This is a genomic window from Erwinia artemisiae (genome assembly GCF_051400835.1).
Lineage (GTDB): Bacteria > Pseudomonadota > Gammaproteobacteria > Enterobacterales > Enterobacteriaceae > Erwinia > Erwinia aeris.
Window position 1 is genome coordinate 442,954 of the sequence record NZ_JBLFFM010000004.1, and the last position, 55,381, is coordinate 498,334.

The following is a 55,381-nucleotide window of genomic DNA, read 5'->3' on the forward strand; positions in this document are numbered from 1 at the left end:
GCCGGGCTGGCCGCCGTGGCAAAGGAATTTCCGCTGGTGCTGCTGACAAACTCCACCGACGAACTGATCAAAAACCACGTCCCGCGCCTGGGCGCACCGATCCATATGACCATCACCGCCGAAGAAGTTGGGGCGTATAAGCCGCAGATGAAAGGCTTTGAATATATGCTCAGCAAGCTTAACTGCGGCCCGGAGGAGATCCTGCACGTTTCCAGCAGTCTGCGCTACGACCTGATGACCGCGCACGATCTCGGCATCACCCATAAAGCCTTCGTCAACCGGGGCCACGGGCCGGGCAACCCTTTCTATGGCTACAGCGAAATCCGGGATATCGGCGGCCTTCCTGCCGTCGTCGGTCTTTAACCCAACGCGGGAGCAGCGCGATGAAACTGGAATCTTTCTGGCAGGCCACTGCACCGGCGTTTACCGGCGCGGCGGGCGGTGATTTGCCCGCTACGGCGGATGTGGTGGTGATCGGCGGCGGCTTTACCGGCATCTCGGCAGCGCGCGCGCTGGCGCGTAGCGGATTAAACGTCGTGGTACTGGAGGCGGCAGGCGTGATGAGCCAGGCCTCGGCGCGCAACGGCGGCCACTGCAACACCGGCGTATCGCAGAATTTCGCCTCGCTGGTGGCAAGCCAGGGCGAAGAGCAGGCCAACCGCTACTATCGCGCTTTTGCCAGCGCCGTGGACTATGTGCAAAGCGTGGTTGAAGAAGAGCAAATCGACTGTGATTTCCTCCGTTGCGGCAAAATCAAGCTTGCCAGCAAGCCGGGCCATTTTGCCGGACTGAAAGCAACTTTTGATGCGCTGCGGCGCAGCGTGGATCCCGACGTGGAGCTGGTCAGCGCAGACGAGGTGCGGCGCGAAGTCAACTCAAATGCTTTTCACGGCGGGCTGATCCAGAAGCGCGGCGGCCAGATGCATATGGGCAAATTCGGCATCGGGCTGGCGCAGGCGGCGGCGCGCGCCGGGGCGAAAATTTTCGAGCAGACGCCGGTAACCAGCCTGACGCGCGTCAAGGGCTACCAGCATCGCGTCGGCACCGCAAAAGGCGAGATCCTGGCGGAAAAGGTGCTGATGGCAACCGGCTGTTCCAACGTAGGGCCATTCGCATGGTTCCAGCGCCGCATTGTTCCGGTCGGCAGCTTTATCGTGGTCACCGAACCGCTGTCGGCGCCGCATGAGCTGCTGCCCACTAACCGCACCTGCGTCACCTCAATGAATATCGGCAACTACTTCCGCACCACGGCGGATCGGCGCCTGGTGTTCGGCGGCCGCGCCCGCTTCGCTATCAGCAGCCCGACCAGCGACGCGCGCAGCGGCAAAATTTTGCAGGCGGGCATGAGCAAACTCTTTCCCTCGCTCGCCGATGTTCGCATCGACTACTGCTGGGGCGGCCTGGTGGATATGACGGCCGATCGACTGCCGCACGCGGGCGAGCACGAAGGCGTGTTCTACTCGCTGGGCTACAGCGGCCACGGCACGCAGATGTCGGTCTGGATGGGCCGAGTGATGGCCGATCTGCTGGCGGAAAAAAGCGTGGAAAACCCCTGGCAGCGCGAAAGCTGGCCAGCGGTGCCGGGCTATTTCGGCAAGCCGTGGTTCTTACCGGTAGCGGGGCTGTATTACAAAACGCTGGATCGGATCTCCTGACAATATGACCTGAGGGTGTGCAGATGAGTAAATTTCGTAAAGCGTTCTCTGACCCATCGTTAACCCAGGCCATCACGGATGTGGCTATGTCGCGGCGCGGCCTGATGAAGCTGCTGTCGGCGGGCGCGGTGATGAGCACCGGCCTGATTGGCTTTCCCGAACTCAGCTTCGCGGCAGAAACGCCGGTCAAGGGCGGCAGGCTGCGCGCCGCCGTCGCCAACGCCTCCGCCACCGACACGCTCGATCCGGCCAAAGGCAGCAACAGCGGCGACTACTGCCGTCAGTTTATGTTTTACAGCGGCCTGACTGAACTGGATAAAAACCTCAGGGCGCAGCCCGCGCTGGCGGAATCGATTGCCAGCAGCGACGGTATCACCTGGCAGATCAAACTGCGCCCCGGCGTGACCTTTCACGACGGCAAAAGCCTGACGGCGGACGACGTGATCTGGTCGCTGAGCCGCCATAAAGATCCGGCCGTCGCCTCTACCGCCATCACTCAGGCAAAGCAGTTCAGCAGCCTGACTGCCGTCAGCCCGACGGAAGTCAAACTGGTGCTGACGCAGCCCAACTTCGATATCCCGACGGTGCTGGCCACCAGCCAGTTTTTGATCCTGCAACAAAACACCACCGACTTCAGCAAGGCGATCGGCACCGGCCCGTTCGTGCTGAAAAGCTTTACGCCGGGCGTCAGCACCGTCGGCATCAAAAATCCGCACTACTGGAAGCCGGGCCTGCCGCACCTGGATGAAGTGGAGCTGCTGGGCGTGACCGACCAGTCGGCCCGCGTCAACGCGCTGATGTCTGGCGATCTGCATCTGGTGGCGACGCTCTCTTCCGGCAACGTGAAGCGCCTGCGCCAGTCCGGCCAGTTTGGCGTGCTGGAGAGCAAATCCGGCATGTACACCAATCTGATCGTGCGCACCGATATGAAGCCCGGCAGCAACGAAGATTTCGTGCTGGGTATGAAGTATCTGCAACCGCGCGAAATGATGGTGAAAACCGTAATGCAGGGCTTTGGCCAGGTTGCCAACGATACGCCGATACCGCCGTGGCATCCGCTGTTCAACAAGGATATTCCGCAGCGTCCGCTGGATATCGACAAGGCGAAATTCCACTTTAAAAAAGCAGGCATGACGGGCGCCAGCGCGGAAATCATCACTACGCAGAATATTGAAGGCTCGGTCGAGGGCGGCCAGCTTATCCAGCAGCTGGGCCGCGCCGCCGGGATGAATTTCAACGTTCGTCGCGTGCCTTATGACGGCTACTGGTCAACGCACTGGACGAAAGATCCGCTCGGTTACGGCTCTATCAACCCGCGCGCCACGGTGGATCTGCTGCTGTCGCAGTTTTATCTCTCCGATGCGCCGAACAACGAATCGGGCTGGAAAAACGCGCAGTTCGATCAGTTGGTGATGGCCGCGCGCGGCGAGCGGGATGGCGCTAAGCGCAAGCAGATGTATGGCGATATGCAGCAGTTAATTTATGACCACAGCGGCACGCTGATCCCGACCTTTATCAGCTCGCTGGACGGCTACAGCAACAAGGTCAAAGGCGTCGAAGCCTGGCCGACGGGCATGATGATGGGCTACCGCTTTCACGAGTTTGCCTGGCTTTCGGCCTGATCCGTTCTATCCGACAGGAGAGCGACCATGAACCGCTATGTGCTTTTTCTCATCGCCCGCCGCTGCGGCGCGGGCCTGCTGACGCTGCTGATCGTCTCGGCCGTGGTTTTTTTCGTCACCAGCCAGCTGCCCGGCGATGCGGCGCAGATGGTGCTGGGCCAGAGCGCCACGCCGGAAACCGTGGCGGCGCTGCGCCAGCAGCTGGGGCTGGATCAGCCGCTGATGACGCGCTATCTGCACTGGCTGGGCGGGATGCTGCACGGCGATTTCGGTACCTCTTTTGCCAGTCATCTGCCGGTTTCGCAGCTGGTGGCCGCCCGCATGCCTGCCACCTTTGAACTGGCGGCGATCGCCACGCTGGTTTCCGTGCCGCTGGCGTTAGCGATCGGCCTGGCCGCCGCGATCAAACGCGGATCGCTGTTCGATCGCGGCCTGATGCTGGGCACGATGGCGGTGGTGGCGGTCCCGGAGTTTCTGGTGGCGACCATTGCGGTGATCGTTTTCGCGGTGAAGCTGCACTGGGTGCCCGCGATGTCGCTCGGCACGCCCGCGCCGGACGTGGTCAGCTATCTGAAAACCTACGCGCTGCCGGTGCTGACGCTTTGCTGCGTGCTGGTGGCGCAGATGGCACGCATGACCCGTTCGGCGCTGATTAACCAGATGGAAAGCCCCTATCTGGAAATGACATTGCTGAAGGGCGTTTCGCCGCTGCGCGCCATACTGCGCCACGCGCTGCCCAATGCGGTCGGGCCGATCGCCAACGCCATCTCGCTCAGCCTCTCTTACCTGTTCGGCGGCGTGATCATTATTGAAAGCATCTTCAGCTATCCGGGCCTCGCCAGCCAGCTGGTCGACGCGGTGAGCAACCGCGATCTGCCGGTGGTGCAGCTTTGCGTCATGCTGTTTGCCGGTTGCTATCTGCTGCTTTTGCTGCTGGCCGATATCCTCACCATCGCATTCAATCCTAAGTGGAGGGGCTGATGAACCTGCTCACCTTACCCTGGCGTTTCTTTCTGTCGCTGACGGTCAGCGGCAAAACCGGGCTGTCGATTACCCTGATTTGGATAGCGCTGGCGGTGTTCGGGGCGTCGCTGGCGCCCTATAAGCTGGAGGATATCGGCGTTGGCCCGATGTTCGGCGGCGTCAGTAAAGACTTCTGGTTCGGCACCGACTATCTGGGCCGCGATATGGTCAGCCGCATCCTTTACGGCGCGCGCTATTCGATAGGGCTGGCGCTGGGCGCGGCGCTGCTGGCCAGCCTGGTCGGCACGCTGCTGGCGCTGCTGGCGGCGGTCGCCGGACGCTGGCTGGAGGAGATCCTCGGCCGCATCAACGACGCGATGCTGGTGCTGCCCGGCAAGATCCTGGCGCTGATGATCGTGGCAGTGTTCGGCTCTTCGCTGCCGATGCTGATCGTCACGGCAGTCTTTACCTACTGGCCCGGCGCGTTTCGCATCGCCTGGGCGATGGCCTCCAGCCTGCGCTCGATGGACTACGTGCGTGCTTCCAGGCTGCGTGGCGAAAGCCGCTTCTATATTGCGGTGCACGATATTTTACCCAACATGCTGCATCCAATGCTCACCGACTTCGGCCTGCGCTTTGTCTATATCGTGCTGCTGCTCAGCGGCCTGAGCTTTCTGGGGCTGGGCGTTCAGCCGCCCTATGCCGACTGGGGCACGCTGGTGCGCGAAAACCTTCAGGGGCTGTTCGATGGCTCTCCGGCGGTGCTGGCACCCGCGCTGGCGATTGCCAGCCTGACCATCGGCGCCAATCTGTTTATCGATAGCCTACAGGCGATGCGTCCGCTGACGCCAGCTAAGGGGGTTGCATGACGGTCACACCACACAAGGCCCGCCCGATGGTGGCGGTAGAGAATCTGCGCGTGATCGCTCACGCCGACGATGGCCGTGAAATTCCGCTGGTGGACGATATCCGCTTCACCGTGCAAAAAGGCGAGGTGCTGGCGCTGATTGGTGAATCCGGCTCCGGTAAAACCACTATCGCGCTGGCGCTGATGGGCTATGCACGCCACGGCTGCCACATTGCGCAGGGCACCATTCACGTGGCCGGTACCGACGTAACGTCGCAGACGCCCGCGCAGCTGCGGCAGTTTCGCGGCAACAAGGTCGCCTATATTGCGCAGAGCGCCGCCGCGTCGTTCAATCCGGCAATGAAGATCCTCGACCAGGTGGTAGAGCCGGTGGTGATCCACAAGGTGATGAGCCGCGCCGAGGCGGAGAAAAAAGCGATTGCGCTGTTTCGCGAACTGGCGCTGCCGCAGCCGGACACCATCGGCCAGCGCTACCCGCATCAGGTCTCCGGCGGTCAGCTACAGCGGCTGATGACCGCGATGGCGCTGATCAGCGATCCGGAAGTGGTGATCCTGGACGAGCCGACCACCGCGCTGGACGTCACCACCCAGGTCGAGGTGCTGAAAACCTTCCGTCGGGTAGTGCGCCAGCGCGGCATGACCGCGATTTACGTCAGTCACGATTTGGCGGTGGTGGCGCAGATGGCCGATCGCATTCTGGTGCTGCTGAAGGGCGCTATCGCCGAATATGGCACGACAGGAGATCTGCTGCGCGCGCCGCAGGCGGAATACAGCCATCTGCTGCTGGAGGCGGCAAAGCAAAAGGTTCGCCCCAGCCCTTGGCGGCCTGAAGACGCCACCCTGCAGCCGATGCTGGAAGTGCGCGACCTCTTCGCGGGCTACGGCCCTGTCGACAAGCACGGGCAGCCAAAAACTCCCATTCTGCACGATATCAACCTGCGGCTGTATCGCGGCCAGGCGATGGGCATTATCGGTGAGTCCGGCTCCGGCAAAACCACGCTGGCGCACGCCATTGCCGGCATGAACAAGCCGTGCGGCGGCCACATTTTGTTTAACGGCCACTATATAGCGGGCGAAATGCAGCAGCGCAGTGAAAACGAGCTGCGCCGCATTCAGTACGTCTTCCAGATGGCCGATACCGCGCTTAACCCGGCGCACAGCGTGGAAACCCTCCTCGCGCGGCCGCTGACCTTCTTTCACGGTCTGCGCGGCGCGGCTCGCCAGAAGCGCATCGCGCAGCTGCTGGAGCTGGTTCGCCTGCCGGCCAGCGTGCTGACTCGTCGACCCTGGGCGCTGTCCGGCGGACAGAAGCAGCGCATCAATCTGGCAAGAGCGCTGGCGGCCGAACCCGATCTGATCCTTTGCGATGAGGTCACCTCGGCGCTGGACACGGTAGTGGCGGCAGCGGTATTGGATCTGATCACCGACCTGCGCCGTGAGCTGGGCCTGTCGGTGATCTTTATCAGCCACGATCTGCACGCCGTGCGCTCGGTTTGCGACGAAATTCTGGTGGTCAAAAATGGCCGAATGGTCACTCAGGTGGTGCGTGCCGACTACGATAAACCTTCCAGCGAACTTTATTACGAACGTCTGAAGCGCGCGGTGCCGGAGCTGCGCCAGGGCTGGCTCGATGAACATAACGATATCGCGCTGTAACGGCGCGCCCGGAACAGGCCATTAAGAGGTAATTATGCCCGCACTGATACGATACGTTCAGGACAGCCGATATTTTCCCGAATCGGCAGATGTAGTAGTGATTGGCGCAGGCATTGCCGGCACGGCGGCGGCGTATGAACTGGCGAGAAAGGGCGTCAGCGTGGTGCTGATTGAAAAAGGCCTGGTTGGCGGCGAACAGTCCAGCCGCAACTGGGGCTGGTGCCGCCAGCAGAACCGCGACGAGCGCGAGCTGCCGCTGATTATCTATGCGCTACAGCGCTGGAGCGAGCTGGGGCAGGAAACCGGCGAGGAGCTGGGCTTTCGCCGCTCCGGGCTGGTGTACGCCACCGGCAACCAGAACGATATCAACGCCTGGGAAAAGTGGGGACAGATGGCGAGGCACTACGGCGTACGCAGCGATATCCTTACCGCCGACCAGGCGAAAGCGATGACGCCGGGCAGCACCAGCCGCTGGGCGGGCGGCGTCTCTTCGCCTACGGACGGTCATGCGGAACCGGCAATGGCGGCTCCGGGGCTGGCGATCGCGGCGCAGCGGCTGGGCGCAAGCGTGTTCCAGCAGTGCGCCGTGCGCGGGCTGGATATCGCCGCCGGAAAAGTCAGCGGCGTGATCACCGAAAGAGGCACCATCAAAACGCAGCGCGTGATCTGCGCGGGCGGGGCGTGGACGTCGATGTTCTGCCGCCGTCACGGCATTGAGCTGCCGCTGGGCAACGTTATCGGCACGGCTTTTCGTACCGCGCCGATCGAGCAGGCCATTGCTATGCCGCTCTACACGCCGGACTTCGCCTGTCGCCCGCAGCTGGACGGCAGCTATACCGTTTCCGTTTCCGGCCGGGGGCGGCTGGCGCCCGGCGCACAGGGGCTGCGCTATGCGCGACAGTTTTATCCCACGTTTAAAGCCCGACGCAAAAACCTCAGGCTGGAGCTGGGCCTGACGCCTTTCCTGAAGGGGCCGGAAGCGCTGGCGCGCTGGCAGTTCGATCGCCGCTCGCCGTTTGAAAAGATCCGTATTCTCGATCCGGCCGCCGATATGGCGCTGGTGCAGGAAGGGCTGAACGCAATGCGCAAAGAATATCCGGCGCTGGCCGGACTGCGCGTGGAGCAGGCCTGGGGTGGGATGATCGACAGCACGCCGGATGCGGTGCCGGTGATCTCGCACGTCGACAGGCTGCCCGGACTGATCCTGTCGGCAGGCTACAGCGCGCACGGGTTCGGCATCGGACCGGGGGCCGGGCGGCTGGCCGCCGATTTAGCGACCGATTCCTCGCCGGTGGTCGATCCCACGCCGTTCCGCTATGCCAGGCTGGTAGACGGCAGCGGCCTGCAACAGCCAGGCATGATTTAAGGAGAAAAGCATGAACATAGTCACGATGAACGAGCAGCACCTTGATGCCGCTTATGCTCTGACGCAGCGGCTACATTGGCCGCACCGCCGTGAAGACTGGCGGCAGGCGCTGGCGCTGGGCGAAGGCCTGGCGGCGGTGGAAAACGGCGAGCTGATTGGCACCACGCTTTACTGGCGCTGGGGCGACTACGCCAGCATCGGCCTGGTGATTGTCGCTGACGAAGCGCAGGGCAAAGGCATCGGTAAACAGCTAATGCAGACGGTGCTGGCCGCGCTGGAAGGGCATCAGCTGCGCCTGCACGCCACCGAAATGGGCAAAGGGCTGTACGAGAAGCTGGGTTTTGTGGCTACGGGCAAGATTGCGCAGCATCAGAGCCGCGAGCTGGCGCCGGGCGAACGCGTTCCCCCGCAGGCGTCGCAAAGCCTGCGCCCCGCCCGCCGCGAAGAGCTGACGGCGCTGGGCGAGCTGGAAAGCAGAGCGCACGGGCAGCGTCGGCCGACACTGATCGCCGAGCTTTTTGCCAACGGAGACCGCTTTCTGGTGCTGGAAGAGCAGGATCAAACGGCGGGATTCGCCTGTCTGCGCCGCTTCGGCCACGGCTTCGCCATCGGCCCGATTATCTGCGGCGATTTACAGCAGGCGAAAGTGCTGGTTAGCGAGCTGCTCGCCGGTCTGGAAGGCGCCTTCGTGCGTATTGATACCGACAGCGCCTGCGGGCTGGGCGACTGGCTTGCCACGCTCGGCATGGCGCAGGTCGATATGCCCGTCACCATGCATAAAGGCAAGCCCTGGCAGCCGCAGGGCGTGCGGGCATTCGGGCTGATGAGCCAGGCAATGGCATGAATATCCTCTACAAATCAGAGCCGGAGCGCGGCCGTATCTGGGCGGCATTACTGGCGGAGCTGGCGCCGGAAGCGGTGTTTCGCCAGTGGCCCGATATTGGCGAGGCGGCGGAAATCGACTACCTGGTCGCCTGGCAGCCGCCGGAGGATGTCAGCGTATTTACCGGCCTTAAGGCGCTGTTTTCCGTCGGCGCGGGCGCCGAGCAGTTTGATTACGCTGCGCTGCCGCCCGATCTGCCCGTGGTGCGCATGATTGAGCCGGGCCTTACCAGCGGCATGGTGGAATACGTCACCTTCGCCGTGCTGGGGCTGCATCGCGAAATGCCACGCTACCTTCAGCAGCAGCGCAACAGGCGCTGGCTGGCGCACCCGGCGATGCCTGCCGCAAAGCGGCGCGTGGGCGTGATGGGCGTGGGCGCGCTGGGCGAGGCGGTACTGAAGCCGCTGGTGCAGCTGGGTTTCGACTGTGCGGGCTGGAGCCGCACGGCCAAACATATTGCTGGCGTCGCCAGCTTTGCGGGCGCAGCGCAGTTGGGCGCTTTTCTGGCGCGTAGCGATATTCTGATCTGCCTGCTGCCGCTGACCGCTGCCACCGAAGGCATCCTGAATGCCGAACTGTTCAGCCAGCTGCCGACGGGCGCGTCGCTGATACAGGTGGGACGCGGCAAACAGCTTAATCATCAGCATTTGCTGAACGCGCTGGACAGCGGCCAGCTTGCGGCGGCGGTGGTTGACGTCACCGAGCCGGAGCCGCTGCCGGAAGATCATCCGTTCTGGCACCATCCCGCCCTCTGGCTGACGCCGCATATCGCCAGCCAGGCGCAGCCGGAAAGCGCGCTCAGGGCACTGCTGGAAAATATCCGCCGTTTTGAACGCGGCGAGCCGATGCACGGCGTAGTGGAAAGGGAGCGAGGATATTAATGAGTGACTTAATCGCACTGCGCCGCGATCTACACGCGCATCCCGAACTGGGATTTGCCGAACATCGCACGGCGGGCATCGTGGCCGATTTTCTGGCCGCGCTGGATATTGAGGTGCATCGCGGTATCGGAAAAACCGGCGTGGTTGGCGTGCTGCGGCGCGGCGGCGGTGGTAAAACCGTCGGACTGCGGGCAGATATGGATGCGCTGCCAATAGAGGATAGCGGCGCGCAGCCGTGGAAAAGCCAGCACGCCGACCGCTGTCACGCCTGCGGGCACGACGGCCATACCGTGATGCTGCTGGGCGCGGCGGAAGCGCTGGCGCGAAACGGCGGGTTCGACGGTACGGTGGTATTTATTTTTCAGCCTGCGGAGGAAGGGCTGGCCGGCGCGCAGGCGATGATCGACGATGGCCTGTTCAGCCGCTTCCCCTGCGATGCCGTTTACGCCGTGCATAACTGGCCGGAACTGCCGCTGGGCAGCGCGCAAACCCGTACGGGCGCTATTATGGCCGCCGCCGATCGTTTTGATATCACCGTGAAGGGCGGCGGCGGTCATGCCGCGCAGCCGCATCTCAGTCCGGATACGCTGCTGGCGGCCAGCGAGCTGGTGGTTCAGCTGAATACGCTGGTTGCCCGCGCGGTGGATCCTTGCGAAGCGGCGCTGCTGACGGTAACGCGCATTCAGGGGGGCTTTTCCCACAATATGATCCCGGCGGAGGCCAGCCTTACCGGCACCGTGCGCACCTTCAATCCTGAGGTGCAGGATGTAATAGAAAATCGCCTGCGTGAGATGGCGAGACATATTACGGCAGCACACGGCCTGACGGCGGATGTCCGCTACACGCGCTACTATCCCGCTACCGTCAACAGCGCGGCGGAAGCGGAGCTGGCGCTACGGGCCGCGAAAAGCGCCGGGTTAAACGCTTCCATAGCGGAAAAGCCCGCGCTGACCTCGGAAGATTTTTCTTTTCTGCTGCAGGCGCGGCCTGGCGCTTACCTGTGGCTGGGATCGGCGGCCAGCCGACCGCTGCACCACCCCGCCTATGACTTTAACGATGCGCTGATCCCTTACGGTGTCAGCTGGTTTTGCGAGGTAACGCGTAGCGCGCTGCCCCTTTCCGACAGTTAATTCGCCGACGCGGCCAGTACGGTCGCGGCGTGCTTTTCGCTTTCATGCAATGAGGAACAGAGATGCAAAGTTTACTGGTTGAAGAACAGACATTTACCGATAACGCCCTGTTTCTGGACGCGCGTGACGAGCAGGTGGCGCGTGGCGTCGTGACGGCGCACCCGCTGACCATCGCCAAAGGGAAAGGCGCGGAAGTGTGGGATGTAGAGGGAAACCGCTATCTGGATTTTGTGGCGGGCATTGGCGTGCTTAACGTTGGCCATAATCATCCGGCGGTCGTGGCGGCGGTAACGCAGCAGCTTCAGCAGGTGACGCACGCCTGTTTTCAGGTGGCCGCCTATCCGGGCTACATCAGGCTGGCGGAACGGCTCAATCAGCTGGTGGGCAGCGACGAACATTATAAAAGCGTCTTTTTCACCAGCGGGGCGGAAGCGGTGGAAAACGCGGTAAAGATTGCGCGCGCGTACACCAATCGCTCCGGCATTATCGCTTTTGACGGCGCTTTTCACGGCCGCACGCTGCTGGGCTGTACGCTGACCGGCATGAGTCAGCCCTATAAGCAAAATTTCGGGCCTTTTCCCGGCGACATTTACCGCGTGCCGTTTCCAAATGCTTTCCAGCAGATTAGCGAGGAAGATTGCCTGAAAGCGCTGGATACGCTGTTCGCGGTGCAAATCATGCCGGAACGCGTGGCGGCTATTATTATCGAACCGGTGCAGGGTGACGGCGGCTTTCTGCCTGCTTCGCCCGCATTTATGCAGGCGCTGCGCGCGATTACGCAGCGGCACGGCATGTTGTTGATTTGCGACGAGGTGCAGACCGGATTTGGCCGCACCGGCAAAATGTTCGGCTTCCAGCATACGGGTATCCAGCCGGATCTGATTACGGTGGCCAAAAGCCTGGGTGGCGGCCTGCCGATCTCCGGCGTGGTCGGACGTGCGGAGGTGATGGATGCGCCGCTGCCGGGTGGATTAGGCGGAACCTATGGCGGCAATGCGCTGGCCTGCGCCGCCGCGCTGGCTGTACTGGATCTCTTTGAGCAGGAACCGCTGCTGGAGCGGGCCAATCAGCTGGGCGCGCGGCTGCATTCGCGCCTGCAGCAGTTAGCGGATAAATACGCCTGTATCGGCGACGTGCGCGGCACAGGGCTGATGCAGGCGGCGGAAATCATTGATTTCGAAACGGGCAGGCCGGATGCGGCGCTGACGCAGAAGATCCTCGACGCGGCCTGTCAGGAAGGGCTGTTACTGATCAAATGCGGCGTGCAGCGCAACACGGTGCGTTTTCTGGCGCCGCTGGTCACCAGCGATTCACAGCTGGAAGAGGCGCTGCATATCTTTGATATCGCGCTGGCGCGCGCGACCGGCAGGCTGGGCTAATCTGCTTTCTCATTGATATTACTGGCGTATTAAGAGGCGGGTAGCACACAGTAAACGCTGGCGCGGCCGTGGCGAAGCGTGGTATACCCGTCTTATGACAAACTGGTAACAATGAGGGTGTTATGAACGGCTTAATGAAACTGGACCGCATCGACATCAATATTCTGGTACAGCTGCAAAAGGACGGTCGCATCAGTAATGTAAACCTTGCCGACGCTGTCGGGCTTTCACCCAGTCCCTGTCTACAGCGGGTAAAACGTCTGGAAACGGCAGGGTTTATTACCGGTTACGAGGCGCACGTTAATTTACCTAAAATTACCGATTCCGTTACCGTCTTCACCGAGGTTACGCTGGCCGGACACCGGCGCGAAGACTTTATGCGTTTTGAAAACGCGCTCCGGGAGGTGGACGAACTGATGGAGTGTCATTTGATTACCGGCGGATACGATTATCTGCTGCGTTTTATTACCCGCAGCATCGAACATTACCAGGAAGTTATTGAAAGCGTTCTGGACGCTAAAATCGGGATAGATAAATACTTTAGCTACATTGTTATTAAATCGCCGATCCTGAAAAGCAGCGTGCCGCTGCGTTCGCTTATCTCTCGTCAAACGATGGAGTTCTGATGGCTGTCGGGCATAATGACGGCAAAAATGTTATGAAGGGCGTTATCCTTTCTTATTTTCCCTGGTTGGCGATACGCCAGGGATAGTTCGCTTTTCACCGTCGCGGATGATACCAGTCATTAATTCTGGCGCCATGCTTTACCCGCCAGATCAGGAAAAAGTTTTTTCCCGATGCGTTTCCCGTTGTCCCTCAGCCTGTAAGAATGTTAAAAAAGAGACATCCTGTCTCTGTTATCACGCATTTACCTGTGCAGCGTCAACGGTGTCTAACGCATATTTCAAAGAGAACTCACGTTCTTTCAGATAGTAGATATAGGTTTTAAGCTCCGGGAATGATTTTTCGACTCTGTAACTTAACTCACTGAAATTGCTTATTTTGCTTTGATAAAATGACACCATTGATTCACTGATTAGCCCAACGGCTTCGCCATTGGCAATCAGCGAAATATAATCATAAATATCATCCACGATAATAACCTGCGCCGTAGGACACATAGTCAGGATTTTGGCATGCGCGTTTTTCACATAGTGTTCGTAAAAGCCATTGGTAGGAATGATGACGGGCGTGTTTTTTATATCGCTAAGCTGCGAATCGGGGAACTTTTTAGAATAGAGATAGCAGGCGGGCTCGCTGAAAAAATTCATCGACAGGATCCCGTTATCGTTGATTTCCCGATGGGAAATAACGCCGTGGATCTCGCCGGAAAGCAGCGATTCCACCGAAGTTTTGGTATCGCAGGAACAATAAGAGACGCTTTCGGTCTTCTTGCGGGTTTTTACCAGCAGGTTGAATAAAAAGGGATTGAGGTTTTCTACACCAATCATCAGGCCACGGCGAATATTAACGTTGGTTCTTTTTCGTGAAAAATAGTCTTCCAGTTCCGTCATCTTATCGTAATGCGGCATTATTTTATCGTAGAGTTCCAGCCCTTTTTTGGTCAGGGTGAAATCATGGTCCGTGCGTGAAAATAATTTAAATCCCAGCTCGTCTTCTAATATTTTTATCCGGCGAGAAATAGGGGAAGAGGTAACGAATAATATCTCAGAAGCCTTCTTTAATGACTTCTCTTTCGCCAGCACAATAAAGCATTTCAGATTAGATGACAGAAACATAAAACCTCCAGATCGTTTAACAACTGTTAACTTAGCGTAAATTTATGAAAAATATAGCATACTTACGAAAGCTCTGGATGGGGGGTATTTACAAAATAAGACTGTTTTTATTTTTCTAATCATAGAGATGCTAATTTCTACGCGTGAGCATCATTTTTTAAAATTGTATGAATGACCTTCAATTATTATCCTGTCAATTCTAAAAACTAAAGCAAGAAATATGGTTTAAACCGCGTTTTTTGGTGGAAACCTAAACCAACATTAAATGCAAGCCTGCAACCCATCAGAAAATGCAACCATCGTATAATATATATTTAATAAAGAGGCTTTAAATGAGTGTCATTGGTGACAACAACCAGGATAATTTAACATCACAACAGGTTAAGTTAAATGAAATGGTCAGGAACTTAAACGTACTTGATAAAGATGGCAAAGCTATTGACTTCGACAGAATTGTATATCTTGCGCATTCAGCTAATGAAGAAAATAACTTTTCTATGCTGAACTCTATTGAGGAATTACGGGCGCACGAGCCTGCCGCCCACGGCGAACTGGCTATTGTGCTTTCTTATAGTGCAGGAACCGGCTACGGCGGCGGTATTTTTATCAGTGACTTTAACGACAAGACGGCGCCGGAAGATGGCGGCATGACTGTCGTTACTCCCCGAAATATGCGCTGGAAACGTTATATTACCGATAACGCGGGCGTAACCGTGGTCGATTTCGGCGCTATCCCGGATGGCAAAACGGACTGTCTGGAAGCCGTTACCCGCATGTGGCACTGGTCACGCATCATGGATCGTCAAAACAATGTACGTACCCATGAAAACGTCGGCATCCGCTTTCCGGCAGGTAACTTCTTTATCTCTAAATTTGATTTCTCCGGCCAGGAGGTAAACCGTTTCCGTCTCTCTGGCGCCCACGTCAACTTCGGCTACTTCCCTAACACCCGTCTTTTCTCTGACCAGAAAGACGGCGAATACATGTTTACCGTCAACGCCCGTTGGACCTATATCAGCGGCATTATCGTTAATGGGCAGGACAACACTAAAACCAAAGGTTTCTTTAAAAATATCATCCCCGGCGGTCAGTATCTGCGCGTGACCGGGGTGCATTTCCAGGATTTGGGCGGCCGCGCGCTGGATCTGCTCGATACGCTGGATTGTAAGATCGATCAGTGGTACGCCACCCGCTGCGCCGGCAGCGTTATCTATGGCCGCTGGTCCGATCGCGCCGCTGGCTCCTGGGATCACCTTACCGCTATCGAGCTCAGCAACTTTAATATCCAGTACGGCGTGAAGTCTGAAATGATCGATCTGCCGCGCGCGACGCAGTGCGTGCTGCATAACGGCTGGATTGAGCATACCGAATTCCCCGGCGACCTTTCCAACGGCCAGTGGAAGGTCAATGCGCTGAATCTGGAAGGCAATAAAAATCCGCTCAAGTGCCATCATACGCGCCTTATTTCTACCATGCTGAATGTGCATAACGGCGAGGGGCTGGATCTCTCTGACAGCGGCGAGCGCTGGCTGCCTGTATATGAAGAAGGGCAGATATTCCTTGAAAACCACGGCGCGCGTATTGAAGGTTCGCTGAACTACGAGTACATCACTTCCCAGGAACGTATGGATAACCGTCAGGATCGGGAAACCTGGTTTAAAGTGGGCGAGATTGAGATGCCGGAATGGACCACGCAGATGCAGATGCGCATTATCGGTTCCTCTCAGTTTAATGCGATGCCGGAAACGCAAATCGACTTCACGTCACGCACGCCGGAAGGCGAAGCGATAATCTCTATTCAGAACGTGAACGGCAGCTTTAACGCCTCCTGGGCAGCGGAAGGATCGTGCCCGGTGACGCGGGTCAGGGTGAGATCGCTGGGCAGCAGCAGAGGGGAAATATTTGTTAAGCTGGCTAAATACACCGGCTTCTGTATCGCTCTGATCACCACTAACTGCCACGATCGTTTCTCGCGCGGCGTTCATTTCCGCTTTATCAAGTCTTATACGCAGGTTTCTGCTGCGGAAGCGGCCGTGCTGGATGCCGAGCCGGTAACGGCATTTTTGCAGCACTGGGAAGGAACGGATCGGGTCGGCTATGGTTACAACAATAATAACGACCTGATTATGCGTGGCCGCGTGGTCAGCACCGCGTCGGTTGGTACGGCCAGAGAATGCCTGCGGGTAAGGGTAAACGGTCTTGATTACGCGATTGAACTAAAACCCATAAACAGCTAATGCCCATTAGTGAAAAACCGGCCTTGATATGGCCGGTTTTTTTTCATGTTACCCTTGCATAAAATAACGCAATATTTATTTTTATTTTATTTGCCCACCTGAATCTCTGGCCGCATCTACTGCTCCTTTTCCTGATTAATTACCAAGATGAAATGACGATGTAATGGAATGCCTTTGCTGGTGTTTGCGCAAGGTTATAAAATTAAATAATAGCTAAACATATACGTTCTTATACTGTAATTTTAAAAGTAAATAGAATAATCAAAGGTGTTTATTCAGGGTTTAAATAAAATTAAATGACGAGGTGTTTCTATAAATAACTCATATAAAACAAAGGCTTTTCAATTATTAATAGCTGAATGCAATTATTGGGTTTGTCTGTTTTGCCTGGCTGAATAAAATAGAACGCATGCAGTAAGCGCATTATTTTGCTTGCTGGCTGCATAACAAAAAGAACATTTTACATAATGAAATATGCATCATGGCAGATGCATATGGAGGAATTATGCCAGCTTCTAAAAATTTATCGGCAGGTCAGATTGCCGGAAACCGCTCCGCGCAAAATAAAATCGTTATGGGCTTCTGGCACAACTGGCCAGCCGTAGGCGCTCAGGGTTATAAACAGGGCCGCTTCACGGAAATGACCCTGTCCGAAATTCCTGTGCAATATAACATTATCGCCGTCGCTTTTATGAAAGTGTTGGATGACAGCGACCGCATCCCTGATTTCAAACCGTATAAAGGAACGGATGCTGAATTCCGCAGCGAAATCGCGAAAGTGCAGGCTAAGGGCCGTAAGGTTCTGATTTCCATGGGCGGCGCCGATGCGCATATCGAAATGCACGCCGGGGACGAAGTGGCGCTGGCCGAGCGTATTATCGCGCTGAGCGATAAATATGGCTTTGACGGCCTGGATATCGATCTGGAGCAGTCTGCGATTACCGCTGCCGATAACCAGACGGTGATCCCTGCTGCGCTGCGCGTGGTGAAAGATCACTACCGCAAGTTCGGTAAGAACTTCATCATCAGCATGGCGCCAGAATTCCCTTACCTGACCAATGGCGGCCATTACAGCCCTTATATCATCGGCCTGGAAGGCTACTACGATTACGTTGCGCCGCAGTTCTATAACCAGGGCGGTGACGGCGTCTGGGTTGATGAAATCAACCAATGGGTGTCGCAAAGCAATGACGCGATTAAAGAAGATTTTCTCTATTACCTGACTGAAAGCCTGGTCACCGGTACCCGTAATTTCCTGAAGATCCCAAGCGAAAAATTCATTATCGGCCTGCCAACCAATAACGATGCGGCAGCGACCGGTTATGTCATTAATCCACAGGATGTGAAAAATGCCCTGGCTCGCCTTGAGGCCGCTGGTCTGCCTGTTGCGGGTCTGATGACCTGGTCCGTTAACTGGGATGCCGGTTTTACCAGCGATAACGTGCCTTACAACTGGGAATTTATCCGTCGCTACGGCTACCTGGCCGGTGATGGTGTAGTGCCTGGGCCGACGCCAACTCCGGAACCAACGCCTGAGCCTACTCCGGAACCAACCCCGGAACCAACGCCTGAGCCAACACCGGAACCAACCCCAGAGCCAACGCCTGAACCGCAGTTTGAACAGTGGCGCGCGGGTGTGCGTTATATCGATGGTGCCCGCGTGAGCTGGCAGTCACGTAACTATATCTGCGTCATGCAGCATGACTCTAACCTTTTCTGGACGCCTGAGCTGGCTACATCGCTCTGGCAGCCAATTTCCACCAACAAAACCACTACGGAATTTAAAACAATGTCAAATAACATCGCTCCGGCACTGCGCCACGGTCATATCGCCACGCCAGCTTCACGTGCTTTCTTTGCATGGCAGGAAGGCAAACTGAACGCCGGTCAGCTGAACCAGCGCGAAGCGGGTAAATTCTTCCCGGCTGCGCAGAGCGGTCTGCGTGACGCTGTAGCGCCGGACGACAGCCCGAATGCTGTGCCACCACGCGACGGCGAAATCGCCAGCGCCAACCAGGGCGACGGTCGCTTCCTGGATGAGCCAGGCACCCACTGGAAAAAACACACGGTAACCCCAGGCGAAATCATGAAATTCGTCTGGACCTATACCGCAGCCCACACCACTCGTCGCTATAACTACTTTATTACCCGCGAAGACTGGAATCCAAACCAGCCGCTGAGCCGCGCGCAGTTTGAATCCACGCCGTTCTTTAAAGCGGAATTTACCGAGCAGCCTTACTGGAGCCACGGCGCCACGCTGCGTCCGACCGGCCCAACCACGCATGAAATCCAGCTGCCACGCGTCGCGGCTACCATGTGCTGCTGGCGGTATGGGAAGTTGCCGATACCGGTAACGCGTTCTACCAGGTTATCGATCTGGATTTCGTGGGCAACGGCAACGGCGGCGAAACTGCGCCTGCGGTGCCAGCCAGCCTGCACGCGACCGATATCACCACCAGCAGCATTGCGCTGGCGTGGAACGCTTCTTCAACCGCAGGCGTTTCTTACCGTCTGTATCGTGACAACAACATGATCTTCAACGGTACCCAGCTGAGCTTTGTGGATAACGGCCTGGAGGCAAACACCGCTTACCGCTACACCATCAGCGCGGTCAGCGCTACAGGCAGAGAATCCGTTCGCAGCGAAGCTGTTATCGTGACCACTAAAAATCCTGACGCCTCCACCACGCCACCAACTGCGCCAGCACAGCTGCACAGCATGGGCGTGACCGCAGACAGCGTTGCGCTGATGTGGGGTTCTTCTCAAGGCAGCAACGCCATTGCCGGCTACATCGTTTACCGCGAAGGTGATGAAATCGCTCGCGTGGCGGCTTCTCAGCTCAGCTATACCGACAGCGGCCTGCGTGCAGAAACCACTTACCGTTACTTTGTTGCCGCTGTGGATTCTCAGGATCTGCTTTCCGTTCCGAGCAACGTACTGAGCATCACCACTCTGGCTAACTGCAACGACGACAACGGCAACGACGACAACGGCGATAACGGCCAGTATCCGGCATGGGTGCTGGGCGGATCTTACACCGCTGGCGATATCGTTACCCATCAAGGTAAAAACTGGGTTTGTATCCAGACGCATGTTGCCCACGCCGTTGACTGGGCGCCGGGTCTGGCAGAAACCCTGTGGCGTCAGGCACGTTAATTTATCCTTGCGGGCCAAAGGGACGCGGCCCGTTCGCCTGACATAAATTAAATCAAATCACGTTGTTAAGTCGTTAACGGCTACTACAGCGTGATTTTTAATACGCCTTCGCCGTTTAACAGCCGCGCGTATTAAAAATCACGTCGGTTTGTCCGTCATTAATCAGCCAGCCGAGCGCTGCATACAGGCAACAGCGTTAATCAGCAAACAGAGAACGGAAAGCAGAATGAACATTAGCGAAAAAGGTATCCGCTTTATTAAAGAGGAGGAGGGCGAGAAGCTGAGCGGCTATCTGGATTCGGTGGGGATAGCGACGATTGGCGTAGGGCATACCGGCCACGTCGATGGCGTTGCCGTCAGCAAAGAGATGATGATCAGCGCGGAAAAATCCACCGAGCTGCTGCGCAAAGATTTAGCGGTCGTCGAGCAGGCTATTGCAAAGCATGTCGCCGTACCGCTTAGCCAGAATCAATATGACGCGCTTTGCAGCCTGATTTTTAATATTGGCGTAACGGCTTTCGTTAATTCCACGGTCAGAAAAAAACTGAATGAAAAACACTATCAGGAAGCCGCAGAGGCTTTTCTGCTGTGGAAAAGAGCGGGCAAACTGGTCAATCTCCTGCTGCCGCGCAGAAAGCGCGAAAGAATGCTGTTTTTGACGCCGGATGCGCAGCGCTGAAGGCTGACGGGACGGCCCAGTCTGATTTTCATCAGAACGCCACGCATTTTTAACGTCGCTGTCATTTTTTTCTGCCATGCTTAAAAACTTAACGGCTATTCCGTTGCCGTCCGTTCTGCGGGCCGACCAACCAGCCTATTATCTCACAGGAAAATTTATGACTTTGATTGCCAGCTTCAGCCACTCTTTTGCCGATTCGCAGCGCGCCTTCCGTCTTATTCTGAAAGCGATAAGCGAACCCGGCGTAAAAGTGACGCTGCCGCAAATCCCGGTATGGGGCAACGCTTCGCCTGCGGCAACGGCTATTTTAATGACGCTGGTGGATCGGGAAACGCCGTTCTGGCTGGACAGCTCGCTCGGCGACGAGGCGATGCTGGAAAATCTACAGCGTTTTGGCGCCAGAACCACGGCCAAAGCGGAAGCGTCGGTGGCGCTGCTTCATGCCGCTTCCGACATGGCCATTGCGGAATTTTCGCCAGGCGACGCGCCCGCCACCGTGATTATTGAGGTGCCTGCGCTAAGCGGCGGCCTGACGCTGCGCTTAAGCGGCCCGGCCCTGCGTGAGTCTCGCGCCGTTGCGCCAAAGCTGCCGAAAGCGGTTCTGCATTACCTGCGTGAGCGGGTACACTCTTTCCCTCAGCCGATCGACCTGATTTTTACCTGCGGCGATCAGATGATGGCGCTGCCGCACACCACCAACGTTGTGGTCTGTTAACCGGCAATCTCCCACCACATTTTATTCAGCGAGTAGTAGCGATCGTCAGGATTAGGCTGACGCTCCCACGGCTTATCGATAATGTAATGAATATTCTTCACTTCAGGCAGGTGCCACATGGCGCTGTGCTGGAAGGGAAGGGTTTTCAGCGCATTATAGATATAGGGCAGCGGCCGCCAGCGTTGATGATAGTAGTCGTTAAGAAAATCCTGCTCGGCAAACAGATAGCGCGACAAATCCTTCACCTCCGCCAGCTTTTGCAGCATATCGTCATAGACGGCGCGATCCGGCGTCAGCACCAGAAAACCCCCGTTCAGATAATTATCCACTTCGTCAGGCTGCTCCGTATGATCCACGCCCCGGCAGTAGCTATAGAAGCAGTTTTCCGGCGTCCAGTTTTTCGGGTAGCTCGGGATCTTGTTAGGATTGCAGCGGCAGGCGTGGCACGCGGCGATACTCTCTTTTGCCAGCGTCAGGGCAAAGAGTTCATCCATGTTCTGCACCACCAGCATGTCCGCATCTAAGAAAACGATACGCTTAAATTCCGTCAGCTGCCAGGCGGCCAGCTTGGTCCACACTTCGGAGAAGCGCGCGTTGGCGTAGTGCTGCGCCAGGCTGCTGTCGGGGCTGATCGGCTGCACTTCCCGCACCAGGCAGCCTTCCTGCTCCAGGATCTGCCGGCTTTGGGCGTCGATATTTTCCGTGACCATTACCACCAGCGGATAGCGGCTGCCGCTTTTTTTCAGCGAGCGATTCAACGCGCTGACGCCCACCAGATAGCCCGGCTGCGTCAGCAGGGTTGCCCATGCCTTCATTGGCATTCTCCTTAATTAATCAAACAGTGCTGCGGTAAACGCATTATCAAATTTATGCTGCGGATCCAGCGTCTCGCGAACCTGCCGAAACGCCTGCCACTGCGGGTAAATTTCCGGCCAGTGGTAAAGCGACTCGTCAAAGTATTTGCCCCAGTGCGGCCTGCCGCCTTCCGCCGCCAGCACCCGCTCGATGGCCTGCAAAAAGCTGACGCCCTCTTCAGAAAGCGAGCCGTCTTCGGCGTAATAAACCACAAAGCCAAAGAAACAGGTATCGACGCCGTAAGCCGGGCTGAGCCAGCTGGCGGAAGGGCCGGTACAGCGCAAGATAATCGGGTAGTGCATATGCGGCTGCGTTTCGCTGTGCCAGTCTTTAATCTTACGGATGACCTCGCCCACGCGCGACATGGGAATACCGATTTCAACGTTGATCTGCGGCGTAGCGATACCGCGACAGAACACCTGGTAAACGTCGCCGGTTACGTCGGAGAAATCTTTAAAACGCGTGACGGTGCGGAACGGCTTGCCGTTTTCATCCACGATTTTGGTATCGCTGCGCATATGTTCCAGCGTCTGGTCGATGGTTTCATTCATCGCATCGCTGGTTTGTTCCTGCTTCACCAGATCGTTATTATTGGCGCGATACTGCGCAATCTCTTCGCTATCGGCTTCGCGAGCCGTCCAGACGTGCACCTGATTTTCGTTAGGGAACCACCAGGCTTTGCTCAGCGCATAGTTATGGTTCCAGTCATAGATATCCTGCTCCAGGGTATCGCCGCTGACCGCATTTTTATAACAGGTGTAGATCAGCGAAGATCGCGTGCGCAACGTTACCTGGGTCACAATGCCCAGCGCGCCCACGCCCAGCTGCACGGCGTGAAAGAAAGGATGATCGCGATCGAAATCCGCCACCGTGCCGTCGGCCAGCACCATGCGGATGCTCAGCGCCTCGTCGGCGATAGAGCTTTGCTGCAGACCCTGACCGTGCGTACCGGTCGCCAGCGCGCCCGCCAGCGTTTGCGCGGCGATAACGCCAGGGGAGGCGGGCAGCATTTTACCTTCGGCGCTCAGTATTTCATAAATCTCATGCATAGGCGTGCTGCCCGCAAAAGTCGCGCTGTGCTCATCCATCGCGATTAATCCTCGCAGATGACGCAGATCCAGCAGCGTATCGCCTGCGGCGGCCAGTTTCAGCACGCGGCCAGGCGACATTTTATTGCCCATTACGCGGATTTTACCGCGGCTGGCAGCAATCAGGCGGCACAGCTCTTCTTCCGTTTTGGGGGCGCTGACGGCGTGGCTGTCGGCCAGCGTCGCGTTCTGCGCCCAGTTCATTATTTTGCCTTCTTCGGCATCCGGCTTACGGCGTGGGTAACCGGAATTTTCGCTTGCCATTGGCAACTCCTGGCGTGAGGCCTTTCAAAAGATAAAATGCGGGACGAACTAAAGGGGTTAACCTCAGTAAGCGTAGCTGAATCACCCTGGAACAACAGCGGTTCAGGGTAAAAAAGTTGTACAACATATTTGTAAGTTGTACAACCTTATGCGGCACCGGGCCGCAGATAGCGCAGCGTGGCATCCACTACCAGCTGGCGATTGCGGGCAATACTTTGCTGTTCGCTTTCGTTATCGCCAAACAGCGTATTGAAGGTGTAGCGGTTAGAGACATTATGCGTACAGATGCTGCTAATCAGGCGGTGCACGTCCACCGTATTGACGTTGGGGTCGAAAACGCCGTCGGCTTTGCCCCGCGTTAAGATCTCTTCCAGCACGTTAAGCGCGCTCTGATTTAACGTCTTAATGCGCGCAGACTGGCTGATATAGCGGCCGCGCATCAGGTTCTCGCTGCATACCAGGCGCATAAAGTCGGGATGGGAGAGATGATAGTCAAAACTCGCTTCCGCCAGCCTTTGCATCGCCAGCTGCGGCGGCAGTTCGGTCAGGTTCAGCTCGGTTTCGTGCTGGCGAATAGCCTGGTAGACCTGTTCCAGCACCGCCATGTACAGGTTTTCTTTATTGGTAAAGTGGTAGACCACCATACGTTTAGTGGTGTCGGCGTGGTCGGCGATCTGCTCCATGCGCGCGCCCTGTAAACCAAATTCGGCAAAAGTAGCCAGCGCGCCGGCAAGAATACGTTTCTTTAACCCTTCCGGGTCGTTTTTTCGTTTGGCAAGTGCGGGCATAGCAAATCAGTTAATCCGTGATCCAGAGCCTTAGCGGCTGAAGCGGACAAGAATACCATAAAAACCCTAAGCTGATTTTTGGGAAAGGTTGGAAGAAGTGGATATTTCCCTGCCAGGCGCACCTGCGGTTAAATCCGCTTAACGCATCTATCCGCTTTGCAGGAGAAATTTATGTCTCGTCTGAAAAAGTATTTTGCCGCCTTTTCCGGCTGGTTTACGCCATCGGTTACACCCGAAGAGAGCATCGATCCGTCAAGGCTGAGTGAATCGCTGCTGCCGATCGGCCAGCTGTACGGCTTTGAGATGAGCTGGCTGCGCGCAAGGGGCTACGGTGAAAAATAATCGCTACCGCCTGACGCTGCGCTACAGCTACTGGAACGAGCTATGCGCTTTAGCGTGCCGCGTCTTCAGCAACGCGGCACGTCTTCGCTTTTAGTGTAGCGGCCAGTTGCCGGCCAGCTCCAGCGCGGCGTGACTAATAGCCTCCACGCTTTGCTCAAACTCTTCCGCCGTCATTTTTTCCAGCTCGCTAAAGTGCTCTTCCTTGCCATGTAGCGCAATGGCATGGAGCGCAGGCTTAAGGTGATCCGGCAGCGCCGACCAGTCGCTTAACGCTACGCCTTTCATATAGCCAATGCACCACTCTTCCACGATAGTGACTTCCAGATCTTCCTCGCTGCTGGTGCCGAACAGCGGCTCGAACTGCTCGGGATACTCTTTCAGCCGCTCGGCGATATCGTTCTGATGCTGCGTCACCAGTTCGGTGAAACGCTGCTGGTCTGTTTCATTCCAAAGCGGAAGATTGTTTTCGCCGCCCCAAATAATGGCCTGCAAACGCTCGTCGGAGACAGGTTCCGGCGAAGAGAGCAGGGCGGTTAACAATCCATCCAGTTCTGAGGCATCAAGCACCGCGTCATCGGTGCCGTACTGCGCCAGAATATTATCGAGCCATTCCAGCTCTTCAGCCGTTAAGGGTCCTTGTTGCATGTTATAACCTCTTTTTTCCGTGGATTACCGCGTGGGCGCTATTCTCAATGCCAGGGGCGCAAAAAGCCATCCTGTCAGCCCGCTGCCGCTAAAAAACGGCGGCTGGCGAAGCTGGCGGTGCTCTGACAGCAATTATGGCCCTTTTGCTGAATATGCGTGGCTGAATTTATTACCTGCTCAATGGTTAAAGCAGCAAATAGCAGGTGTTCAGATGGTAGAGATTTGGCAACGTCGCTACCCCGTGCCTGGTGTAATTCTATGGCATAGCAAAATAAAATGAGGGCTGAATATACGCTTAAAACGGGTGGGGACAGGCGTAATGCTAAAAGCAGCCTGGGCCAAAAAGCAAAAAGCCCGCTCAAGTTTCCTTGAGCGGGCTTCTCTAATATGGCTCCTCTGACTGGACTCGAACCAGTGACATACGGATTAACAGTCCGCCGTTCTACCGACTGAACTACAGAGGAATCGGTTTCGATGGGGCGCATAGTAGCGAGGGCGGACCGGCGTGTCAACAGGAAAAAAGTCCAGCCCTTTCAACTGGCTATCTTTAAAACAGGGCGCGCAGCTAATGTACTGCGCCCGCGCCATTGCGCAAAAGCGGATCCTGGCGATAGAAGCGGCAAAAATGCGGATAAAGCGCAGGAAAGCGGTCGTTCAGCAGCTCAGGGGCACTGAAGAAATATTCCGACAGAACCGCAAAGCACTCCGCCGGATCGCTGGCCGCATAGGCATCAATCGTTGCGGCATTTTCGCCGACCAGTTCGATTTCTTCTGCAATACTGGTCATCGCGGCATTCAGCTCGTGCTCCCACGCCGCGACGTGACGCAGCGGCATAGCCGGCACGCCGTTGGCATGGTCGCTGCCCCGGCTGTCGAGCTTGTGGGCAACCTCGTGAACGATCAGGTTATAGCCGGAAAGATCGAACGAATCCTGCACGTCCAGCCAGTTGAGCACTACCGGACCCTGCTGCCAGCTTTGGCCCGACTGCACCATACTCTCGCGATGCACCAGGCCAAACTCATCCTGCCATTCGTCGTCAACGATAAAAGGCGCGGGATAGATCAGCACCTCGTGAAACCCGTCCAGCCAGTCGTAACCCAGATTAAGTACCGGCAGACAGAACAGCAGGGCCAGCCGGGTCGACTTCAGCTCATCCAGCGCGAAATCCTGTAGCGCCACCAGCCGTTTCTGCTGTAGGAAGCGCGTGGCCAGCTGGATAAGCTGTTGCCGTTCGGCGTCATTCAGCGCGCCAAGCAGCGGAATAGCTAACGCCTGCTGCCAGGGCAGCGCGTCGAACACAGCATCGTTGGATTTCCGGAACCATTTAATCATGATGCAACCCACAGCAGAAAAACCTCACCCTGCCTCGGCGGATCGCTTGGCGCAGTCTCCGGCGAGCAGGCCATATAAAAGGGCACAGCAGCATGGAACAGCAGAGCGAACTTAAGCAAGCTTTTCAGCGATTTTCTGTGACGAAGCGAGATATTCAGGCCCCGGCGGCCCAGACCAGCCGGAGCCTGCGGGCAGCGTTATATACGCTCGAATTCAATAACCCACACCCAGGGGTTCACTTCCCAGCTGGTGCCGCCATACTGCAATGCCCACTGCTTGCGGTAGGCATCCTTAGGCGAAACGACCTCGTTGTGCATGGTGAAGAAGTTATTCAGAAAATGGGAGTCTGTCTGCACGCCTTCGGCCAGCACATCATCGTCGCTGATATCCTGAATTTTCTCTGCCCGAACGGCGGTCACCATTAAATCAATGCGGCTTGCCCAGCGTGGCATATGGATGCCGGCCTGCCAGCCAAAATGCTCGTCTTCTTCGCCTGCGCTGGAGAACTCGCTGGTATCGGCACGATAGCGGCACCAGGCGGAAGATTTAAACTGGGCCGGATTGCGCTCGTAGTTGGCCATCTCTTCTACGGGAACCACCGGGCCGCGCCAGGTCTCTCTTACCCACAGGCGATCGCCAGGCTGACCGTAAGGGCAGTGGTAGCTCAAATTCTCCATGCCCATCACGCGGTTGCCCTGCAAGTGATTGTTCAGAACATCAATCCCGTAGCATCCTTCATGGTTATCCTGGCCTGGACCAAAAAGTTGTGACTTCATAATGCGTCGGGTCTGGCGCTGCTGGCCTGAGAGCAGTGCTCGCACCCGTTGATCGCTAAACAAAATCGGGCGTTCTTTCATGGTTTGACCCCTGTTTCTTATTAGTTAAGACCCGCTCGCCGCCGTCAGGCGAAAAGGGATCCGGCATATGCTGTTAGCCTGTAGTGAAAAGTGTATACAAAAAGTATGCAATCATTAGCCGTGCTTGTTTATTTTTGAACCCGTTCTGCGCTCTCGCTTTCTGTGTGCGACGGGTGGCCAGGATCGGGTTCGGAAGGCCGGTTAGCGCCGGATTATCCGGGCCATCATAAATTTGACATATGCCGCCTTTACAATCCCTTACAGTAGCCGCAAGGGTGTATTATCGGAGCTTTCTGATGATGGCGCGAGCTAAAAACAACGACCGACCGGCATTGATTCTAACTTACTGTGCAACAAAATGCTGGTAACTTATTGCAAAAACAACATTATAAGCGTTTATCTTTTTGGTTAAAAACGCGCCACCTGATAATGGCGGGCGACGAAGGTAACGGGAAAGGGGTTGTGGAAGTGTTAAGACAAACGTTATAAACATGAAGTAGATCGCATTTTTATCGCCGGTGGCGCCGCGGTGAAGCAAGGCCGCTGACGTCTCTGCAATTTTACATTACAGGGAGAAGGCTATGACACTAACCCACTGGCAAACCCGCTTTGAAAGCTGGCTGTTTGAGACCTGGCCGCAGGATGATAAAGCGCACGACATCGCCCATTTACGGCGCGTCTGGCTGACTGCACAGCGTATTATGAAAGGGATGGCGGTGGATGAACTGGTTGTGCTCACCAGCTGTTATTTCCACGATATCGTCAACCTGCCTAAGAACCATCCTGAAAGACACCTGGCTTCAGCAAAGGCGGCGGTTGAAACGCGGCGAATTTTGTCGGAAGTGTTTCCTGATTTTCCTGCCGATAGGCGTGAGGCGGTAGCGCATGCGGTACATGCCCACAGCTTTAGCGCCAACGTAACGGCGGAAACGCTGGAGGCAAAAATTGTTCAGGACGCCGACCGGCTGGAATCGCTGGGCGCGATCGGGCTGGCTCGGGTGTTTTATGTTTCCGGCGCGCTGGGCCGCTCGCTGTTCGACAGCGCCGATCCGCTGGGTCGCGATCGCCCGCTAAATGATGCTGAATGGGCGCTCGATCACTTCCAGAAGAAGCTGCTTAAGCTGCCGCAAACCATGCAGACGGCGGAAGGGCGTCGGCTTGCCGAGCATAATGCGGATTTCCTGATTACCTATATGGCCAAACTCTGCGCCGAACTGAAAGGGGAGTTTTGCGAGCTGGATCCGGATGTGCTGCGTGAATTTGTCGCGGCGCGGGGGAAATATTAAATTTTTGTGACAGTATGGTTAAGCAGATCTTTTCAGGCTACCGTGTTGCTAACATTTATCAGGAGATTCAGGCATGACCGACGCTGTTAGCTTAACGTTAAAAATTGACCCCGCTTTGAAAGAAACGCTGAAAAACCTGGCGCAGGAAAACCAGATTTCGCTCAGCCAGGAAGTCAGCCAGCGTTTACAGCTCAGTCTGACCACCCAGCAGCATCCGGCCGTGGACAACCAGAGCGTGCTCGAAGACGTCGATCCCCAGCTGAACGCCAGCGAGCTGAAACAGGTACGCGCCTTGCTGAAAAAAACGAAAAAGAAGAAGTAAAAAGGCCTTTCCGTCCCTGACTGCCTGGTCAGGGACGCCTGTCAGCCGCTACTCGTCTTCGTCGCCGTAGTAGAGTACGCCAAGCTTAATCAACGGACGCCCCTGGCTTTTACGATGCAGGTTGCTGTCGCGCAGTGAATAAACGCAGCCGCAATATTCCTGCTGATAAAAACGTTCGCGCTTGCTGATTTCAATCATGCGCGCCGATCCGCCTTTTTTCCGCCAGTTGTAATCCCAATAGACTAGCCCCGGATAGGGCGCCGCGGCCCGCTCGCCGCACTCGTTAATTTGCTGCATATTTTTCCAGCGCGAGATGCCCAGGCAGCTGGTGATAACGGGAAAGCCGTTTTCGTGCGCATAAAGCGCGGTGCGTTCAAAACGCATATCAAAACACATCGTGCAGCGCGCGCCGCGCTCCGGCTCCCATTCCATGCCCTTAGCCCGCTCAAACCAGTTATCGGTATCGTAATCGGCATCGATAAAAGGCACGCCGTGCTTCTCGGCAAAGCGAATATTCTCCTCTTTGCGCAGCAGATACTCTTTTTGTGGATGAATGTTGGGGTTATAGAAAAAGATGGTGTAATCGATGCCGGCCGCCGCGATGGCTTCCATAACCTCGCCAGAGCAGGGCGCGCAGCAGGAGTGCAGCAGCAGTTTGTTCGCGCCGTTCGGCAAAGTTAACGGCGGTCGCGTAATATCGCTCATCATTTCAGCTCCATTGTTTTAAACACGGCAAGTTTAGGCTGATGGCCGCCCGATGTCACGGATCGTGGCCCGCAGTAAAAGGCGGTTGCCCCTGGTTTTAGCGTGATGAAGTGGTAGACTGGCAGGCGTTTATTTCCGGAGAGACTATGAGCGAGTTCGACACTATTGCAGAGGCGCAGCCTGGACTGGAAGATCGCCAGCTGGCCGCCCGCCTGCAGGCCGTTTACGATATCAAAACCCTTCTGGCTACGCTGCAGCAGGTTGGTCACGCTAAGTGGACGCGGGAATCGTTAAGCCGCTGGCTGAAAGGCACGGGCGGGACGTTAAGCCAGGCGGAAGCGGACGCGCTGGCGCGCCTGCTGCCTCAGCCGCCCGCGCACCATCCGCACTACGCTTTCCGCTTTATCGATCTGTTTGCCGGTATCGGCGGTATCCGCAGCGGCTTTGAGGCGATTGGCGGGCAGTGCGTGTTTACCAGCGAATGGAATAAATACTCGGTCAGAACCTATAAGGCGAACTGGTACTGCGATCCGCAGGCGCACGTTTTCAATCAGGATATCCGCGACGTGACGCTAAGCGCGCAGCCGGTCAGCGAGCAGGAAGCCTATCGGCATATTGACCAGCAGGTGCCGGATCACGACGTGCTGCTGGCCGGTTTTCCCTGCCAGCCGTTTTCGCTGGCGGGCGTATCGAAAAAAAATGCGCTGGGCCGCGCTCATGGCTTTGAGTGCGAAGCGCAGGGCACGCTGTTTTTCGACGTGGCGCGCATTATCACCGCGAAGAAACCGGCGATCTTCGTGCTGGAAAACGTCAAAAACCTGAAGAGCCACGACAAAGGCAAAACCTTCCGCATCATTATGGAAACGCTGGACGAGCTGGGCTACGACGTGGCCGATGCGGATCTCAACGGCGCCGCCGATCCGAAAATCGTCGACGGCAGGCATTTTCTGCCGCAGCACCGCGAACGTATCGTGCTGGTCGGGTTTCGGCGCGATTTAAACCTGCCCAAATTCACGCTTTCCGCGCTCGCTCAGCACTATCCGCAGCAAAGGATCCCGCTGCGCCAGCTGCTGGACAGCCAGGTCGAGGCCAAATATATTCTGACGCCGTCGCTGTGGAAATATCTCTATAACTACGCGAAAAAGCATCAGGCGAAGGGCAACGGCTTTGGCTACGGGCTGGTCGACCCGGATAAAGAGCACGGCGTGGTGCGCACGCTCTCCGCGCGCTACTACAAAGACGGCTCGGAAATCCTGATCGATCGCGGCTGGGACAAAGAGCAGGGCGAGGTGGATTTCGACCATCCGCAAAACCAGCAGCGCCGTCCGCGCCGCCTGACGCCAAGAGAGTGCGCCCGCCTGATGGGCTTTGAGGCGCCGGGCGAAACGCGTTTCCGCATTCCGGTTTCAGACAGTCAGGCCTATCGCCAGTTTGGCAATTCAGTGGTGGTGCCCGCCTTTGCCGCCGTCGCCAGACTGTTGCAGCCCTGGATAGCGCAGGCGGTTAAGCAGGCGGAGAAGTAGGCCCGGAGGCGTCTATACTTAAGCCACCTCAAGGAGGATGCTATGGCCGATGTTCACACTTCCGCAATTCGCAGTAAAAATATGCGCGCTATCCGTACCCAGGATACCGCCATTGAAACCCGCCTGGCCGAGCTGTTGGCTGAGCGCGGGTTCAGCTATCGCGTGCAGGATAAGACGCTGCCGGGAAAGCCGGACTTCGTGCTGGAGAACCCCCAGGCCATTATTTTTGTGCACGGCTGCTTCTGGCATCATCACGACTGCTATCTGTTTAAAGTGCCGGCAACCCGCACCGAATTCTGGATGAATAAAATCAGCGGCAACGTGACGCGCGATAAGCGTTTTATCGATCAGCTGAGCGCCAGCGGCTGGCGGGTGCTGGTGGTTTGGGAATGCGCGCTGCGCGGTAAGCACAAGCTGGCTGACGAGGCGATAAGCGCCAGGCTGGAAGAGTGGCTTTTTGCCGGCGAGGGTAACGCCGAAATCGACTGGCAGGGCATTCACCTGATGCGCGAACGCCCTGCATAGTGCTCTGGCCATTGATGACTGAGGGCATCCACTAATGGATAAAAGCCCCGCATAGCGCCTTAGTCTGGACGAGATACCGATTTAATCACCGGCCTGCCGGGAAAAAGATATTTGCCCAGTGTGACCAGCACCACTGCAAAAAGGATCACCCCCAGCGCCAGCCATTCGCGCGGCGACAGGCTTTCACCGGCGAAGCTAATCCCCAGCAGCACCGCCACCACCGGATTAACGTAGGCGTAGCTGGTGGCGACCGCCGGGCTGACGTTGCGGATCAAAAACATATAGGCGTTGATGGCGATAATCGAACCGAACAGCGTCAGGTAGCCCAGCGCCAGCAGGCCGGACAGGCCCGGCGCGGCAACCAGCTTTTCGCCGCTAAGCTGGCTGCCCGCCAGCAGAACCGCACCCGCCGCCAGCATTTCTATTGCGCCCGCCATCATGCCTGTCGGGAGCGTGATGCGCGATCCCCATACCGAGCCAAACGCCCAGCTGATCGAGCCGATCAGAATGATCAATGCGCCCCAGGGATTACCGCCCAGGTGGCCGCCGCTGTTCAGCAGAATAATGCCGACCAGGCCAACCGCAATGCCCAGCCACTCTATCCAGCGGGTTGCCATGCCGAACAGGCGGCTAAAGCACATTGCAAACAGCGGCACGGTAGCGACCATCACGGCGGCGATACCGGAAGGCACCTGCTGATGCTCGGCAATCGTCACCGCGCCGTTGCCAATGGTCAGCAGCATAATCCCCACCAGCGCGGCGTTACCTGCCGCTCGCCAGCCGGGAAGCCGTTCGCCGCGCAGCAGCAGAAAGACCAGCAGGACGACGCCCGCCAGCACGAAGCGCACGCCAGCCAGCATCATCGGCGGCCAGCTTTCTACCCCAATACGAATAACGAAATAGGTCGATCCCCAGATAAAGTAAAGGGCGAACAAAGCGGCCAGAAGCGGAAGCAGAGCGGGCGCACGACGTAACATAAGGTTTCTCACAGCGGGTTGGGGTCGTTAAGTTACCGTTAAAAAAAGATTTCAACCAGATGAAATAGCGTCTTTTTAACGGCCGGAAAGCGATTCAGTCCACATAATTTGCATCTCTCGTGCATACTTGCTTAGATCACACTCTTTAACATCCTGTAGCAGGACAGACGATGGCCAGTATCAAACTCACAGTCAGACGGCTGTACAAAATCAGCGGCGAGCGCATGGTCAACACGCAGGCTACCGCGCGCATTTTTGTAGGCGAGCAGCTGGTGGCGACGGAGGAGATCGCCGGGATGACCGAAAGCCCGGTCAGCAAATTTGTGCATCACAACCTGGACGCGGGCCAGCCGGTGCGGGTTGAGTGGGATTGCGAAGGCATAGCCGATATGACGGTAGCGGAAGTCAACGTCTGTCCCTGCTGTCAGCATGATGAACATTAAATAAGGAAGGAAATTTTGGCGGGTAGTAGCTTACTGACTTTACTGGATGATATCGCCACGTTGATGGACGATATCTCAATCATGGGCAAGGTGGCGGCAAAGAAGACCGTCGGCGTGCTGGGCGACGATCTGTCGCTGAACGCGCAGCAGGTCAGCGGCGTCAAAGCCAACCGGGAACTGCCTGTGGTCTGGGGCGTGGCGAAAGGCTCTTTTCTTAACAAGCTGATCCTGGTGCCGCTGGCGCTGGCCATCAGCGCGTGGATCCCCTGGGCGATCACGCCGCTGCTGATGCTGGGCGGTGCTTACCTTAGCTATGAAGGCGTGGAAAAGGTGCTGCATAGCCTGCACGGCAAAGAGAAAAACAGCGATGCGGCGCGAGAACAGCGGCTGCGCAATCTCTCGCAGCAGGAAGCCGCCGCCTTCGAGAAGAAAAAGGTCAAAGGCGCAGTGCGCACGGACTTTATTCTGTCGGCAGAAATTGTGGCCATTACGCTGGGTATCGTTTCCGAAGCGCCGCTGCTGAGCCAGGTGATGATCCTGGCGGGTATCGCCATTCTGGTTACCGTCGGCGTGTACGGCATTGTCGCCTGTATCGTGAAAATCGACGATCTGGGCCTGTGGCTGCAACAGAAAACCTCATCGCTGGCCAAAGGTATCGGCAGCGTGCTGCTGACCCTGGCGCCAAAAATGATGAAGGTGCTGACGGTAGTCGGCACAATAGCGATGTTTCTGGTCGGCGGCGGCATCATTGCGCACGGCGTGCCCTTCATCCATCACTTTATTGAGCATCTGGCCGCGGGCCACAGCGGTTTTATCAGCTCGCTTATCAGCAACGGCGCAAATCTGGTGATTGGTTTTATCGTCGGATCGATCGTGCTGTGCGGGGTAAATCTGGCTGGCAAACTGCGGGCATAATCAGTATAAAGACACCCCTTCACCAAACCGGGAGCGACGATGAAAGACGATATTTTTGAATTTGATATTGATGCCGAGCTGGAACAGGCAGAAGCCAACGCCGAGAAAAAAGCCAGCGAAGTCCCGACTGACCTGAGCGACGAAGCGGACTGCGAAGGCTGCAAAATCTGAGTTCGACCCTTCTTTGAAGCGAGTAATCCTTACTCGCTTTTTTTAATTTTCGCCTTTTTAACTGCTTATTCCTTTTTAACAAAACTTTTACCTACCGTTAACGGCGCGCCGCGCGATTGCCTGCTATACCTGAATTTCCCCCGAAGTTTCCAGCTCAGGAGAAACGGCATGATCATGGTCAGTGAGGCAGTGCAGCTTAAAGAAGGCGGTCCGGCAATGGTGGTTACCGGCTATGCCAGCGGTATGGTGGAGTGTCGCTGGTATGACGGCTACAGCGTGCGGCGCGAAGCGTTTCGGGAAGAGGAGCTTTGCGCGCTGAGCGCGGGGCAAAACCGGCTTGCCAGCTAGCGTTGACCGAACGGGACGAGAAATTTCGTCCTGTTATCATTTACTTCCCGCCGCGCCGCTGCTGGCGCAACCTTCCTGCCGCAGCTAAACTGAAAAGCTCTTTCCCGCTGGCAGGAGCGTTGCCGTGTGAAGCTGGCCCATTCCCATCCTGAGGCAGTTATTCATGTCTGTTTTCTGCTGGTCTTTCTTTTCTCCTCGGTACTGACCTGGCGAGAAGGCAGCGTGTTAAAAGCAACCTATGAGCTTAGCCAGCGCGCCAGCCTGAAAGATATTGCCGACGATCTCGATCGCCAGTTTCAGTTCAGCCTTGACCAGCTGTTGTTCTGCCGCAATATGCTGCAACAGGTTATGCGCGCGCCTGCCGAAAACAGCCAGATGCGGCGACAGCTGGACTATTTTTCGCTGCTGCGTAGCCAGCCGGTCTGGCATCTCTACGCCAGCATGACCCACAGCCTGCCGCTATCCGGTATTGCCGACGACGCGGTTGCCGCCTATCCGCTGCTCAGGCGCGACGACGCCAGGCTAAAGCCGGAGCTGGCGGCAACGCTGATGATGAGCCTGATTTTGCAGCTTAACGACGCCAACAGAGATTTTCATTCGCGGCTCTGGTACCTCTCGCGGGCGGGATTCTGGCTTAGCTCCACGCCGTTGCCGCAGGGCGAGGATACGCTGCGCTATCTTACCCGCGTGGTGAGCGCGCCCTGGTTTACCGCTATGCGGCCTGAAAGCAATCTGTCCAGGCAGCCGCGCTGGAGCGGCCCGGACGCGACTGCCGCAGGCCGCAGCGCGTTGACGCTCAGTCTGCCTGTCGATCTGGACGGCTACTGGTATGGCGTGCTGGCAATGGATTTTTCGGCCGCCAACATTCGCCAACAGCTTCTGCTGTCGCTGCCTGAACGGCCAATGGGCAGCATACTTTTTTATGATATCAACCTGAGGCCGCTGGCCAGCGCCGTAGACGGGCCAGCGACCGCACATTTTACCGCTGAGCAGATCGCCCGGCTGCAACGGGCCATCGCCCACAGCGATCGCGGCGCGTTGCGGCTTGATACGCGCTATATCAGCTGGGTCAAAACCCGTTATGCCCGAGGCGTATTGATTAATGTGGATACGCTGCGGCAGAGTCTGACTGGCAGCACCGGTCAGGTAGCGCTGGCGTTGCTGGGGATGTGGCTGCTGTTTACGCTGGCGCTGCTGCTGTCGCACCAGCTCATTATTCGTCTGGTCAGGCGCCTGCTGGCGATGCAGGAAAAACTCCGCTGGCGCGCCAGCCATGACGGGCTGACGAAGATGCTGAACCGCAGCGCGTTTTTCGAACGGGCTAACGCGCTGGCGTACGAGAGCCAGCTCAGGCAGAGGCCTTTTTCGGTGATCCAGCTGGATCTCGACCGCTTTAAACAGGTAAACGACAGCTATGGTCATGAGGCAGGCGATCGCGTGCTGGCCTATGCCGCCGCCGTGATAGATGACACCATTGACCCGTCGGCGATCGCCGGGCGCGTTGGCGGTGAGGAGTTTTGCATTGCGCTGGCCGTTACTGCCGACGAGGCCGTGGCAATAGCGGAGAAAGTTCGCGTCGCGCTGGCGCAAAAGCAGGTGTTTGCCGGGAATTCAGCATGGCTGAGGGTAACGGCCTCGCTGGGAGTCGCCTCCAGCGAAGCGTCGGGCGACTACCATTTTGAAAGCCTGCGCTCGATTGCCGACCGCAGGCTCTATATAGCCAAAACGTCAGGACGCAATCGCGTCTGCGACCGGGACTAAACGTTGCCCTTGTTATCCTCTTCCACCGCCTGATAGATACGCTGCATAATGTCAGGGAAAGCGGACTGCACGCGGCTCCAGCTTGGAATAAACGGTTTTTCGTTCGGCCGCTCGATAAAGGACTGTCCGGCTTCCAGAATCGACTGAGTAAACATTTCCACCGCCGCCTCTTCCGCGTGCTGATCGAACTTCAGCCCGTTCATCGCCGCTTCATGGCTGTAAATCTCCATCATATCCAGCGCGTTGCGGTAATAGGTCGCTTTCAACACGCGGAACGAGTCGCTGGTCAAATCCACGCCCATTGTCGCCATCTTGCGCAGCAAAGACTGGACGATATCGTTACTCATCCGACGCAGGCCGCCGGTGCCGTCCTCTTCCGACAGCGGCTGGTGTTTGTGATCGTAATTATGCGCGATCTCAACCTGGCAGCTCTGGCGCGTGGTGTAGTTGCGATAGATTTCAGACAGCACGCCGATTTCCAGCCCCCAGTCGCCGGGGATTTTTATATTGTTCAGCACGTGCGTGCGCATTGCGAACTCGCCGGAAAGCGGATAGCGGAAGCTGGTCAGATAGTCCAGGTATTCCGAATGGCCGTACACTTTCTGCAGCGAACGCAGCAGCGGCCCAACCAGCAGGCGGCCAACGCGACCGTTCAGCTTGTTGTCGGCCACGCGGGCGTAAAAACCCTTACAGAACTCATACTGAAAAGACGGGTTCGCCAGCGGATAGAGCAGCCTTGCCAGCATACCGCGTTCATACGTTACGATATCGCAGTCGTGCAGCGCCACGCAGCTGGTACTTTCCGAAGAGAGCGTATAGCCGGTACAGAACCAGACGTTACGACCCTTGCCCGGTTGAGAAGGGGAAAGTCCTTCTTTATCCAGCTCGGCATCAATCGCCTTCAGGCGCGGCCCGTCGTTCCACAAAATACGATGGCGCTGCGGCAGGCGGGAAAAAAAGTCGCGGGCGTAAAGAAACTGCTCGCGATCGGCGCGATCCAGGCCGATAACTATCTCTTCGAGATAGGGCACCTTAGCCAGCTCGTCAACGATATGGCCGAGCGCCGGGCCTTCCAGTTCGGAAAAAAGCGAAGGCAGGATCAGTCCCATCTTGCGCCGCGTGGCGAACTGCACCAGCTCCTGCTCCAGTTCCTCAACTGGACGTGCGGTGAGATTATGAAAGTTGGTGATAACGCCGTTCTGGAAAAAATCACTCATCGCGTGTTCCTTAAGCCGGGCCCGTAGTTGGGCTGCATGGGAAATCTGTTATCAGGTAATGTAGTGCGTCAGGCCCTCGCTCCAGCCCTCCGGGCCAAAGCCTGCGCTGTAAAAAACATGTTGCTGACGCTTCAGCGTCACGCCGGTTTTGCTATAGCCTTTGATCACGACGGCATAATCTACTTTCTCCAGCATGGGCGCATCGTTGGGACCGTCGCCCAGACCGATAGTGATCCAGCGGCCGCTGCCGGGAGGCGGGTAGTGCGTCAGCAGCCAGTCAAGCGCCGCGCCCTTACCGCGTCCCTGATTCATGACGTGCCAGAAACGCCCGCCCTGAACCAGCTCCAGCTGTTGCGCCGCCAGCGCCTGCTGGAAAGCGGTAAACTGCTCGCTGGTATCTCGCCAGATCAAACTTTCCGATCCTTCCCGCGTTTTCGCCAGGGCGGCTTCGCGCGGCGTCAGGCCTGTCCAGTCCGCCACCTCTTTTTCCGTCACGTCGGCGAACCCGGTAAATTTAAAGCCATCCTGCTCACGCAATTGCCGCAGCGTCTTGCAGATCGCCGCATAATCTTTTGCGGAAGGCCGATCGGCAGCGACAGGCGTTTGCTGCTGCCATTTCACAATGGCCCCGTTTTCCGCAATAAAAGGCGCGCCGACGATATCCAGCGCCCGCTGCAGAGGCTCAATTTCCGCCGCCGTCTTGCTTGAACAGATCACGATGGGAATATCGGCCGCCTTCAGACGCGCCAGCCAGGCCTCGGCAGCCTCCCAGCTGTAGGTATGATGATCCAGCAGGGAACCATCTAAATCCGTAACTATCATCAGGGGATCATGCAGCGCCGGCATCGTTGTTTCTCCATAGCCTGAGGCAAGTGACTCAAGTATAGCGGTATCCATCGAAGGCGCAGAAAAGGCAGGCAAACAAACGAAGCGGTTCGCCCAGGAATTCTCTTAAAAAACAGCAATAACTCACGTAAGTAACTACTTACAGGCGAGCAGGCGAGGCGACAGGGCTTCAGACAAAAAAGGTGGATAAATTCACAGGAAAAAAAATAATGTGCTATGAAGTTAAGAAAATTCTTAATAAGGCCAATCGGTAGGCTACGCGGGTCAGAGATTTTTCTCTGTAGCGAATTTTAATTTTTTCCCGGCCGCTGGCCGGGTTTTTTTTGCGCATAACCGACGCAATGCCTGAAAAAAAGGCAAAAAAAAGCCCGCGCTGCGCGGGCAAAAATCCTTGTTACTTTTTAGGTTGACTGCGCCTTTGGGGTTGGTGCAGTGGGAACAGTGTATGCCGGGCCGTTGTCAGAAGTCTCACCGTAAAACGTTAAAAAAGTGAAAAATATACGTTCATTACGTTGTTTTACATGCGGCGGCAGGCGCAACGGCAGATTCGGGCTATACTGAACAAACGATTACAAAACAAGCTGTTATCCGCGCTATGGAGGCGACATGGATCTTTTACGTATTATTATTGCTATTCTTCTGCCCCCGCTGGGTGTTTTTATGCAGGTCGGTTTTGGCGGCGCCTTCTGGCTGAATATCCTGCTGACGCTCTGCGGCTACATTCCGGGTATTGTGCACGCCGTTTGGGTCATTGCGCGTCGTTAAGCGCGCCGGTTTCCGGGTAAGATGCGCTATCTTATTTGTAGCGCACCTACCAGGAGAAAAAAATGAAGGTAAACGATCGGGTCACGGTAAAGACCGACGGCGGGCCGCGCCGCGCCGGCACGGTACTGGCGGTAGAGGACTTTAGCGAAGGCACCATGTATCTGGTCTCGCTGGAGGATTATCCGCAGGGGATCTGGTTTTTTAACGAGCTGGGGCAGCGGGACGGCATTTTTGTAGAACCGCATACCGAATAGCCGCGCAGGATGAAAAAGGGCGAAGCAATTCGCCCTTTTTTACGCCCGTTCTAAAATTTTTCCCAGTTATCGCCGTCCGCCAGCGCCGGACGCAATGGTGCCGCTTTGGTTTTCAGCACTGGCGCAGTCGGCTGCGGCGTGCCGCTAAGATTAAAGGCCGCTACGGCCTGCGTCAGACGTGAGGCCTGCTCTTCCAGCGATGAGGCGGCGGCGGAGGCCTGTTCCACCAGCGAGGCGTTCTGCTGGGTAACGTTATCCATTTCCGATACGGCCTGGCTCACCTGCTGGATGCCCCGGCTTTGTTCATCAGAAGCAGAAGCAATCTCGGCCATAATCTCCGTAACGCTGTGTACGGCCTGGACGATATCCGTCATTCTCTCGCCTGCATGGCTGACCTGAGTCGATCCCCGATCGATCAGGCTGACCGATTCGGCAATCAACCCTTCAATTTCCTTCGCCGCGCCCGCACTGCGCTGCGCCAGATTCCGCACCTCGCTGGCCACCACGGCGAAACCGCGACCCTGTTCGCCCGCCCGCGCCGCTTCAACGGCGGCATTCAGCGCCAGAATATTGGTCTGGAATGCGATGCTGTTGATAACCGTGGTAATTTCAGCAATTTTCTTTGAGCTGGCGGAAATATTATTCATGGTGCCGATCACGCCGGAAACGATATCCCCGCCCTGGCGGGCTTTCCCGGAGGCGTCGCCCGCCAGCTGGCTGGCATGGTGCGCATTTTCCGCATTCTGCTTCACGGTTGCGGTCAGCTGTTCCATGCTGGCCGCCGTTTCTTCCAGCGCCGCCGCCTGCTGCTCGGTACGGGAGGATAGATCGGTATTGCCCGCCGAAATTTCGGTCGAGCCCTGATAGATAGCTACCGCACCTTCACGCACCGTGCCGACCGTTTTCACCAGCGCCTGCTGCATCGTTTGCAGATTGCTGCCCAACGCGCCGATTTCACTGCGGCCCCAGGCCTGCGGCGGCGCGGTCAGATCGCCATGCGAAATACGCTCAATTCGCTGCACCGCCTGGCGTAGCGGGGCAATGATCACGCGACGCAGGAAGATAAAGGTAGCCAGCGTCAGCAGCAGCGCGGCGGCGAAAGCGCCGGCCATCATAATAAAGCCCATGCGGGTTTGCGCCTCCGCGCCCGCGTTAATGGCGGTGGCGCGCTGGGTACGAATGGCGATGGCTTTCAGCAGTACGGCGTTATAGTCATTATCCAGGCCGCGCGTGAAATCTGTTTCTCGCGTTATCACATTTTCAAAGCTGCCGTCTTTGGCGCTTTTTACCATTGGCAGCAGGCCCTCGCTGACATAGGCCGTAAAGCGGGTGGTCAATTCACCATCCAGCGCTTCGTCCGCCGGGGTTTTAATGCGCCGTTGCGTGTAGGCTTTAAAATTCTCGCCAGCCAGCTGAATACGCTTTTCCGCCTGTTTAAGATTCTCGTTAAACAGATCCATATCGCCAATGCGCACCGCCGCGCCCGCGTGAATAATATTCAGCCGGGCCGTACGCAGGTGATTGGAGCTGTTAGAGATAGCCATACGTACCTGGATCTCTTCGGTAACGTCCTTGAGCGACTGATTACTCTGGATCAGATAATAGCTCGCCAGGCCGATGCACAGGGCGAACAGAAACAGGATGGCACCGAGAATAGTGGTGAACAGGGGAACGAGGCGCAGATGCTGCCAGAAACTTAAGTGAGAAGAACCTTCGGGTTGGGGGAGTGGTGTCATGTCCTTGTGCTCTCTGTCTGGGTAAACGAAGCGACAGGCTTCGCTTTGTTTACAACTCATCGGCAGAGAGAGGCGAAAGGTTAACGGAAAAGTGTGATCCTGTTAACATTAGTGGATAAAATAAAGCCGGCATAAGCCGGCTTCTTTAACGCTTAGCGTACGTTGACGTAGATACCGCTGGTGACGTTATCAGTCAGGCGCACAACATGATAGATGACCTGTTTATTATGAGTCTTAATCTTGCGTTTAATATTGCCTTTATGCGAAGAAACCGTTTTGGCTTTAATTTGCATTTTGTCCGAGATCTGAATGGTATCGTGACCGGACATCCACATTTTAAGCATGTTCGACTCGGTTTGGCTTAGCGTCAATGGATGAACATCGAAGCCAGCGGAATAGCGAGGCGACACGTTGAGTTTCTTCTGGAAATAGGACAGAAGTAAGTTATCGAGTGTAGCAGGCTTAATCGATTTTGACGTAATAATCAGGTTCTTACGAACGTAGAGGTATTCCTCAAAATGGATGTTAGAGATAGCCATAAAGATGAAAAACAGCGTGTCAGGATGCTGCGTAATAATGTCTCTTATACGCTGGCTGGCATCTGCTTCATAAATAAAACAATCTTCGTTAATAAATACAACGCCCGGTTGGAGCTGCTGGCATTTAATTTGAAGCTGATCGATGTCGGTAACGGAAGTTATGTTTTTCTTTTTAACTCCCTTGACGGACATATAATCAGTAAGACCTAAGCGTGTGTAGCTGCATGAATCCATTATAATTGTTGGCATAACTGCGACCCTCACCAAATTGTTATTCGTTTAAACTAACGATGAATTACGCGTTGTGTAAGTTACGAGAGTAATATGTTCTGTTTTCAATTTTATTATTTGTACTCAGCATTAAGTCTGTTAGCGGACGCTGAACAAACCTGTCCATGCTCGATGTAACCGTTTAGTTTAGGCAAACCACCCACTACCAACGCGGTAAAACATCCGTAGACAGATGGAGGATCTGACAGAAGTTTGCCGCACTGCTTTGTGAACTTCGCCACTATCGCGCAGAACGCAGAGAAATCTGATAGGACGAATCCTAAAAAACATTCATCACGCGAATGTGTGCCGCTGTATAGGGCACTAAACCTGCTGTGAAATACGATTTGCTACAAGAATAACGGCAAAAAATAAAATTTCCAGTAAAAACAGACGTTTTTATTCACTCCGATGCTTAACATTTAAGCAACATTGCATCCGTTTCGTTAAACAAAATACGCTAACTGGCATTTAATAAGAATAATTTTCATTGGGTGAAGCGATTAATCAGATTTTCCTTAAGAATTTTCTGGTATCGGCGGTTTGAAAAATGTGCAAAAACATTCTACACGCTTAACAATGCACCCAGGGCCTCTCTTGAGGTGGTTCTGAATACTTAAGTTTATTTGGCAGGAAGTTCGCTAAGGATCTGTGAGAGTAAATCAAATACTTCGCTGAATAAATGCTCACAAAACGGGGCCAGGAGCGGCATCATCAGGCTCAGGAAGATAAGACCGATTGATAAGGTGATAGGAAAGCCGATGGCAAAAACCGACAGCTGAGGTGAAACACGGTTTAACAAACCCAGTGCCAGGTTAATGATGAGCAGCAGCGTTATCAGGGGTAACGCTAATCGCATTCCATTAAGGAAAATCAGACTGGCTGCTTTCGTTAACGCCAGAAACGCGTTGCCGTTAATCAGCTCTCCGCCAACAGGCAGCGTATGAAAGCTGTCGGCGACCATAGAAATTAACCACAGGTGACCGTTAAAAGATAAAAACAGCAGCATGGCCAGCATATCCATAAAGCGGGCCAGCACCGGCATATTCAGTCGGCTTGAAGGATCGAAAAAGGTGGCAAAAGAGATACCCATCTGCAAACCAATGACTTCACCTGCGGTTCTGACTGCCGCAAAGGCAAATTGCATCGTAAAACCGATAGCCACGCCAATCAGAATCTGCTGAATCAGCAGCCAGAAGCCGCCAATTGAGAATAAGGTCACATTAACCGGCGGCAGCGTGGGGATCAAAACCCAGGTAATCATCAGGCCTAAGCCGAGCTTAACCTTTTTGCTAATCGATTTTTCACTGAGGATCGGGGCGGTCATGATTAACGCCAGCACGCGGGCGAGGGGCCAAAAAAGTTGCCCCATCCATAACATCAGCTGGCTGCTGTCGAAGTTAATCATTTAACCGATCATATTAGGCAGGTTGGTAAACAGGGTGCGCATATAGTCCAGCACCAGGCTCAGCATCCACGGGCCAGCCACGACGATGGTCGCAACGACGGCGAGGATTTTTGGAATAAAAGAGAGCGTTTGTTCGTTGATTTGCGTCGCCGCCTGCAGCAGGCTAATCAGCAGACCGCTGACCAGCGCCGCCAGCAGCAGAGGTGCGGCCAGGATCAGCCCAACGTGCAGCGCATCATGACCAATTGACATAACCGATTCTGGTGTCATCACGACTCCGGGAAAATTGAGGGCCTATATCGTCGCGACAGGCAGCGCCGCGATTTTTGCCGGGCGACGTTATCGCCCGATTATTATGAATAGAAGCTTTGCGCCAGCGAGCTAATCAGCAGCTGCCAGCCGTCTACCAGCACGAACAGCATCAGCTTAAAGGGCAGCGCGATGGTCGCGGGCGGCACCATCATCATCCCCAGCGCCATCAGCACGCTGGCGACGACAAGGTCGATAATCAGAAACGGGATAAACACGGTAAAGCCAATCTGGAACGCCGTTTTCAGCTCGCTGGTCACGTAGGCCGGCAGCAGAATGCGCATCGGCACCGCTTCCGGGCCTTGCAAAGGCGGGGAGTTGGCCAGGCGAGCAAACAGGGCCAGATCCGCTTCGCGAGTCTGCCGCAGCATAAATTCACGCAGCGGCTGCGCGCCTTTATCCAGCGCGTCCTGCATACTGATCTTGTCTTCGCTGAACGGCAGATAGGCGTTCTGATAAATCTTGTCCAATACCGGACTCATAATAAAGAAGGTCAGAAACAGCGCCAGGCCGAGCAGTACCTGGTTTGGCGGCGCGGACGGCGTGCCCAGCGCGTTACGCAGCAGGCCGAAAACAATGATGATGCGCGTAAAGCTGGTCATCATCAGCAAAATAGCGGGCAGGAAAGTCAGCGAAGTGATAAACACCAGCGTCTGCACCGGCAGCGACCAGCTCTGACCGCCGTTAGCCGTCGGACGGCTGACCAGGCCCGGCAGCTGGGCGTGAACTTCAGGCGCCAGCAGCAGCAGCAGCGCTAAGAAAGGAAGAATGCGTTTCATTTTGGTTTTCCGGCGCGTTTAATAAGCTCTAACACCTGACGGAAATCGCCAGCGGGCTGCGGCTCTTCCGGATTTTCCTGCACCGGTGAGGGCGGCAGGGTATGCAGATGGGTGATCTGCTGTGCGGTCACGCCCAGCACCAGCCGGGCATCCTGCACGTCAACGATAACCACGCGCTCGCGCTGCCCAACCTGGCAGCTGGCGCTGATCGAGATATCCCGCTGGCCGCGCTTGCCCGTTTTGGGCGCGAAGCCAAATCGTTTCGCCAGCCAGGCGCAGGCCAGAATCAACAGAATAATCACGGCCAACACGCTGCTGACCTGCGTCAACACTGAACCGGTGGAAGCGGCCGGCTGGCCTGGCGGCTGTTGCGTTTGTCCGACGTTGACCGGCGAATGCGCCGCCGGTTGCTGCTGGCCCGTGCTCATTGGCGCTTGCTCCTGCTGCGTTTGGCTGGCGGTCGTCATTAACGGCTCAGTCGACGCATACGTTCAGATGGCGTAATGATGTCGGTGATGCGCACGCCGTATTTATCGGCAACCACCACGACTTCGCCCTGGGCAATCAGATAACCGTTGATCAGAATATCCAGCGGCTCGCCGGCCAGGCCTTCCAGCGCCACCACGGAACCCTGCGTCAGACGCAGCAGCTCTTTAATGGTCATCTTGGTGCGGCCCAGTTCCACGGTCAGCTTGACCGGGATATCCATAATCAGGTCGATATCCTGGAGCGAACCGGCGATATCATTACTTTCCAGAGATTTAAACACCCCTTCGGACGCGGTGCTGGTTGAGTTTGACTGCTCGTTCAGCGCGTCAGCCCAAAGGTCGTCCGCAGAGAGGTCGTCAACGGACGGCTTATTGGTGTCACTCATGGGGCTGTTCCTCATTCATCGAGTTCAAAATCGGGTTAATCAGATGTTCCACACGCAGCGCGTACTGCCCATTCAGGGTGCCGTACTGGCTGGTTAAGACCGGCACGCCATCGACATGAGCGATAATGCGATCCGGTTTTTCTATCGGTAATACATCGCCGGGCTTCAGGGCCAGCAGGCGTGAAATCCGCATCGAGACGTCGGCAAAGTTCGCAATCAGCTCCAGTTCGGAGTGCTGAACCTGCTTCACCAGCGTCTCGCGCCAGTTGTGATCTTCCTGACGCGAGTTCTCCAGCGGCGGGTTGACCAGGGTTTCACGCAGCGGTTCAATCATGCTGAACGGAATGCAGATATTGAACTCGCCAATCAGGTTGCCAATCTCCACCTGGAACGGCGTGGTAATCACGATATCGTTAGGTGAAGTAGTAATATTAGTAAACTTTACCTGCATTTCGGAGCGAACATACTCCACGTCCAGCGGATAAATCGGTTTCCACGCTTCGCTGTAGCCTTCCAGCGCCAGTTTTAGCATCTTGCGAATGACGCGCTGTTCGGTTGCCGTAAACTCGCGTCCTTCTACTTTAGTAGGGAAGCGACCGTCTCCGCCAAACAGGTTATCCACGGCGATAAACACCAGGCTTGGCGAAAACACCACCAGCGCCGTACCGCGCAGCGGCTTCAGGTGGATCAGGTTCAGGTTCGTCGGTACCGGCAGGTTGCGAGCAAATTCATGATACGGCTGAATTTTAATCGCGCCTACCGTGATATCCGGGCTACGACGCAGCAGGTTAAACAGCGCCATCCTGTATGAACGCGCAAAGCGTTCGTTAATGATCTCCAGCGCCTGCAGACGTTCGCGAACCATGCGACGCTGGGTATTGGGATCGTAAGGACGAATATCACTGTCGCCCGCGCTGCTGACGTTTTCTTCCGCCGCGCTGTCGCTGTCGCCGTTAAGCAGCGCGTCAATTTCCGCTTGTGAGAGAATGCTGTCGGCCATTTTGCCCTACCTCAGGATAAAGGCGGTGAACAGAACGTCCGTCACCTTTTGCGGAGGTTGTCCCGGCACCAGCGGCGGCGCAAGCGTGGCTTTAATCTGTTTGACCAGCTCTTGCTTGCCCTGTTCGTTGCCCAGCGACGCGGCGTTCTGGTTAGAGAGCAGCAGCAGCAGGCGGCTGCGAACTTCCGGCAGATAATCATTTACGCGCTGCAGCGTTTCCTGATCGGGCAGACGCAGCGTGAAGCCAACGTAAAGCACGCGATCGGGATCGTTATCCGGGTTGATCAGGTTAACGGTAAACGTATCCAGCGCCAGGAATACCGGGGCAGGCGGCGGCGCAGGCTTTTCAGCTTTTGCCGTGTCGGCAGACCCGTGCATTTTATGCCAGACCAGATAGCCTCCTGCGCCACAAGCGGCCAGAACCACCAGCGCTATCAGGATAATCAAGAGTTTACGTTTGCCGCTTTTGGCTTTCTTCTCAGTCATACGGGCGATAATTCCTGTGAGTATGTTCAAGAGCCGGGAGTGCCTGCTCTCTGACGACGTTATGGGCAGATTATCCCGCATCGCTCGCTAAACAATAGGGCGAAAAGACGCGGGTTTTGCCGTTAGCTTTGGCGTTTGTGATCGTCAGGCGAAGATATCAACGGCATTACTGCCCGAAGCGCGCGCCTGGAGGGAGGCAGGAACGGCGATAGGGGTGATCTCGCTGTCGGCGTCGGCAGCAAGACTAAAGGTGTTGCCACGGCTGTTATTACGCTGCTCCTGCTGGCCGCTAAAGCTCTGGCTCTGCGCTTGGGCGTCGCTGCTGACGTTGGTCTGCCCAAGGTTGATGCCGCTCTGCGCCAGCGCTTCCTTCAGCTGCGGCATGGCGGCCTCCAGCGCGGCGCGCACCTGGCTGTGGTTCGACACCATGCTCAGCTGCGCCTGATCGCTGTCCAGCTTCAGGCTAATCTGGATGCTGCCCAGATCCAGCGGATGCAGATGCAGCTCGGCGGTCTGCTGACCGTTGCGGCTGAACATCACAATCTGCTGGCCCAGCGCCTGCTGCCATTCCGGGCTGCCCAGCTGAGAGCTCAGCTGCGGCGTAGCCGGTGCGCTAACCAGCGAGGTTGTAGCTGGCGTCACGGCGGCGGAAGCAGCGCTGATAACACCAGGTGTAATCGTTGTCTGGCTGGCGGCACTGTCTTTATCGCTGTCTTTAGTCACCTGGCCCAGCACCTGCTGGAAGGCGCTGTTCAGCGTAGCGATATCGCCTTTCTGCGTGCCGGCCGCTGCGCTCAGGGTGTTAGTGCTGCTCAGCGGCATGCTGCTGTCGCTGTCTTTTGCGGTTTCATCGCCGTCGACGGCTGTCGTCTTAGCTCCGCCCGCGCTGGCTAACAGCGAGGCAAGGGTAGCGTTAGCGTTGCTGCCTTTGATATTGCCTTCGGTCAGGCTATCGCCGCCTTTGGCAAGGGCTGCGGTCGGCTGCTGCTGCGCCTGCGGCAGCATGGCGAACAGCGCCTGAAGCGCCTGCATATCGCTGCTGCTCAGGGGCGTCGCGGCGGCGGCGGTTTCGCTGTCGTCCTGGCTTTTAGTCAGCGCGATCGCGTTGTCTTCCGACGGCGTTTTCGCGGGCTGTAGCAGCGAGTTCAGCGTTTCCGGTTTATCCAGCGCGGCCAGCAGCGCGTTCAGTTTCGCCTTCGGCGAGGCGGCATTTTTATCGTCGGCAGCGGCAACGGCCGCCGTCGCCGAGGCGGGCAGGGCTGTTTGCCCCTGCTGCGCCAGCGTCAGCAGCTTATTGCCAAGCAGCGACAGAAAGCCCGCGTTGCCGGTTTGCGCGCCGTCGGCCGTAGCCGCACCGCCAATATCCGTGCCGATATCGGTAGCATCCGCCGCCGCGCCGTTAGTGGAAGCGGTCGCGGTTTTCGCCGCCGTGTTAACCAGTGGCAAAGTCATCATTCGCCTTTCCTCAATGATGCCCGTTGGGCAAATTCATCCATCCGTTTCTGATCGAGACGGTTTTCCTGTAATAGTGCGGTTGCTGCCGCGCGAGCCTGTAGGGTTTCATAAGCATGAAGCCGCTGCTGCTTGTCGCGCCACAGGCGCAATGCGTTTTCTACCCGGCCGTTCCAGTTCGCCAGCTGCTGGCGATGCTGTTCGATCGCTTTTTCCAGCGTCTCGATAAACTGGTGGTAGTTGTACCAGCGGGTGCTGTTAATCCCTTCCGCCATGGTGGTGTTCAGCGTTTTGCGATATTCGTCCTGATAGTTCAGCAGCATATGTAGCTGCTCATCAGCCTGTTTCTGACCGCGACGAACGTCGCCCAGCTGGATGGCGGCCTTTTCCAGATCTTTCTGCGCCAGGCCGCACAAGGTTTCAATTGGCGATGCGTGTTTTGCCATCAGTCAGCCCTTAACCAAAAATTGCCTGCAGATGCAGACAGGCGTCGTCAAATGTACTGCGCTCAAACATGCCCTGCTGTAAGAAGGTTTCCAGCTCCGGATAGAGCTTGATCGCTTTATCCAGCGTCGGATCGCTGCCGGCGGCATAGGCGCCCACGCTTACCAGATCGCGGTTGCGCTGATAGCTGGAAAGCAGCTGTTTGAACTGGCGAACCCGCGCATAGTGCGTATCGTCGATCAGATGCGACATCACGCGGCTGATCGACGCTTCAATATCAATGGCCGGATAGTGGCCCGACTCCGCCAGGCGACGCGACAGCACGATGTGACCGTCAAGAATGGCGCGCGCGGAGTCCGCAATGGGATCTTGCTGGTCATCGCCTTCGGTCAGCACCGTATAAAAAGCGGTAATGGAGCCGCCGCCGTCAATGCCGTTACCGGCACGTTCCACCAGCGCGGGCAGCTTGGCGAAAACGGAAGGCGGATAGCCTTTGGTGGCAGGCGGCTCACCGATAGCCAGGGCGATTTCACGCTGGGCCATGGCGTAACGAGTCAGGGAATCCATAATCAACAGCACGTGCTGGCCGCGATCGCGAAAATCTTCCGCGATGCGCGTGGCGTAGGCCGCGCCCTGCATACGCAGCAGCGGAGAAACATCCGCTGGCGCCGCGATCACTACCGAGCGCGCGCGGCCCTCGGCGCCCAGAATATTTTCAATAAAGTCTTTTACTTCACGGCCACGCTCGCCAATCAGCCCAACCACAATTACGTCGGCTTTGGTGTAGCGCGCCATCATGCCCAGCAGCACGCTTTTACCCACGCCGGACCCGGCGAACAGGCCCATACGCTGGCCGCGACCCACGGTCAGCAGGGCGTTAATGGCCCGCACGCCGGTGTCCAGCACGTCGGTAATCGGCGTACGCTGCAGCGGGTTAAACGGCGGCGTAATCAAGGGCGCGCGATAGCCGGTTTCCGGCGAAGGCAGCCCGTCCAGCGGCCGACCGCTGCCGTCGAGCACGCGTCCCAGCAGCTCCGGGCCAAGCATCAGCTGTTTGCCGCTGTGCTGGCTGTCGCCGGCCACGCGGGCATACACGCGCGCGCCAGGCAAAATGCCTTCTACTTCTTCCAGCGGCATCAAAAACAGCCTCTGGCCGTTAAAACCGACGACTTCGCTCTCGACTTCGCTGACGCCGTTGCCGTCCATGCGCTCGATCACGCAGGTCGCGCCCAGCGGCAGCTGCAGGCCGGTCGCTTCCAGCACCAGGCCGGTGGCGCGGGTCAGGCGACCATAGCGGCGAACGTCCGGCACATTGGCCAGACGCTGTTCGAAAGAGTCAAGCGCGCCAAGCCAGCGCGACAGGCGAGAGGTGGTCATTACAGTTCTCCCGGCGCGGCAAGGCGGCAGAGTTCGTGCCAGCGGGTAGCGATGCTGGCGTCAAGGTCGCCATCTTCGGCGCTGACTTTACAGCCGCCGGGATGGATAGTGCTGTCCGCCATCAGGCGCCAGCCGTGCAGGCTGAGCGTGGCGCCCAGCGACTGCTCAATACGCTGTAAATCATCCGGATGCACGCGCAGCGTGGGTTTACCGCTGAACATCGGCTCCTGCTGGATCATTCCCTGGATTTGACGAAGCAGGGCGGTGCCGTCGACGTGCGGCGCCTGGCCAATCACCTGGCGAGCGGCCTCCAGCGCCAGCTGCATCAGACGGGCGGCGATCACGCTGTCCAACGCTTCCAGCGTGTGGGAAAACTCAGAGACCAGCTGCTGCATACGGGCCTGAAGCGGCGCCTGCTGCTGCTGCGCCTCGGCCAGCCCCTGCTGAAAGCCGGCTTCATAGCCTGCTTTCTGTCCTTCACTGAACCCCTGCTGATGCCCTTCGGCATAGCCCTGGCCCTGCGCTTCGCTGCGCGCCTGGTTTTGCATCTGCTCCAGCTCAGACTGCTGCTGGCTGAACGGATCGTCTGTCAGATCCGCCAGCGGCGCTTCCGGCTCGTCGAACGAGGCCATCAGCGGCTTATTCGGCTGCCCAAGATCGTTGGGCTGCCAGCGCTGCCAGGGAAGTGAAGATTTATCAGACATACTGTTCCTCGCCGCCGCCAATCACCATCTCGCCGCTTTCCGCCAGACGACGAACGATAAGCAGGATGGCTTTCTGTTCGCTTTCCACTGCCGACATACGCATCGGGCCACGGTTCGCCAGGTCGTCGCGCAGAATATCTGCCGCACGCTGCGACATGTTGCGCAGGAACTTCTCGCGCAGCGGCTGTTCGGAGCCTTTCAGCGCCACCAGCAGCGATTCCGATTCCACTTCCTGCAACAGACGCTGGATGCTGCGGTCGTCGACCTCCACCAGGTTTTCGAACAGGAACATTTCGTCGATAATTTTCTGCGCCAGTTCGCCGTCGAAGTCGCGTACCGCTTCGATAACCGCTTCTTCCTGCTGCGTCTTCATCAGGTTGATGATTTCCGCTGCGGTTCTCACGCCGCCCATCTTCGCACGCTTGAGGTTCTGACCATCGAGCAGGCCGTTCAGTACCTCGGTCAGCTCGGCCAGCGCCGCTGGCTGCACGCCGCCGAAGGTGGCGATACGCAGCATCACGTCGTGACGCAGACGCTCGTCGAACTGGGCCAGGATATCGGCCGCCTGCGAACGCTTCAGGTGTACCATAATGGTAGCAATGATCTGCGGATGCTCGTCGCGGATCAGGTCTGCCGCCGCCTGTGGCTCCATAAAGTTGAGCGTTTCCATGCCCGTAGTGGTTTCGCGGGTTTCCAGAATATCTTCCAGCAGGCTGGCTGCGCGCTCTTCGCCCAGCGCTTTAGTCAGTACGGAGCGCAGGTAGTCGTTAGAGTTAACGCTCAGCGCCGCAAACTGTTCGGCATCGTTTTCAAACTCATGCAGTACTTCGGTCAGCTGCTTGTGAGAAACCTGACGCATGTTAGAGATCGCGGCGCTCAGGTGCTGCACCTCGCGGGCGCCAAGGTGTTTGAACACCTCGGCCGCGCGGTCTTCGCCAATCGTCATCATCAGAATGGCGCTTTTTTCGGTACCGGTGAGACTCATAGTTCGTCCTTCATCCACTGGCGAATGACCAGAGCCACCACGCGTGGGTCGTTTTCCGACATCTCACGAATACGCTGGCTCATTACCTCAGCACTCATGCGGTGCTGAGACTTACGCTCTTGATCAAGCTCGTCTTTCGACAGCTTCACGGAGACGGCATCGTCATCGCTGCCCGCTCTTGCCTGGGTCGCGGCATCCACCATCGCTTTCTCCTGAAGCGCTTTACGCTGCAGCTGTGGACGAACCAGCTTGCGGTAAAGGATCCAGGCCACAATCAGTACCAGCAACCAGCGTCCGGCTTCCATTATCTGGTCGATAAAGGACTGCTGCTGCCAGAATGGCAGGTCGCCACCGATTTCCTGCGTATCGTTGAACTGGGAGTTCACCACGTTCAGCGTATCGCCGCGCTGCTCTGAATAGCCCATCGCTTCACGCGTCAGGTTGTCAATCTGCTTCAGCTGCGCATCGGTCAGCGCTATCGGCTTGCCGGCCGCGTCGGTTTTGTAGTTCACCACTACGGCTACAGAAAGACGCTGTACTTCACCTACATTCATCTTGGTATGCAGGATGGTGCGGTCTACTTCGTAGTTCGTGGTGTCATCATTACGGCTACTTAACGGCCCGGTTTTTGTCGTGCTGCTGTTCTGGTTTGCCGTGGCGTTGTTCGCCGTGGTGCTGTTCGCACCGTTCGCACCATTGGCACCGTTTGCGCCATTAGCTGGCGTCGTCACCGGCGCGCTGTTGGCAGGCGCAGGCTGGTTAGAGAGTGCGCCGGGCACGCCACCGGACTGACCGCCGGACTGCTCGCTGTTGCTGCTCTGCCGTGAGCGGATCGCCTGTTTAGAAGGATCGGTGTTGGGCTGATACTTCTCGTCGGTCTGCTCACGAGCATTAAAATCAATCTGCGCCGTTACCTGAGCGTGTACGTTGCCGTTACCCAAAATCGGGTTCAGGATCGCTTCGATACGCTGCTGGTAGCGGGTTTCCACATCGCTGGCGTATTTCAGCTGCGCGTCATTCAGATCGCGGTCGGCATTATCGGACTGCGTCAGCAGATGACCGGCCTGGTCGACCACGGTCACGTTGCCCGGCGGCAGGCCGGCAACGCTGCTGGATACCATATGCACGATAGCGCTGATTTGACCCTGGTCCAGCGCACGGCCGGGCTGCAGCGTCAGGGTAACCGATGCGGTTGGCGCTTTCTGTTCACGCACAAACAGCGACGGTTTTGGCATGGCAAGATGTACGCGTACGTTCTTGACCGGGCCTAACGTTTCGATAGTACGGGACAGTTCGCCTTCCAGCGCGCGCTGGTAGTTAACCTGCTCGCTAAACTGGCTGATGCCGAACTTTTCCTGATCCAGCAGCTCGAAGCCGACCGCGCCGCCTTTCGGCAGGCCCTGTTGGGCCAGGCGCAGACGCAGCTCGTGCACTTTCTCAGCGGGCACCATCAGCGCGCCGCCCTTATCATCGAACTGATAAGGAATGTTCATCTGGGTCAGCTGAGTGACGATGGCGCCGCCATCTTCATCGCTGAGGTTGTTGTAAAGCACACGGTACTCAGGCTGTTTGGCCCACAGCACCATGGCGATTACAATGGCAACGGCAGCCGCCGCAGCGATGATAATCGGGATGCGAGGATTTGCCTTTAAACGAGCAAAAAGGTCGTTCAAACCTTTCTTCTCTGGTTGATCCTGCGTGACAGTTGCATTCATGACTCTTTCCCGCCTGACAGTTGACCGGACTGTTTCGTGTAGTGTCGTAACAAATCTGACTCCCTGATGTGCTGGCTAAACAAATTAATCCACCTCTTATGGGGTGCCATTATTTTCTGAAATGAAAAATTCGATGGCTGGATAAGCTATGACTTTTGCTCTTATTTACGGGCTTTGTCTTATTGACATTGTGGTAAGTTTTCACACAGCAAAAATCTTCTTCCTTTTCTAACCGAGGTAAGTCATGGCAATTCAGGGTATTGAGAGCGTAATGCAGCAGCTGCAGACCGCAGCGATTCAGGCAAGCGGTAAGCAGACCGATGCGGCCAGCCACGCAGATTTCGCAGACGCGATGAAAGTTGCGCTGAACAAAATCAGCGATACGCAAACTGAAGCACGTACGCAGGCGCAGGATTTTGAGTTGGGTAAACCCGGCGTGAACCTGAATGACGTTATGATCGATATGCAGAAGGCATCGCTCTCTATGCAGATGGGCATTCAGGTGCGCAACAAGCTGGTCAACGCCTACTCCGAAGTGATGAATATGCAGGTATAGTCCGCCAGCCTTCTGGTTTAAAACCGCTATTACCGCCGTATTTCGCGCCAGGGCCATACGCAGGCCTGGGCGCCAACGTTTCTGGGGTAGGGCCATCGCGCCATTGCGCATCTGGCTGGCTTACGGATGCCAGCAGCAGTTTTGCCGGGCGAATGCCGTGGCCTGCCGGCTTACGGGCTGAAGTAATGAATAAAAGCAGGTAAAAGCTGCACCAGAAAAATGGCGCTTACCACCCATAAAATAATGCTTTGTTTCGCTTCGCTGACGTCTGCCCGTGTGGCATAGCTGGCCTTGATGACCACCACGTCTGTCCGGACGATGTACATATCTTCTTCCAGTTTTTTGATTCGGTTAAGCATCCTTTCTTCTCCGCTGATCTGGCCGTCATGAGGCTGGTTTAACGCCGGGAACGGCAAGCTGTCTGTTTTCTTTACTTGCCTTCGCATAAGTTACGCTCCCTTGCCATACTGCTTTTGGCATCCGTTGTAACGGTCTGTCCTGACTTTTCTCTGACTCCGTTTTGTATCCTAAGCCTGTTGCCGAAAGGCTGTCACCGACAACTTCTTTCAGATCTGACGTTTATTTCAAAAAATAAAATCTCTTACAGCCGACTTGCAGAAGAATGCATAACCCTTCGCAAAACGGGAGCAAAAAATCGTTATAGCGGCGTCAGATAGCGCTTACCAGAAGGGCAGAACAGGACATTTATGCAGCATGTTGGCAAAGCGTTTAGCGGCGTCGGGCAAAAATAGGGACTTCATCAAATCATTAAGGCAGGCTTTTAATGGAAACGTTGATTGGCTCAGCTCTGATTTTTTTTACCCTGCTTCTGGTTACGTACGGCAGCCGGAAACGGGTCGCAAAAAACACAACGGTAAAATCCCCCCCAAAGAATTGATAAACAAGATTTGACTGTTTCTGAGTGTGAAAGGCGTAAGGCTTGACAAGGGGGTGGTACGATTACGCTATCCGGATTATGTCGACCGGGATAAATGCCCCTTGAGTTTAGTCTTAATGTCGGCAAAAGGCCTTAAAGGCCGTGAATATATCAAGGGTCCGGGCAGCTATGACGACAGCCCGCTTCAGAGCCGCTGTCGAGCGACTGACACCGTTACGACAGGCTACCAGGGTGACAGGACGTTAATGGATAAAAATGCTGTGACAGCGCTGTGATGGCGTTTTAGCAGGCGTATCCATATCAGAAGAGGCTTTAAGAACTTCACCAACGTTAACGAAGCAGTCTGACGGAATAAATAATCGCATTTATCGATGTGGAACGGGCGTTAGATTCGACAGAGGCGGCAGGGAGTGTTAGGCTGGAGCTTCAATTTCGTAAAACTAAGGCTACTTATTCCTCCTATCAAATTCAGATGTCCGACATGCCACGGATGTCAGTACCGCTTCTCGCTCCACAGTATCACGCCTAAAAATCCTCACGGCGCTAACTGCATCTTCTGCAAAGCCACCATGACGGTTAGCTATAAAGCTTTCGCCAGCTAGTCTATCGCCCCAAAAAACTTTTTTTCCGGCCTGTCACGCTGCTAACGCCGATCGGGCCTGATTTTCCGTCGGCCTGCGCGCATTTTAC

General features: G+C 56.5%; 58 protein-coding genes, 1 tRNA gene and 1 pseudogene (1 of these 60 cut by a window edge). 32 read left to right on the top strand and 28 right to left on the bottom strand.

Annotated features, from left to right (window positions below; translation table 11 throughout):
* The 12 genes from ACMGEE_RS12485 to ACMGEE_RS12540 form a co-directional block, all read left to right on the top strand.
* A protein-coding gene (locus tag ACMGEE_RS12485; protein ID WP_436830127.1) for a haloacid dehalogenase type II crosses the window boundary here: on the top strand, window positions 1–363 show its 3' portion. Its footprint begins 306 nt before the window's first position; 363 of the gene's 669 nt are visible here — the last part of the coding sequence; the start codon falls outside the window, past its left edge; the stop codon is at window positions 361–363.
* Between the two features lie 20 nt (window positions 364–383).
* Complete coding sequence (locus ACMGEE_RS12490; protein WP_436830128.1) at window positions 384–1,655, top strand: NAD(P)/FAD-dependent oxidoreductase; 1,272 nt, start codon at window positions 384–386, stop codon at window positions 1,653–1,655.
* A 23-nt stretch (window positions 1,656–1,678) separates the two neighbouring features.
* Window positions 1,679–3,277 carry an ABC transporter substrate-binding protein gene (locus ACMGEE_RS12495; RefSeq protein ID WP_436830129.1) on the top strand — a complete coding sequence of 533 codons (1,599 nt, stop codon included), beginning with the start codon at window positions 1,679–1,681 and terminating at the stop codon, window positions 3,275–3,277.
* Window positions 3,278–3,304: 27 nt separating this feature from the next.
* The gene (locus tag ACMGEE_RS12500; protein ID WP_436830130.1) at window positions 3,305–4,258 is read left to right on the top strand and encodes an ABC transporter permease; all 954 of its coding nucleotides are present in this window, start codon (window positions 3,305–3,307) and stop codon (window positions 4,256–4,258) included.
* Window positions 4,258–5,109, top strand: a complete 852-nt coding sequence (locus ACMGEE_RS12505) for an ABC transporter permease (protein ID WP_436830131.1) — start codon at window positions 4,258–4,260, stop codon at window positions 5,107–5,109. The genes ACMGEE_RS12500 and ACMGEE_RS12505 overlap by 1 nt, the downstream gene beginning before the upstream one ends.
* Window positions 5,106–6,764, top strand: a complete 1,659-nt coding sequence (locus ACMGEE_RS12510) for an ABC transporter ATP-binding protein (protein ID WP_436830132.1) — start codon at window positions 5,106–5,108, stop codon at window positions 6,762–6,764. The genes ACMGEE_RS12505 and ACMGEE_RS12510 overlap by 4 nt, the downstream gene beginning before the upstream one ends.
* Window positions 6,765–6,798: 34 nt before the next feature.
* Entirely contained in the window at window positions 6,799–8,130 is a 1,332-nt protein-coding gene (locus ACMGEE_RS12515) for an NAD(P)/FAD-dependent oxidoreductase (protein WP_436830133.1), read from the top strand.
* A gap of 10 nt (window positions 8,131–8,140) precedes the next feature.
* Window positions 8,141–8,974 (top strand): GNAT family N-acetyltransferase, encoded by an 834-nt coding sequence (locus tag ACMGEE_RS12520; RefSeq protein ID WP_436830134.1) that lies wholly within the window; start codon window positions 8,141–8,143, stop codon window positions 8,972–8,974.
* A complete protein-coding gene (locus tag ACMGEE_RS12525) occupies window positions 8,971–9,894 on the top strand; it encodes a 2-hydroxyacid dehydrogenase (RefSeq protein WP_436830135.1) in 924 nt (307 codons plus the stop codon). The genes ACMGEE_RS12520 and ACMGEE_RS12525 overlap by 4 nt, the downstream gene beginning before the upstream one ends.
* Window positions 9,894–11,024 carry a M20 aminoacylase family protein gene (locus ACMGEE_RS12530; RefSeq protein ID WP_436830136.1) on the top strand — a complete coding sequence of 377 codons (1,131 nt, stop codon included), beginning with the start codon at window positions 9,894–9,896 and terminating at the stop codon, window positions 11,022–11,024. Before ACMGEE_RS12525 ends, ACMGEE_RS12530 begins: the two co-directional genes overlap by 1 nt.
* A gap of 62 nt (window positions 11,025–11,086) precedes the next feature.
* Window positions 11,087–12,403: a 4-aminobutyrate--2-oxoglutarate transaminase gene (gene gabT / locus ACMGEE_RS12535; protein WP_436830137.1), complete on the top strand. Its 1,317-nt coding sequence runs from the start codon at window positions 11,087–11,089 to the stop codon at window positions 12,401–12,403.
* 122 nt (window positions 12,404–12,525) lie between these two features.
* A complete protein-coding gene (locus ACMGEE_RS12540; RefSeq protein ID WP_436830138.1) occupies window positions 12,526–13,029 on the top strand; it encodes an Lrp/AsnC family transcriptional regulator in 504 nt (167 codons plus the stop codon).
* A gap of 234 nt (window positions 13,030–13,263) precedes the next feature.
* Here the strand turns inward: ACMGEE_RS12540 and ACMGEE_RS12545 are convergent, their stop codons facing one another.
* The gene (locus tag ACMGEE_RS12545) at window positions 13,264–14,142 is read right to left on the bottom strand and encodes a LysR family transcriptional regulator (RefSeq protein ID WP_253460371.1); all 879 of its coding nucleotides are present in this window, start codon (window positions 14,140–14,142) and stop codon (window positions 13,264–13,266) included.
* A gap of 497 nt (window positions 14,143–14,639) precedes the next feature.
* Here ACMGEE_RS12545 and ACMGEE_RS12550 point away from each other — a divergent pair, with 497 nt between their 5' ends.
* From ACMGEE_RS12550 to phnH, 5 genes and pseudogenes are all read left to right on the top strand, one after another.
* Complete coding sequence (locus ACMGEE_RS12550; RefSeq protein WP_436830139.1) at window positions 14,640–16,379, top strand: putative phage tail protein; 1,740 nt, start codon at window positions 14,640–14,642, stop codon at window positions 16,377–16,379.
* Window positions 16,380–16,953: 574 nt separating this feature from the next.
* Window positions 16,954–18,698: pseudogene (locus tag ACMGEE_RS12555) on the top strand (lytic polysaccharide monooxygenase); the annotation flags it as partial.
* Window positions 18,699–18,800: 102 nt separating this feature from the next.
* Window positions 18,801–19,535, top strand: a complete 735-nt coding sequence (locus ACMGEE_RS12560) for a fibronectin type III domain-containing protein (RefSeq protein WP_436830161.1) — start codon at window positions 18,801–18,803, stop codon at window positions 19,533–19,535.
* A 226-nt stretch (window positions 19,536–19,761) separates the two neighbouring features.
* On the top strand, window positions 19,762–20,214 hold the full coding sequence (locus tag ACMGEE_RS12565) for a lysozyme (RefSeq protein WP_253460380.1): 453 nt from the start codon (window positions 19,762–19,764) through the stop codon (window positions 20,212–20,214).
* A gap of 157 nt (window positions 20,215–20,371) precedes the next feature.
* On the top strand, window positions 20,372–20,929 hold the full coding sequence (gene phnH, locus ACMGEE_RS12570; protein ID WP_253460383.1) for a phosphonate C-P lyase system protein PhnH: 558 nt from the start codon (window positions 20,372–20,374) through the stop codon (window positions 20,927–20,929).
* Here phnH and ACMGEE_RS12575 read toward each other — a convergent pair.
* From ACMGEE_RS12575 to ACMGEE_RS12585, 3 genes are all read right to left on the bottom strand, one after another.
* Window positions 20,926–21,744: a glycosyltransferase family 8 protein gene (locus tag ACMGEE_RS12575; RefSeq protein WP_301251006.1), complete on the bottom strand. Its 819-nt coding sequence runs from the start codon at window positions 21,742–21,744 to the stop codon at window positions 20,926–20,928. The two genes, phnH and ACMGEE_RS12575, sit on opposite strands and share 4 nt — an antisense overlap.
* A gap of 15 nt (window positions 21,745–21,759) precedes the next feature.
* The gene (locus ACMGEE_RS12580; protein ID WP_301730398.1) at window positions 21,760–23,136 is read right to left on the bottom strand and encodes a D-arabinono-1,4-lactone oxidase; all 1,377 of its coding nucleotides are present in this window, start codon (window positions 23,134–23,136) and stop codon (window positions 21,760–21,762) included.
* A gap of 146 nt (window positions 23,137–23,282) precedes the next feature.
* Window positions 23,283–23,924, bottom strand: a complete 642-nt coding sequence (locus ACMGEE_RS12585) for a TetR/AcrR family transcriptional regulator (protein ID WP_253460391.1) — start codon at window positions 23,922–23,924, stop codon at window positions 23,283–23,285.
* Window positions 23,925–24,095: 171 nt separating this feature from the next.
* Here ACMGEE_RS12585 and ACMGEE_RS12590 point away from each other — a divergent pair, with 171 nt between their 5' ends.
* Window positions 24,096–24,266 carry a hypothetical protein gene (locus tag ACMGEE_RS12590; RefSeq protein ID WP_253460394.1) on the top strand — a complete coding sequence of 57 codons (171 nt, stop codon included), beginning with the start codon at window positions 24,096–24,098 and terminating at the stop codon, window positions 24,264–24,266.
* Between the two features lie 90 nt (window positions 24,267–24,356).
* Here ACMGEE_RS12590 and ACMGEE_RS12595 read toward each other — a convergent pair whose 3' ends face one another.
* Window positions 24,357–24,911, bottom strand: a complete 555-nt coding sequence (locus tag ACMGEE_RS12595; RefSeq protein ID WP_253460397.1) for a UPF0149 family protein — start codon at window positions 24,909–24,911, stop codon at window positions 24,357–24,359.
* A gap of 31 nt (window positions 24,912–24,942) precedes the next feature.
* Here ACMGEE_RS12595 and ACMGEE_RS12600 point away from each other — a divergent pair, with 31 nt between their 5' ends.
* The gene (locus ACMGEE_RS12600) at window positions 24,943–25,191 is read left to right on the top strand and encodes a hypothetical protein (RefSeq protein ID WP_436830140.1); all 249 of its coding nucleotides are present in this window, start codon (window positions 24,943–24,945) and stop codon (window positions 25,189–25,191) included.
* Between the two features lie 108 nt (window positions 25,192–25,299).
* Here ACMGEE_RS12600 and ACMGEE_RS12605 read toward each other — a convergent pair.
* The 3 genes from ACMGEE_RS12605 to ACMGEE_RS12615 form a co-directional block, all read right to left on the bottom strand.
* A tRNA-Asn gene (locus ACMGEE_RS12605) sits at window positions 25,300–25,375 on the bottom strand.
* 101 nt (window positions 25,376–25,476) lie between these two features.
* On the bottom strand, window positions 25,477–26,244 hold the full coding sequence (gene mtfA / locus ACMGEE_RS12610; protein ID WP_436830141.1) for a DgsA anti-repressor MtfA: 768 nt from the start codon (window positions 26,242–26,244) through the stop codon (window positions 25,477–25,479).
* A 197-nt stretch (window positions 26,245–26,441) separates the two neighbouring features.
* Complete coding sequence (locus tag ACMGEE_RS12615; RefSeq protein ID WP_253460419.1) at window positions 26,442–27,101, bottom strand: hypothetical protein; 660 nt, start codon at window positions 27,099–27,101, stop codon at window positions 26,442–26,444.
* A gap of 581 nt (window positions 27,102–27,682) precedes the next feature.
* Between ACMGEE_RS12615 and ACMGEE_RS12620 the strand changes: the two genes are divergently transcribed.
* Together ACMGEE_RS12620 and ACMGEE_RS12625 are read left to right on the top strand one after the other, a co-directional pair.
* Window positions 27,683–28,387: a phosphohydrolase gene (locus ACMGEE_RS12620; RefSeq protein WP_436830142.1), complete on the top strand. Its 705-nt coding sequence runs from the start codon at window positions 27,683–27,685 to the stop codon at window positions 28,385–28,387.
* Window positions 28,388–28,460: 73 nt separating this feature from the next.
* Complete coding sequence (locus tag ACMGEE_RS12625; RefSeq protein ID WP_125288030.1) at window positions 28,461–28,709, top strand: hypothetical protein; 249 nt, start codon at window positions 28,461–28,463, stop codon at window positions 28,707–28,709.
* A 48-nt stretch (window positions 28,710–28,757) separates the two neighbouring features.
* Here ACMGEE_RS12625 and ACMGEE_RS12630 read toward each other — a convergent pair whose 3' ends face one another.
* Window positions 28,758–29,414 (bottom strand): epoxyqueuosine reductase QueH, encoded by a 657-nt coding sequence (locus tag ACMGEE_RS12630; RefSeq protein ID WP_301251156.1) that lies wholly within the window; start codon window positions 29,412–29,414, stop codon window positions 28,758–28,760.
* 146 nt (window positions 29,415–29,560) lie between these two features.
* On the opposite strand from ACMGEE_RS12630, the gene ACMGEE_RS12635 reads away from it, so the two are divergent.
* Window positions 29,561–30,937 carry a DNA cytosine methyltransferase gene (locus ACMGEE_RS12635; RefSeq protein WP_253460425.1) on the top strand — a complete coding sequence of 459 codons (1,377 nt, stop codon included), beginning with the start codon at window positions 29,561–29,563 and terminating at the stop codon, window positions 30,935–30,937.
* Between the two features lie 42 nt (window positions 30,938–30,979).
* The gene (locus tag ACMGEE_RS12640; protein WP_253460429.1) at window positions 30,980–31,462 is read left to right on the top strand and encodes a very short patch repair endonuclease; all 483 of its coding nucleotides are present in this window, start codon (window positions 30,980–30,982) and stop codon (window positions 31,460–31,462) included.
* A gap of 59 nt (window positions 31,463–31,521) precedes the next feature.
* Here the strand turns inward: ACMGEE_RS12640 and yedA are convergent, their stop codons facing one another.
* Entirely contained in the window at window positions 31,522–32,439 is a 918-nt protein-coding gene (yedA, locus tag ACMGEE_RS12645) for a drug/metabolite exporter YedA (protein WP_301730396.1), read from the bottom strand.
* A 170-nt stretch (window positions 32,440–32,609) separates the two neighbouring features.
* Here yedA and ACMGEE_RS12650 point away from each other — a divergent pair, with 170 nt between their 5' ends.
* From ACMGEE_RS12650 to dgcQ, 5 genes are all read left to right on the top strand, one after another.
* The gene (locus ACMGEE_RS12650; RefSeq protein WP_125288026.1) at window positions 32,610–32,882 is read left to right on the top strand and encodes a hypothetical protein; all 273 of its coding nucleotides are present in this window, start codon (window positions 32,610–32,612) and stop codon (window positions 32,880–32,882) included.
* 15 nt (window positions 32,883–32,897) lie between these two features.
* Window positions 32,898–33,797, top strand: coding sequence for a DUF808 family protein (locus tag ACMGEE_RS12655; protein WP_253460436.1), 900 nt, complete (start codon window positions 32,898–32,900; stop codon window positions 33,795–33,797).
* 39 nt (window positions 33,798–33,836) lie between these two features.
* Window positions 33,837–33,968 carry a hypothetical protein gene (locus tag ACMGEE_RS12660; RefSeq protein WP_255416512.1) on the top strand — a complete coding sequence of 44 codons (132 nt, stop codon included), beginning with the start codon at window positions 33,837–33,839 and terminating at the stop codon, window positions 33,966–33,968.
* A 168-nt stretch (window positions 33,969–34,136) separates the two neighbouring features.
* A complete protein-coding gene (locus ACMGEE_RS12665; RefSeq protein ID WP_125288024.1) occupies window positions 34,137–34,316 on the top strand; it encodes a YodC family protein in 180 nt (59 codons plus the stop codon).
* A 126-nt stretch (window positions 34,317–34,442) separates the two neighbouring features.
* On the top strand, window positions 34,443–36,077 hold the full coding sequence (gene dgcQ, locus ACMGEE_RS12670) for a cellulose biosynthesis regulator diguanylate cyclase DgcQ (RefSeq protein ID WP_436830143.1): 1,635 nt from the start codon (window positions 34,443–34,445) through the stop codon (window positions 36,075–36,077).
* Here the strand turns inward: dgcQ and ACMGEE_RS12675 are convergent.
* On the bottom strand, window positions 36,074–37,294 hold the full coding sequence (locus tag ACMGEE_RS12675) for a glycosyltransferase family protein (RefSeq protein ID WP_253460442.1): 1,221 nt from the start codon (window positions 37,292–37,294) through the stop codon (window positions 36,074–36,076). The genes dgcQ and ACMGEE_RS12675 overlap by 4 nt on opposite strands.
* Window positions 37,295–37,345: 51 nt before the next feature.
* Window positions 37,346–38,140 carry a mannosyl-3-phosphoglycerate phosphatase-related protein gene (locus ACMGEE_RS12680; protein WP_436830144.1) on the bottom strand — a complete coding sequence of 265 codons (795 nt, stop codon included), beginning with the start codon at window positions 38,138–38,140 and terminating at the stop codon, window positions 37,346–37,348.
* 606 nt (window positions 38,141–38,746) lie between these two features.
* Here ACMGEE_RS12680 and ACMGEE_RS12685 point away from each other — a divergent pair.
* Window positions 38,747–38,905 carry a YqaE/Pmp3 family membrane protein gene (locus ACMGEE_RS12685; RefSeq protein ID WP_039385165.1) on the top strand — a complete coding sequence of 53 codons (159 nt, stop codon included), beginning with the start codon at window positions 38,747–38,749 and terminating at the stop codon, window positions 38,903–38,905.
* A 62-nt stretch (window positions 38,906–38,967) separates the two neighbouring features.
* Window positions 38,968–39,159, top strand: a complete 192-nt coding sequence (gene dsrB / locus ACMGEE_RS12690) for a protein DsrB (protein WP_253460447.1) — start codon at window positions 38,968–38,970, stop codon at window positions 39,157–39,159.
* Between the two features lie 50 nt (window positions 39,160–39,209).
* Here the strand turns inward: dsrB and ACMGEE_RS12695 are convergent, their stop codons facing one another.
* From ACMGEE_RS12695 to fliF, 15 genes are all read right to left on the bottom strand, one after another.
* Window positions 39,210–40,895, bottom strand: a complete 1,686-nt coding sequence (locus tag ACMGEE_RS12695) for a methyl-accepting chemotaxis protein (RefSeq protein ID WP_301730388.1) — start codon at window positions 40,893–40,895, stop codon at window positions 39,210–39,212.
* A gap of 152 nt (window positions 40,896–41,047) precedes the next feature.
* Window positions 41,048–41,683 (bottom strand): transcriptional regulator RcsA, encoded by a 636-nt coding sequence (gene rcsA, locus ACMGEE_RS12700; protein WP_253460455.1) that lies wholly within the window; start codon window positions 41,681–41,683, stop codon window positions 41,048–41,050.
* A 643-nt stretch (window positions 41,684–42,326) separates the two neighbouring features.
* Complete coding sequence (fliR, locus tag ACMGEE_RS12705) at window positions 42,327–43,112, bottom strand: flagellar biosynthetic protein FliR (protein WP_253460458.1); 786 nt, start codon at window positions 43,110–43,112, stop codon at window positions 42,327–42,329.
* The gene (fliQ, locus tag ACMGEE_RS12710; protein WP_125288017.1) at window positions 43,113–43,382 is read right to left on the bottom strand and encodes a flagellar biosynthesis protein FliQ; all 270 of its coding nucleotides are present in this window, start codon (window positions 43,380–43,382) and stop codon (window positions 43,113–43,115) included.
* An 83-nt stretch (window positions 43,383–43,465) separates the two neighbouring features.
* Window positions 43,466–44,200, bottom strand: coding sequence for a flagellar type III secretion system pore protein FliP (gene fliP / locus ACMGEE_RS12715; protein WP_125288016.1), 735 nt, complete (start codon window positions 44,198–44,200; stop codon window positions 43,466–43,468).
* Window positions 44,197–44,628 (bottom strand): flagellar biosynthetic protein FliO, encoded by a 432-nt coding sequence (gene fliO, locus ACMGEE_RS12720; protein WP_125288318.1) that lies wholly within the window; start codon window positions 44,626–44,628, stop codon window positions 44,197–44,199. The genes fliP and fliO overlap by 4 nt, the downstream gene beginning before the upstream one ends.
* A 38-nt stretch (window positions 44,629–44,666) precedes the next feature.
* Window positions 44,667–45,074 carry a flagellar motor switch protein FliN gene (fliN, locus tag ACMGEE_RS12725; RefSeq protein ID WP_125288015.1) on the bottom strand — a complete coding sequence of 136 codons (408 nt, stop codon included), beginning with the start codon at window positions 45,072–45,074 and terminating at the stop codon, window positions 44,667–44,669.
* Entirely contained in the window at window positions 45,067–46,074 is a 1,008-nt protein-coding gene (gene fliM / locus ACMGEE_RS12730; RefSeq protein ID WP_253460461.1) for a flagellar motor switch protein FliM, read from the bottom strand. The genes fliN and fliM overlap by 8 nt, the downstream gene beginning before the upstream one ends.
* 6 nt (window positions 46,075–46,080) lie before the next feature.
* Complete coding sequence (fliL, locus tag ACMGEE_RS12735; protein ID WP_125288013.1) at window positions 46,081–46,560, bottom strand: flagellar basal body-associated protein FliL; 480 nt, start codon at window positions 46,558–46,560, stop codon at window positions 46,081–46,083.
* Window positions 46,561–46,704: 144 nt separating this feature from the next.
* On the bottom strand, window positions 46,705–48,015 hold the full coding sequence (locus ACMGEE_RS12740) for a flagellar hook-length control protein FliK (RefSeq protein ID WP_436830145.1): 1,311 nt from the start codon (window positions 48,013–48,015) through the stop codon (window positions 46,705–46,707).
* Entirely contained in the window at window positions 48,012–48,458 is a 447-nt protein-coding gene (gene fliJ / locus ACMGEE_RS12745) for a flagellar export protein FliJ (RefSeq protein WP_125288011.1), read from the bottom strand. Before fliJ ends, ACMGEE_RS12740 begins: the two co-directional genes overlap by 4 nt.
* A gap of 10 nt (window positions 48,459–48,468) precedes the next feature.
* Window positions 48,469–49,833 (bottom strand): flagellar protein export ATPase FliI, encoded by a 1,365-nt coding sequence (gene fliI, locus ACMGEE_RS12750; protein WP_125288010.1) that lies wholly within the window; start codon window positions 49,831–49,833, stop codon window positions 48,469–48,471.
* A complete protein-coding gene (gene fliH / locus ACMGEE_RS12755; protein WP_253460466.1) occupies window positions 49,833–50,537 on the bottom strand; it encodes a flagellar assembly protein FliH in 705 nt (234 codons plus the stop codon). The genes fliI and fliH overlap by 1 nt, the downstream gene beginning before the upstream one ends.
* The gene (fliG, locus tag ACMGEE_RS12760) at window positions 50,530–51,522 is read right to left on the bottom strand and encodes a flagellar motor switch protein FliG (protein ID WP_253460469.1); all 993 of its coding nucleotides are present in this window, start codon (window positions 51,520–51,522) and stop codon (window positions 50,530–50,532) included. Before fliG ends, fliH begins: the two co-directional genes overlap by 8 nt.
* On the bottom strand, window positions 51,519–53,237 hold the full coding sequence (gene fliF / locus ACMGEE_RS12765) for a flagellar basal-body MS-ring/collar protein FliF (protein ID WP_253460472.1): 1,719 nt from the start codon (window positions 53,235–53,237) through the stop codon (window positions 51,519–51,521). Before fliF ends, fliG begins: the two co-directional genes overlap by 4 nt.
* A gap of 244 nt (window positions 53,238–53,481) precedes the next feature.
* Here fliF and fliE point away from each other — a divergent pair, with 244 nt between their 5' ends.
* A complete protein-coding gene (gene fliE, locus ACMGEE_RS12770) occupies window positions 53,482–53,793 on the top strand; it encodes a flagellar hook-basal body complex protein FliE (RefSeq protein WP_125288006.1) in 312 nt (103 codons plus the stop codon).
* A 170-nt stretch (window positions 53,794–53,963) separates the two neighbouring features.
* Here fliE and ACMGEE_RS12775 read toward each other — a convergent pair whose 3' ends face one another.
* Window positions 53,964–54,152, bottom strand: coding sequence for a hypothetical protein (locus ACMGEE_RS12775; protein WP_436830146.1), 189 nt, complete (start codon window positions 54,150–54,152; stop codon window positions 53,964–53,966).
* Between the two features lie 949 nt (window positions 54,153–55,101).
* On the opposite strand from ACMGEE_RS12775, the gene ymcF reads away from it, so the two are divergent.
* Window positions 55,102–55,293, top strand: coding sequence for a cold shock small protein YmcF (gene ymcF / locus ACMGEE_RS12780; RefSeq protein ID WP_367317858.1), 192 nt, complete (start codon window positions 55,102–55,104; stop codon window positions 55,291–55,293).
* Window positions 55,294–55,381: the final 88 nt, after the last annotated feature.

Coding starts and splice junctions, on each gene's coding strand:
- ACMGEE_RS12665 (WP_125288024.1), top strand. CDS start 34,137: ATGATCATGGTCAGTGAGGCAGTGCAGCTTAAAGAAGGCGGTCCGGCA.
- fliR (WP_253460458.1), bottom strand. CDS start 43,112: ATGATTAACTTCGACAGCAGCCAGCTGATGTTATGGATGGGGCAACTT.
- ACMGEE_RS12620 (WP_436830142.1), top strand. CDS start 27,683: ATGACACTAACCCACTGGCAAACCCGCTTTGAAAGCTGGCTGTTTGAG.
- ACMGEE_RS12660 (WP_255416512.1), top strand. CDS start 33,837: ATGAAAGACGATATTTTTGAATTTGATATTGATGCCGAGCTGGAACAG.
- ACMGEE_RS12625 (WP_125288030.1), top strand. CDS start 28,461: ATGACCGACGCTGTTAGCTTAACGTTAAAAATTGACCCCGCTTTGAAA.
- ACMGEE_RS12505 (WP_436830131.1), top strand. CDS start 4,258: ATGAACCTGCTCACCTTACCCTGGCGTTTCTTTCTGTCGCTGACGGTC.
- ACMGEE_RS12635 (WP_253460425.1), top strand. CDS start 29,561: ATGAGCGAGTTCGACACTATTGCAGAGGCGCAGCCTGGACTGGAAGAT.
- ACMGEE_RS12615 (WP_253460419.1), bottom strand. CDS start 27,101: ATGAAAGAACGCCCGATTTTGTTTAGCGATCAACGGGTGCGAGCACTG.
- ACMGEE_RS12775 (WP_436830146.1), bottom strand. CDS start 54,152: ATGCTTAACCGAATCAAAAAACTGGAAGAAGATATGTACATCGTCCGG.
- ACMGEE_RS12510 (WP_436830132.1), top strand. CDS start 5,106: ATGACGGTCACACCACACAAGGCCCGCCCGATGGTGGCGGTAGAGAAT.
- fliQ (WP_125288017.1), bottom strand. CDS start 43,382: ATGACACCAGAATCGGTTATGTCAATTGGTCATGATGCGCTGCACGTT.
- fliH (WP_253460466.1), bottom strand. CDS start 50,537: ATGTCTGATAAATCTTCACTTCCCTGGCAGCGCTGGCAGCCCAACGAT.
- ACMGEE_RS12490 (WP_436830128.1), top strand. CDS start 384: ATGAAACTGGAATCTTTCTGGCAGGCCACTGCACCGGCGTTTACCGGC.
- ACMGEE_RS12640 (WP_253460429.1), top strand. CDS start 30,980: ATGGCCGATGTTCACACTTCCGCAATTCGCAGTAAAAATATGCGCGCT.
- ACMGEE_RS12740 (WP_436830145.1), bottom strand. CDS start 48,015: ATGATGACTTTGCCACTGGTTAACACGGCGGCGAAAACCGCGACCGCT.
- fliE (WP_125288006.1), top strand. CDS start 53,482: ATGGCAATTCAGGGTATTGAGAGCGTAATGCAGCAGCTGCAGACCGCA.
- ACMGEE_RS12540 (WP_436830138.1), top strand. CDS start 12,526: ATGAACGGCTTAATGAAACTGGACCGCATCGACATCAATATTCTGGTA.
- ACMGEE_RS12595 (WP_253460397.1), bottom strand. CDS start 24,911: ATGCAACAAGGACCCTTAACGGCTGAAGAGCTGGAATGGCTCGATAAT.
- ACMGEE_RS12495 (WP_436830129.1), top strand. CDS start 1,679: ATGAGTAAATTTCGTAAAGCGTTCTCTGACCCATCGTTAACCCAGGCC.
- ACMGEE_RS12500 (WP_436830130.1), top strand. CDS start 3,305: ATGAACCGCTATGTGCTTTTTCTCATCGCCCGCCGCTGCGGCGCGGGC.
- ACMGEE_RS12525 (WP_436830135.1), top strand. CDS start 8,971: ATGAATATCCTCTACAAATCAGAGCCGGAGCGCGGCCGTATCTGGGCG.
- gabT (WP_436830137.1), top strand. CDS start 11,087: ATGCAAAGTTTACTGGTTGAAGAACAGACATTTACCGATAACGCCCTG.
- phnH (WP_253460383.1), top strand. CDS start 20,372: ATGACTTTGATTGCCAGCTTCAGCCACTCTTTTGCCGATTCGCAGCGC.
- ACMGEE_RS12590 (WP_253460394.1), top strand. CDS start 24,096: ATGTCTCGTCTGAAAAAGTATTTTGCCGCCTTTTCCGGCTGGTTTACG.
- fliG (WP_253460469.1), bottom strand. CDS start 51,522: ATGAGTCTCACCGGTACCGAAAAAAGCGCCATTCTGATGATGACGATT.
- ACMGEE_RS12695 (WP_301730388.1), bottom strand. CDS start 40,895: ATGACACCACTCCCCCAACCCGAAGGTTCTTCTCACTTAAGTTTCTGG.
- mtfA (WP_436830141.1), bottom strand. CDS start 26,244: ATGATTAAATGGTTCCGGAAATCCAACGATGCTGTGTTCGACGCGCTG.
- ACMGEE_RS12565 (WP_253460380.1), top strand. CDS start 19,762: ATGAACATTAGCGAAAAAGGTATCCGCTTTATTAAAGAGGAGGAGGGC.
- fliM (WP_253460461.1), bottom strand. CDS start 46,074: ATGGCCGACAGCATTCTCTCACAAGCGGAAATTGACGCGCTGCTTAAC.
- fliF (WP_253460472.1), bottom strand. CDS start 53,237: ATGAATGCAACTGTCACGCAGGATCAACCAGAGAAGAAAGGTTTGAAC.
- ACMGEE_RS12545 (WP_253460371.1), bottom strand. CDS start 14,142: ATGTTTCTGTCATCTAATCTGAAATGCTTTATTGTGCTGGCGAAAGAG.
- ACMGEE_RS12680 (WP_436830144.1), bottom strand. CDS start 38,140: ATGCCGGCGCTGCATGATCCCCTGATGATAGTTACGGATTTAGATGGT.
- ACMGEE_RS12580 (WP_301730398.1), bottom strand. CDS start 23,136: ATGGCAAGCGAAAATTCCGGTTACCCACGCCGTAAGCCGGATGCCGAA.
- ACMGEE_RS12550 (WP_436830139.1), top strand. CDS start 14,640: ATGCTGAACTCTATTGAGGAATTACGGGCGCACGAGCCTGCCGCCCAC.
- fliL (WP_125288013.1), bottom strand. CDS start 46,560: ATGACTGAGAAGAAAGCCAAAAGCGGCAAACGTAAACTCTTGATTATC.
- ACMGEE_RS12685 (WP_039385165.1), top strand. CDS start 38,747: ATGGATCTTTTACGTATTATTATTGCTATTCTTCTGCCCCCGCTGGGT.
- fliO (WP_125288318.1), bottom strand. CDS start 44,628: ATGAGCACGGGCCAGCAGCAACCGGCGGCGCATTCGCCGGTCAACGTC.
- fliP (WP_125288016.1), bottom strand. CDS start 44,200: ATGAAACGCATTCTTCCTTTCTTAGCGCTGCTGCTGCTGCTGGCGCCT.
- fliN (WP_125288015.1), bottom strand. CDS start 45,074: ATGAGTGACACCAATAAGCCGTCCGTTGACGACCTCTCTGCGGACGAC.
- rcsA (WP_253460455.1), bottom strand. CDS start 41,683: ATGCCAACAATTATAATGGATTCATGCAGCTACACACGCTTAGGTCTT.
- fliI (WP_125288010.1), bottom strand. CDS start 49,833: ATGACCACCTCTCGCCTGTCGCGCTGGCTTGGCGCGCTTGACTCTTTC.
- fliJ (WP_125288011.1), bottom strand. CDS start 48,458: ATGGCAAAACACGCATCGCCAATTGAAACCTTGTGCGGCCTGGCGCAG.
- ACMGEE_RS12575 (WP_301251006.1), bottom strand. CDS start 21,744: ATGAAGGCATGGGCAACCCTGCTGACGCAGCCGGGCTATCTGGTGGGC.
- ACMGEE_RS12630 (WP_301251156.1), bottom strand. CDS start 29,414: ATGAGCGATATTACGCGACCGCCGTTAACTTTGCCGAACGGCGCGAAC.
- ACMGEE_RS12520 (WP_436830134.1), top strand. CDS start 8,141: ATGAACATAGTCACGATGAACGAGCAGCACCTTGATGCCGCTTATGCT.
- yedA (WP_301730396.1), bottom strand. CDS start 32,439: ATGTTACGTCGTGCGCCCGCTCTGCTTCCGCTTCTGGCCGCTTTGTTC.
- ACMGEE_RS12515 (WP_436830133.1), top strand. CDS start 6,799: ATGCCCGCACTGATACGATACGTTCAGGACAGCCGATATTTTCCCGAA.
- ACMGEE_RS12675 (WP_253460442.1), bottom strand. CDS start 37,294: ATGAGTGATTTTTTCCAGAACGGCGTTATCACCAACTTTCATAATCTC.
- dsrB (WP_253460447.1), top strand. CDS start 38,968: ATGAAGGTAAACGATCGGGTCACGGTAAAGACCGACGGCGGGCCGCGC.
- ACMGEE_RS12585 (WP_253460391.1), bottom strand. CDS start 23,924: ATGCCCGCACTTGCCAAACGAAAAAACGACCCGGAAGGGTTAAAGAAA.
- ACMGEE_RS12650 (WP_125288026.1), top strand. CDS start 32,610: ATGGCCAGTATCAAACTCACAGTCAGACGGCTGTACAAAATCAGCGGC.
- ACMGEE_RS12530 (WP_436830136.1), top strand. CDS start 9,894: ATGAGTGACTTAATCGCACTGCGCCGCGATCTACACGCGCATCCCGAA.